55 protein-coding genes, 1 tRNA gene and 1 pseudogene (2 of these 57 running past the window's edge) are annotated in these 57,671 nt (G+C 37.2%); 46 read left to right on the top strand and 11 right to left on the bottom strand.

What is annotated here, in order from left to right; translation table 11 throughout:
• The 6 genes from prfB to trxB form a co-directional block, all read left to right on the top strand.
• The gene (prfB, locus tag CP352_RS01165; RefSeq protein WP_098034847.1) for a peptide chain release factor 2 occupies positions 1-664 on the top strand; it begins 453 nt to the left of the window's first position. Within the gene, positions 1-664 belong to an annotated coding region that runs on past the window's edge; the region does not span the whole gene.
• Between the two features lie 8 nt (positions 665-672).
• Entirely contained in the window at positions 673-945 is a 273-nt protein-coding gene (locus CP352_RS01170; protein WP_013086056.1) for a hypothetical protein, read from the top strand.
• Positions 946-959: 14 nt separating this feature from the next.
• A complete protein-coding gene (hprK, locus tag CP352_RS01175; protein WP_065990292.1) occupies positions 960-1,931 on the top strand; it encodes an HPr(Ser) kinase/phosphatase in 972 nt (323 codons plus the stop codon).
• The gene (gene lgt / locus CP352_RS01180) at positions 1,924-2,763 is read left to right on the top strand and encodes a prolipoprotein diacylglyceryl transferase (protein ID WP_089143521.1); all 840 of its coding nucleotides are present in this window, start codon (positions 1,924-1,926) and stop codon (positions 2,761-2,763) included. The genes hprK and lgt overlap by 8 nt, the downstream gene beginning before the upstream one ends.
• A gap of 40 nt (positions 2,764-2,803) precedes the next feature.
• A complete protein-coding gene (locus CP352_RS01185; RefSeq protein WP_013086058.1) occupies positions 2,804-3,823 on the top strand; it encodes an NAD(P)H-dependent glycerol-3-phosphate dehydrogenase in 1,020 nt (339 codons plus the stop codon).
• 81 nt (positions 3,824-3,904) lie between these two features.
• The gene (gene trxB, locus CP352_RS01190) at positions 3,905-4,843 is read left to right on the top strand and encodes a thioredoxin-disulfide reductase (protein ID WP_005718646.1); all 939 of its coding nucleotides are present in this window, start codon (positions 3,905-3,907) and stop codon (positions 4,841-4,843) included.
• 76 nt (positions 4,844-4,919) lie between these two features.
• On the opposite strand, the pseudogene CP352_RS01195 reads toward trxB, so the two are convergent.
• A pseudogene (locus tag CP352_RS01195) lies at positions 4,920-6,198 on the bottom strand (ISL3 family transposase).
• 292 nt (positions 6,199-6,490) lie between these two features.
• Between CP352_RS01195 and CP352_RS01200 the strand changes: the two are divergent.
• The 7 genes from CP352_RS01200 (at position 6,491) to whiA (ending at position 16,765) form a co-directional block, all read left to right on the top strand.
• Positions 6,491-8,215 (top strand): phospho-sugar mutase, encoded by a 1,725-nt coding sequence (locus CP352_RS01200; RefSeq protein WP_061204546.1) that lies wholly within the window; start codon positions 6,491-6,493, stop codon positions 8,213-8,215.
• 102 nt (positions 8,216-8,317) lie between these two features.
• Positions 8,318-10,363, top strand: coding sequence for an excinuclease ABC subunit UvrB (uvrB, locus tag CP352_RS01205; RefSeq protein WP_089142983.1), 2,046 nt, complete (start codon positions 8,318-8,320; stop codon positions 10,361-10,363).
• On the top strand, positions 10,353-13,193 hold the full coding sequence (gene uvrA, locus CP352_RS01210) for an excinuclease ABC subunit UvrA (protein WP_089143006.1): 2,841 nt from the start codon (positions 10,353-10,355) through the stop codon (positions 13,191-13,193). The genes uvrB and uvrA overlap by 11 nt, the downstream gene beginning before the upstream one ends.
• 72 nt (positions 13,194-13,265) lie before the next feature.
• A complete protein-coding gene (locus tag CP352_RS01215) occupies positions 13,266-13,808 on the top strand; it encodes an HdeD family acid-resistance protein (RefSeq protein ID WP_005722726.1) in 543 nt (180 codons plus the stop codon).
• Between the two features lie 93 nt (positions 13,809-13,901).
• Positions 13,902-14,783, top strand: coding sequence for an RNase adapter RapZ (gene rapZ / locus CP352_RS01220; protein WP_005718656.1), 882 nt, complete (start codon positions 13,902-13,904; stop codon positions 14,781-14,783).
• Between the two features lie 10 nt (positions 14,784-14,793).
• Positions 14,794-15,837 (top strand): gluconeogenesis factor YvcK family protein, encoded by a 1,044-nt coding sequence (gene yvcK / locus CP352_RS01225; RefSeq protein ID WP_089142984.1) that lies wholly within the window; start codon positions 14,794-14,796, stop codon positions 15,835-15,837.
• Entirely contained in the window at positions 15,830-16,765 is a 936-nt protein-coding gene (gene whiA / locus CP352_RS01230; protein ID WP_005722729.1) for a DNA-binding protein WhiA, read from the top strand. The genes yvcK and whiA overlap by 8 nt, the downstream gene beginning before the upstream one ends.
• 64 nt (positions 16,766-16,829) lie before the next feature.
• Here whiA and clpP read toward each other — a convergent pair whose 3' ends face one another.
• Entirely contained in the window at positions 16,830-17,414 is a 585-nt protein-coding gene (gene clpP, locus CP352_RS01235; RefSeq protein WP_005718663.1) for an ATP-dependent Clp endopeptidase proteolytic subunit ClpP, read from the bottom strand.
• Positions 17,415-17,608: 194 nt separating this feature from the next.
• On the opposite strand from clpP, the gene CP352_RS01240 reads away from it, so the two are divergent.
• The 3 genes from CP352_RS01240 (at position 17,609) to fetB (ending at position 20,739) form a co-directional block, all read left to right on the top strand.
• Positions 17,609-19,237, top strand: a complete 1,629-nt coding sequence (locus CP352_RS01240; protein WP_065990286.1) for an SH3-like domain-containing protein — start codon at positions 17,609-17,611, stop codon at positions 19,235-19,237.
• Between the two features lie 108 nt (positions 19,238-19,345).
• Entirely contained in the window at positions 19,346-19,984 is a 639-nt protein-coding gene (locus CP352_RS01245; protein ID WP_005718667.1) for an ATP-binding cassette domain-containing protein, read from the top strand.
• The gene (gene fetB, locus CP352_RS01250; protein ID WP_013086064.1) at positions 19,981-20,739 is read left to right on the top strand and encodes an iron export ABC transporter permease subunit FetB; all 759 of its coding nucleotides are present in this window, start codon (positions 19,981-19,983) and stop codon (positions 20,737-20,739) included. Before CP352_RS01245 ends, fetB begins: the two co-directional genes overlap by 4 nt.
• Positions 20,740-20,985: 246 nt before the next feature.
• Here the strand turns inward: fetB and CP352_RS01255 are convergent, their stop codons facing one another.
• On the bottom strand, positions 20,986-21,546 hold the full coding sequence (locus tag CP352_RS01255; RefSeq protein WP_065990284.1) for a DUF4811 domain-containing protein: 561 nt from the start codon (positions 21,544-21,546) through the stop codon (positions 20,986-20,988).
• Positions 21,547-23,019, bottom strand: a complete 1,473-nt coding sequence (locus tag CP352_RS01260; protein ID WP_013086066.1) for an MDR family MFS transporter — start codon at positions 23,017-23,019, stop codon at positions 21,547-21,549.
• A 160-nt stretch (positions 23,020-23,179) separates the two neighbouring features.
• On the opposite strand from CP352_RS01260, the gene CP352_RS01265 reads away from it, so the two are divergent.
• The 6 genes from CP352_RS01265 to CP352_RS01290 all read left to right on the top strand — a co-directional run bounded on the left by CP352_RS01265 (position 23,180) and on the right by CP352_RS01290 (position 27,173).
• Positions 23,180-23,617: a MerR family transcriptional regulator gene (locus tag CP352_RS01265; protein WP_057726449.1), complete on the top strand. Its 438-nt coding sequence runs from the start codon at positions 23,180-23,182 to the stop codon at positions 23,615-23,617.
• Positions 23,618-23,738: 121 nt separating this feature from the next.
• The gene (locus tag CP352_RS01270) at positions 23,739-24,593 is read left to right on the top strand and encodes an ABC transporter ATP-binding protein (protein ID WP_089142986.1); all 855 of its coding nucleotides are present in this window, start codon (positions 23,739-23,741) and stop codon (positions 24,591-24,593) included.
• The gene (locus CP352_RS01275; protein WP_089142987.1) at positions 24,593-25,447 is read left to right on the top strand and encodes an ABC transporter permease; all 855 of its coding nucleotides are present in this window, start codon (positions 24,593-24,595) and stop codon (positions 25,445-25,447) included. The genes CP352_RS01270 and CP352_RS01275 overlap by 1 nt, the downstream gene beginning before the upstream one ends.
• Positions 25,448-25,450: 3 nt before the next feature.
• Positions 25,451-25,903: a LytTR family DNA-binding domain-containing protein gene (locus CP352_RS01280; RefSeq protein WP_089142988.1), complete on the top strand. Its 453-nt coding sequence runs from the start codon at positions 25,451-25,453 to the stop codon at positions 25,901-25,903.
• Between the two features lies 1 nt (position 25,904).
• Entirely contained in the window at positions 25,905-26,309 is a 405-nt protein-coding gene (locus CP352_RS01285) for a DUF3021 family protein (RefSeq protein ID WP_089142989.1), read from the top strand.
• An 87-nt stretch (positions 26,310-26,396) separates the two neighbouring features.
• Positions 26,397-27,173, top strand: a complete 777-nt coding sequence (locus tag CP352_RS01290; protein WP_089142990.1) for a CAP domain-containing protein — start codon at positions 26,397-26,399, stop codon at positions 27,171-27,173.
• A 66-nt stretch (positions 27,174-27,239) separates the two neighbouring features.
• Here the strand turns inward: CP352_RS01290 and CP352_RS01295 are convergent, their stop codons facing one another.
• The gene (locus tag CP352_RS01295) at positions 27,240-28,673 is read right to left on the bottom strand and encodes an APC family permease (RefSeq protein ID WP_065990282.1); all 1,434 of its coding nucleotides are present in this window, start codon (positions 28,671-28,673) and stop codon (positions 27,240-27,242) included.
• A gap of 168 nt (positions 28,674-28,841) precedes the next feature.
• On the opposite strand from CP352_RS01295, the gene CP352_RS01300 reads away from it, so the two are divergent.
• Positions 28,842-30,374 carry an SH3-like domain-containing protein gene (locus tag CP352_RS01300; protein ID WP_089142991.1) on the top strand — a complete coding sequence of 511 codons (1,533 nt, stop codon included), beginning with the start codon at positions 28,842-28,844 and terminating at the stop codon, positions 30,372-30,374.
• Positions 30,375-30,469: 95 nt separating this feature from the next.
• Here the strand turns inward: CP352_RS01300 and CP352_RS01305 are convergent.
• A tRNA-Arg gene (locus CP352_RS01305) sits at positions 30,470-30,541 on the bottom strand.
• A 247-nt stretch (positions 30,542-30,788) separates the two neighbouring features.
• Here CP352_RS01305 and CP352_RS01310 point away from each other — a divergent pair.
• The 4 genes from CP352_RS01310 to tpiA all read left to right on the top strand — a co-directional run bounded on the left by CP352_RS01310 (position 30,789) and on the right by tpiA (position 34,998).
• Positions 30,789-31,820, top strand: coding sequence for a sugar-binding transcriptional regulator (locus tag CP352_RS01310; RefSeq protein WP_089142992.1), 1,032 nt, complete (start codon positions 30,789-30,791; stop codon positions 31,818-31,820).
• 52 nt (positions 31,821-31,872) lie between these two features.
• Positions 31,873-32,889, top strand: a complete 1,017-nt coding sequence (gene gap / locus CP352_RS01315; protein ID WP_005718691.1) for a type I glyceraldehyde-3-phosphate dehydrogenase — start codon at positions 31,873-31,875, stop codon at positions 32,887-32,889.
• Between the two features lie 114 nt (positions 32,890-33,003).
• On the top strand, positions 33,004-34,215 hold the full coding sequence (pgk, locus tag CP352_RS01320; RefSeq protein WP_005721494.1) for a phosphoglycerate kinase: 1,212 nt from the start codon (positions 33,004-33,006) through the stop codon (positions 34,213-34,215).
• Positions 34,216-34,239: 24 nt separating this feature from the next.
• On the top strand, positions 34,240-34,998 hold the full coding sequence (gene tpiA / locus CP352_RS01325) for a triose-phosphate isomerase (RefSeq protein ID WP_005718695.1): 759 nt from the start codon (positions 34,240-34,242) through the stop codon (positions 34,996-34,998).
• 486 nt (positions 34,999-35,484) lie between these two features.
• On the opposite strand, the gene CP352_RS01330 is transcribed toward tpiA, so the two are convergent.
• Both CP352_RS01330 and CP352_RS01335 read right to left on the bottom strand, forming a co-directional pair.
• A complete protein-coding gene (locus CP352_RS01330; RefSeq protein ID WP_005721490.1) occupies positions 35,485-36,000 on the bottom strand; it encodes a hypothetical protein in 516 nt (171 codons plus the stop codon).
• Positions 36,001-36,019: 19 nt separating this feature from the next.
• Positions 36,020-36,895 carry a Cof-type HAD-IIB family hydrolase gene (locus tag CP352_RS01335; protein WP_023488014.1) on the bottom strand — a complete coding sequence of 292 codons (876 nt, stop codon included), beginning with the start codon at positions 36,893-36,895 and terminating at the stop codon, positions 36,020-36,022.
• A gap of 67 nt (positions 36,896-36,962) precedes the next feature.
• Here CP352_RS01335 and CP352_RS01340 point away from each other — a divergent pair, with 67 nt between their 5' ends.
• The 3 genes from CP352_RS01340 to tsaE are packed head-to-tail and all read left to right on the top strand — an operon-like array spanning position 36,963 to position 39,140.
• On the top strand, positions 36,963-37,661 hold the full coding sequence (locus CP352_RS01340; RefSeq protein ID WP_005718702.1) for a uracil-DNA glycosylase: 699 nt from the start codon (positions 36,963-36,965) through the stop codon (positions 37,659-37,661).
• A gap of 10 nt (positions 37,662-37,671) precedes the next feature.
• Entirely contained in the window at positions 37,672-38,661 is a 990-nt protein-coding gene (pta, locus tag CP352_RS01345) for a phosphate acetyltransferase (RefSeq protein ID WP_089142993.1), read from the top strand.
• A complete protein-coding gene (gene tsaE, locus CP352_RS01350) occupies positions 38,661-39,140 on the top strand; it encodes a tRNA (adenosine(37)-N6)-threonylcarbamoyltransferase complex ATPase subunit type 1 TsaE (protein ID WP_013086076.1) in 480 nt (159 codons plus the stop codon). Before pta ends, tsaE begins: the two co-directional genes overlap by 1 nt.
• A gap of 37 nt (positions 39,141-39,177) precedes the next feature.
• Here the strand turns inward: tsaE and CP352_RS01355 are convergent, their stop codons facing one another.
• Entirely contained in the window at positions 39,178-39,711 is a 534-nt protein-coding gene (locus CP352_RS01355; protein ID WP_005718706.1) for a 3'-5' exonuclease, read from the bottom strand.
• 95 nt (positions 39,712-39,806) lie between these two features.
• On the opposite strand from CP352_RS01355, the gene murB reads away from it, so the two are divergent.
• The 12 genes from murB (at position 39,807) to CP352_RS01415 (ending at position 50,336) form a co-directional block, all read left to right on the top strand.
• Positions 39,807-40,703, top strand: a complete 897-nt coding sequence (gene murB / locus CP352_RS01360; protein ID WP_013086078.1) for a UDP-N-acetylmuramate dehydrogenase — start codon at positions 39,807-39,809, stop codon at positions 40,701-40,703.
• Positions 40,704-40,769: 66 nt separating this feature from the next.
• The gene (locus CP352_RS01365) at positions 40,770-41,867 is read left to right on the top strand and encodes an ABC transporter ATP-binding protein (RefSeq protein WP_080668506.1); all 1,098 of its coding nucleotides are present in this window, start codon (positions 40,770-40,772) and stop codon (positions 41,865-41,867) included.
• Positions 41,857-42,669, top strand: a complete 813-nt coding sequence (locus CP352_RS01370; RefSeq protein WP_035443106.1) for an ABC transporter permease — start codon at positions 41,857-41,859, stop codon at positions 42,667-42,669. Before CP352_RS01365 ends, CP352_RS01370 begins: the two co-directional genes overlap by 11 nt.
• Complete coding sequence (locus CP352_RS01375) at positions 42,666-43,481, top strand: ABC transporter permease (protein WP_013086080.1); 816 nt, start codon at positions 42,666-42,668, stop codon at positions 43,479-43,481. The genes CP352_RS01370 and CP352_RS01375 overlap by 4 nt, the downstream gene beginning before the upstream one ends.
• Positions 43,478-44,551, top strand: coding sequence for an ABC transporter substrate-binding protein (locus CP352_RS01380; protein ID WP_065990277.1), 1,074 nt, complete (start codon positions 43,478-43,480; stop codon positions 44,549-44,551). The genes CP352_RS01375 and CP352_RS01380 overlap by 4 nt, the downstream gene beginning before the upstream one ends.
• Before the next feature lie 38 nt (positions 44,552-44,589).
• On the top strand, positions 44,590-45,432 hold the full coding sequence (cdaA, locus tag CP352_RS01385) for a diadenylate cyclase CdaA (protein ID WP_005718712.1): 843 nt from the start codon (positions 44,590-44,592) through the stop codon (positions 45,430-45,432).
• Positions 45,429-46,388, top strand: a complete 960-nt coding sequence (locus CP352_RS01390) for a YbbR-like domain-containing protein (RefSeq protein WP_005718713.1) — start codon at positions 45,429-45,431, stop codon at positions 46,386-46,388. Before cdaA ends, CP352_RS01390 begins: the two co-directional genes overlap by 4 nt.
• Positions 46,389-46,410: 22 nt before the next feature.
• Positions 46,411-47,763, top strand: coding sequence for a phosphoglucosamine mutase (gene glmM, locus CP352_RS01395; protein WP_061204560.1), 1,353 nt, complete (start codon positions 46,411-46,413; stop codon positions 47,761-47,763).
• Between the two features lie 100 nt (positions 47,764-47,863).
• A complete protein-coding gene (locus CP352_RS01400; RefSeq protein ID WP_005721484.1) occupies positions 47,864-48,679 on the top strand; it encodes a Cof-type HAD-IIB family hydrolase in 816 nt (271 codons plus the stop codon).
• Between the two features lie 30 nt (positions 48,680-48,709).
• On the top strand, positions 48,710-49,150 hold the full coding sequence (locus CP352_RS01405; protein WP_005718717.1) for a CopY/TcrY family copper transport repressor: 441 nt from the start codon (positions 48,710-48,712) through the stop codon (positions 49,148-49,150).
• A gap of 14 nt (positions 49,151-49,164) precedes the next feature.
• Complete coding sequence (locus tag CP352_RS01410; protein ID WP_054832690.1) at positions 49,165-49,881, top strand: hypothetical protein; 717 nt, start codon at positions 49,165-49,167, stop codon at positions 49,879-49,881.
• Positions 49,881-50,336, top strand: coding sequence for a low molecular weight protein-tyrosine-phosphatase (locus tag CP352_RS01415; RefSeq protein WP_005718721.1), 456 nt, complete (start codon positions 49,881-49,883; stop codon positions 50,334-50,336). The genes CP352_RS01410 and CP352_RS01415 overlap by 1 nt, the downstream gene beginning before the upstream one ends.
• A 24-nt stretch (positions 50,337-50,360) precedes the next feature.
• Here CP352_RS01415 and CP352_RS01420 read toward each other — a convergent pair whose 3' ends face one another.
• A complete protein-coding gene (locus CP352_RS01420) occupies positions 50,361-51,506 on the bottom strand; it encodes a glycerate kinase (protein ID WP_089142994.1) in 1,146 nt (381 codons plus the stop codon).
• A 209-nt stretch (positions 51,507-51,715) separates the two neighbouring features.
• Here CP352_RS01420 and CP352_RS01425 point away from each other — a divergent pair, with 209 nt between their 5' ends.
• From CP352_RS01425 to CP352_RS01440, 4 genes are all read left to right on the top strand, one after another.
• Entirely contained in the window at positions 51,716-52,549 is an 834-nt protein-coding gene (locus tag CP352_RS01425; protein ID WP_013086086.1) for a PRD domain-containing protein, read from the top strand.
• A 126-nt stretch (positions 52,550-52,675) separates the two neighbouring features.
• On the top strand, positions 52,676-54,697 hold the full coding sequence (locus tag CP352_RS01430; RefSeq protein WP_089142995.1) for a beta-glucoside-specific PTS transporter subunit IIABC: 2,022 nt from the start codon (positions 52,676-52,678) through the stop codon (positions 54,695-54,697).
• 41 nt (positions 54,698-54,738) lie between these two features.
• Positions 54,739-56,214 (top strand): glycoside hydrolase family 1 protein, encoded by a 1,476-nt coding sequence (locus CP352_RS01435; RefSeq protein ID WP_089142996.1) that lies wholly within the window; start codon positions 54,739-54,741, stop codon positions 56,212-56,214.
• 171 nt (positions 56,215-56,385) lie between these two features.
• Complete coding sequence (locus CP352_RS01440; protein ID WP_089142997.1) at positions 56,386-57,336, top strand: alpha/beta hydrolase; 951 nt, start codon at positions 56,386-56,388, stop codon at positions 57,334-57,336.
• Between the two features lie 44 nt (positions 57,337-57,380).
• Here CP352_RS01440 and CP352_RS01445 read toward each other — a convergent pair whose 3' ends face one another.
• On the bottom strand, positions 57,381-57,671 hold the end of the coding sequence (locus tag CP352_RS01445) for an APC family permease (protein ID WP_035443094.1). 1,335 nt of this gene lie beyond the right edge of the window; 291 of the gene's 1,626 nt are visible here — the last part of the coding sequence; its start codon lies off the right edge, out of view; the stop codon is at positions 57,381-57,383.

Here is a 57,671-nt window from a genome sequence, read left to right on the forward strand (position 1 = left end):
TCAACGTTATTGTGATACAGCTGGTTTTAAATTTGAAATCAACGATTATGAGCCTGGTGAAGAAGCTGGGCTGAAGAGCGTTAGTGCGCGAATTGTAGGTAAAAATGCTTACGGAATGCTTAAATCAGAAAATGGTGTCCATCGTTTGGTTAGAATTTCGCCATTTGATGCGGCTAAAAGACGGCATACATCATTTGCTTCTGTAGAAGTGATTCCAGAAGTTGATGACAGTATTCAAATTGATATTGATCCTAAGGATTTACGGATTGATGTTTACCGCTCTAGTGGTGCTGGTGGGCAGCATATTAATAAAACTTCTAGTGCCGTTAGAATTACGCACTTACCAACAGGAATTGTGACTACGTCTCAGGCACAGCGTTCACAATTGCAAAACCGTGAAACTGCGATGAATGAATTAAGAGCAAAGCTTTTTCACTTAGAAGAAGAAAAAAAGCGTAAGCAAAAGCAGGCTCTGAAAGGCGATCAAAAGGAGATTGGCTGGGGATCACAAATTAGGTCATATGTTTTCCATCCTTACAACCTAGTGAAAGATTTGCGGACAGGTCATGAAACAGCTGACGCTCAAGGAGTAATGGACGGAAAATTGCAACCGTTTATTTATTCCTATTTACAGTGGTTGCTTAGTCAAGAGAATCCAGATTAGGTTAAAAAATGAGTTTAATGGGAATTGTAACGCTTGTTTTAGTAGCGCTAATTATTTTAAGTTTATTGTTTGTTCTATTTAAGGCATTTATTTTACTTTTACCAGTAGCTGTAATTGCGATTTTAATCATTTGGCTTATTTATCGGTTTACTGGAAGGAAAAATCAAGATAATATGCCAAGTAGTGGAAGTTATCGTGAGTGGTTTAAGGCTACTAGTACTTCTGGTCCTAGACCAAGAAAAAAAGCTAGAAATGTCACCACTAAAGATATTGATAAATAGTTAGGAGGCCTAATATGGCTGATGAAGTTAGATTAAGCAAATTGATCCAGGACAATCAGAGTATCCTTGAAGTTTACCAAGGACAGGAATATATCAAAGATGAAGAAATTTATGTTTCTGATATTTATCGCCCTGGATTAGAATTAACTGGTTATTTTGATTTTTATCCTGCGCAACGAATTCAGTTATTGGGTCGGACAGAAATTTCATATGCGGCACGCTTGGACCATGATATTAGAATGCATGTCTTTAACAAAATGTGTACTAAGGCTACACCGTGTTTTTTGATTTCTCGATCTTTGCCTGTACCGGAAGAATTAACTACGGCAGCAGAGGAACACAAAATCCCAATTTTGCGTACAAGAGAATCTACCACGTATATTTCCAGTATTTTAACTGAATACTTACGTGCACGTTTAGCTAAAAGAACTAGCATTCATGGGGTTTTAGTTGAAATTAAAGGGATGGGTGTCTTGCTAACCGGTGCATCTGGTGTTGGTAAGTCTGAAACTGCTTTGGGTTTGGTTCAAAGAGGCCATCGCTTGATTGCAGATGATCGAGTAGATGCCTTCCAAAAAGACCATAATACAGTTGTAGGTGAAGCGCCTAAGATTTTGAAGCATCTAATGGAAATCAGAGGAATCGGTATTATCGATGTGATGAACTTATTTGGTGCTGGTGCTGTTAAAAATAGAACCGAGATTCAACTGGTAATTAATTTGGTTAATTGGGATCCTAAGGCTAACTATGATCGCTTAGGTTTTCAAGAAAATACACGTGAAATCTGTAATGTGCCAATTCCACAAGTAAATATTCCGGTTAAGGTTGGACGTAATATTGAAATTATTATTGAAGTAGCAGCAATGAACTTTAGAGCTAAAAAGATGGGCTATGATGCTACGCAAACTTTTGATAACAATTTAACTAGTTTAATCTCAGAACACTCAAAGGAAGACACGAATAAGGAGGAACTACATAATGACTAGTTTAATAATTAATCCAGTAGCTTTTCATCTAGGAAGTTTAAGCGTTAAATGGTATGGCATTATTATGGCAGTTGCCATTGTTTTGGCCTGCTTGATGGCAGTTAATGAAGGAAAAAAGCGGCAAATTATTCCTGATGACTTTGTTGATTTATTGTTATGGGCGGTACCTCTAGGTTATGTTGGTGCTCGAATTTATTATGTGATTTTTGAATGGAGCTACTACTCACAGTACCCAGAACAAATCATTGCCATTTGGAATGGTGGGATTGCCATTTATGGTGGATTAATCGCCGGTTTAATTGTACTGTTAGTTTTCTGCTATAAGCGTATGTTACCGCCATTTTTGATGTTAGACATTATTGCGCCGGGGGTAATGGCCGCTCAAATTTTAGGGCGCTGGGGCAATTTTGTTAATCAGGAAGCTCACGGTGCGCCAACTACGCTTCATTTTTTACAAAGTTTGCATTTACCGCAATTTATCATTGCCCAAATGAAAATAGGTGGGACATATTATCAACCAACTTTTTTGTATGAATCATTTTTTAATTTGATTGGTTTAATTTTAATTTTGTCCTTGCGTCATAAGAAACATCTCTTTAAGCAAGGGGAAGTTTTCATGACCTATCTTCTTTGGTATAGTGTAGTGAGGTTCTTTGTTGAAGGAATGAGAACAGACAGCCTGTATATTTTTGGTATAATACGAGTATCACAGGCATTAAGTTTAATCCTCTTTATTGCTACAATTATTTTATGGATTTATCGGCGGAAAGTCGTTAAGCCAAAATGGTATTTGGATGGTAGTGGATTAAAATACCCGTATTCAAGAGATTAGAATTAATAAAAGATTTTAATTAGAAAGTTTGAGAGAAAAAATGATAAAGATTGCAGTTTTAGGTAATGGTTCATGGGGTTCAGTATTGGGTTCAATGTTAGCCGATAATGGTAACGATGTAACTCTTTACGGTAACATTGATAGTGTTAATGAAGAAATTAACGCTCACCACACCAATAGCCATTATATGAAGGATTGGAAATTAAATGAGAATACCAAGGCTACTGGTGATTTGGAAGCAGCTCTTGATGGGGCAGAACTTGTTTTATTTGTTTTGCCAACTAAGGCAGTTAGAATCGTTGCTAAAAACGTACGCAAGGTTTTAGATAAGACGGGTGCTAAGCCACTGTTAGTTACTGCAACTAAAGGGATTGAACCAGGCAGTAAGAAGCTTATTTCTGAAATTTTAACTGAAGAAATTTATCCAGATGATGAAGATAAGATTGTTGCAATTTCAGGTCCTAGTCACGCAGAAAATGTTGCTCAAAAAGATTTAACCGCGATTGCATGTGCATCAACTAATGAAGAAAATGCTAAGCGGGTACAAGAATTGTTCTCCAATGACTACGTTCGTTTCTACACTAACGATGATTTAGTAGGTGTAGAAGTTGGTGGTGCCGTTAAGAACGTAATTGCGATTGCTGCAGGTATTTTAGTAGGCCAAGGATATGGTGATGACGCCAAAGCTGCCTTGATGACTAGAGGTTTAGCAGAAATCACTCGTTTGGGTGTGCAATACTTTGGTGCTAAGCCAATGACCTTCTCAGGCTTGTCAGGTATTGGTGACTTAATTGTAACTTGTACTTCAGTAAACTCACGTAATTGGCGTGCTGGTAAACAAATCGGCGAAGGCAAGACTTTAGATTACGTTTTGAAAAATATGGGACAAGTTGTCGAAGGCGCTACTACTGTTAAAGCTGTTCACGAATTATGTGAAGAAAAGGGCATTGATATGCCAATTTCAGAGGCAATCTACCGTGTTCTTTATGAAGATGCTGATGTTGATACAGAAATTAAGAAAATGATGGGTAGAGAACCAAAGCCTGAAATTCGTTTATAAAAGATAAGCAAAATAGTTGGCAAGAAGGTAAATCTATTGTATTATTTACTTATCAAAAGTAAGTAGAAAGAAGGATAGATTATGGCTGATAAATACGACGTAATTATTATTGGTGCAGGTCCTGGTGGAATGACTGCTGGCTTATATGCTGCGCGTGCTAACTTAAAGATTCTTGTTCTTGATCGCGGTCCCTATGGCGGTCAAATGAACAATACTGATGCTATCGACAATTATCCTGGTTTTTCTGAAATCAAAGGTCCAGAACTTAGTCAAAAGATGTACGACACAATGATGAAGTTTGAACCAGATTATAAGTATGGCAACGTACAAAGTGTTGAACTCGATGGCGAGGATAAGTTAGTTAAAACTGATGATGGCAATGAGTATCGTGCACCGATCGTAATTATTGCTACAGGTTCAGATCATAAGCATTTGAATGTGCCTGGAGAAGAAGAATATTCAGGCAAAGGTGTTTCATATTGTGCCGTCTGCGATGCCGCTTTCTTTAAAGATGAAGATGTAGCTGTCATCGGTGGTGGTGATTCAGCAATTGAAGAAGGAATTTATCTTTCACAATTAGCTAAGAGCGTTACAGTTATTCACCGCCGTGATCAATTGCGAGCACAACCAACTTTGCAAAAGCGTGCATTTGCCAACAAGAAGATGCATTTCATTTGGAATGCACAAACTGAAGAAATCTTAGGCGATGACATGAAAGTCACAGGGGTTAAGTACCGCGATAAGGAAACTGGTGCCGAAAAAGAAATTCCAGTTGCTGGTGTCTTTATTTACGTGGGTGTTTTACCACAAACTGAACCTTTTAAGGATCTTGGTATCTTGGATGACCATGGTTGGATTGTAACTGATGATCATATGGAAACTAAGGTGCCTGGTATCTTTGCTTTAGGTGATGTTCGTCAAAAAGATTTACGCCAAATTGCTAATGCAGTTGGTGAAGGTAGTGTAGCTGGTCAAGCTGCATATAATTACTACCAAGACTTGCAAGACAAGAAAAATTAAATTTATTCGTTTTTTCGGCTCTTTGTCAAATGGTGTTGATAAAAGTCAATTAAAAATTAAATAATAGGGAAAGGCATTAGGCTGCTAAATAGTAGTCTGATGCTTTTTCTTTAATAATGGCATCCTTTTCTTCTAGCTTGATTCTGGTTACTAGATGATTGAAGTTAGCGTAACCGTAGGCAGTACGTTCAATCTGTTTAATCTTACGGTTGGTTCCTTCAAGGCAACCGTTTGATTCATCGAACTTAGCAGCGTTGAGAATATCATGTAGATTACGTTTGAAAGTATTTAAAGTGGCGTGCATCATATTGCCAACATGATCTTTGCTTTGAATTAGGCTTCGTAACTTCTTGGTATCTCTATCTTTTAAAGCTTTACTGATATCTTGCATAAGGTTATAAGTATTTTCAAGCTTATTGTTTAAAGAAAGCCCATCAGCCACGATTTGTTCTTGAGTTAGGGTATCTTTTAATCTGGATTGATAGCACGGCTTAACTTTTTCCAGATCATCAAAAGGCTTAAGATAAAGTTTCCAGTAATATTTAAGCAGGTTGTATTCCCATGAACCTTTTTTGTGCTGCTTCATTTCTTGAATGCGACAGGAATTAAAGGAACGGTTAAGCATCTGAACGATATGGAAACGGTCGAGGATTACTTGAGCATTAGGAAAAAGCTCCTTAGCCATAATGTCATAATAGTAATTAAGATCCATAGTTACAGTCTTAACCTTGTTTCTTACGGTTATTGGGAAACGTTTAAAGTAATTGATAATATTTTTTTTAATCTGGTAGGCAGTACCTTAACTATTTTGTGCGTGTGACCATCAATGGCAATAAAGTGCAGCCGCTGCCAACGCCTCTGAATTCATCAAAAGCCAGGTATTCCGGCAGCCAGTCGGTATCTTCAAAGGAAGACGGACTATATTTCTCTAGTACGCGTTGCACGGTATTGGCTGAAGTTGAAGTTTGTCTGGCAATGCTCTTCATGAACCAGTCTTCGGTTAAAGAGCCAATAATTTTACGCTTGGTGGCATTAGAAATACAGCAGTATTTATCTACTAGTTCCGTTTGAGCCATCGAATTCGTCTGACAATTACGGCAGATAATTCTTTCTTTAGCTATTCTGATAAAGCCAGGTAGACTAGCATCTAAAGCAGGATAACGCACATTTGAATATAGGTGACCATTATGTACGATGGTATCTGAGCCGCAGTTTAAGCAATGGTCTAAATGTACAATAGCGTGGTAGAACTTGGCTTCACGATTACGATATTTGCCAGTTGAGATATCCAAAAATTCTAACAAAGGGTCTTTAATATTCAGAGAAAATTTAATACAATCATTGCAAGAGGACATAAGCAATTCACCTTAATTTCTAAAGAGTGGTTTCAAAGGACATTATGCAGTGAGGCTTGTGCCTCTTTTTTAATGCAAAAAATCCTATTGATAGAATATCATAGAAATCTATCAACAGGATTTATCATAGAACCGTTTTTTCATTAAGACATGTTCGTATTGGACATGTCTTTTTTTGTCTAAAGCTTAAATTAATGACTAATAAGTTTTATAATTAATAGCAGATAATAGAAAATTGTTAACAGTTTGAAAGCGCTTTAGAAATCCAATTTTTAATGAATAGAGGACATTGATGGACGCTAAAGAAATTTATACAGAATGGCAAAAAGCTACTAATTTACCAGATTATTTAAAAGATCAATTAAATACTTTGGGTAAGGATGAAAAATGGATCGAAGATGCCTTTGGACAGGATATTAATTTTGGTACTGCGGGGATGCGTGGTCGTCTTGAACCCGGTACCAACCGGATTAACTTGTTTACTGTAGGTCGAGTAACTGAAGGCTTAGCTCGTTTAATTGAAGAAAATGGTGCTGATGCTAAAAAGCGTGGGGTAGCTATTTCCTTTGATTCAAGATATCACTCAAGAGAGTTTGCAGAACATGCTGCCAGAGTTTTAGGTGCACACGGAATTTATGTTTACTTATTTGATGATTTAAGACCGACACCAGAACTTTCATATGCAGTACGTCATTTGCATACTTTCGCTGGAATTAATATCACTGCTTCACACAATGCTAAGCAATACAATGGCTATAAAGTTTACGGTGAAGATGGTGCACAAATGGCACCAGATAATGCAGATCGACTTTTTGCTTATGCTCAAAAAGTAACTGATATTTTTGCTGTCAAGGCTGCACCAGTAAAAGAATTGCGTGCTAATGGCACCTTGCAGTTAATAGGTGAAGATGTTGATGAAGATTACTTGAATGAATTGAAGCAAGTAACTGTTGATCCAGAGATGGTTAAGGCCAACGCTGACAAGTTAAAGATCATTTATACTCCACTTCATGGTACAGGCAAGATGCTTTATGATCGTGCTTTCAGACAAGGCGGCTTTGATAATGTGATTCCTGTGCCAAGTCAATCAATCATTGATCCAGAATTTCCAACCACAATTAAGCCTAATCCAGAATACCGTGATGTTTTTGAACCTGGTTTTAAGTTGGCAAATAAGGTAAATGCTAATGTCATTATTGCTACTGACCCGGATGCTGATAGAATGGGTGCAGCAGTTAGAAAAACTGATGGTGATTTCCAAGTTTTGACTGGTAACCAAATTGCTACTTTGATGGCTTACTACCTATTGGCTCATATGAAGGAAAATGGTCAATTAACCCCTGATTATGAGATCGTTACTTCAGTTGTTTCTAGTGCTTTGCCATTTAAGATTGCAGAGGACTTTGGTATTAAGACTAAGCATGTTTTGACGGGCTTTAAGTACATTGGTGAAGAAGTTGACCGGATGAATAAAGCTGGTGATGCTAAGTTCTTGATGGGCTTTGAAGAAAGCTATGGCTATTTGTTTAAACCATTTGCTCGTGATAAGGATGCCATGCAGGGTGCATTGATGTTTGCCGAAGTTGCTTCATACTATGCTTCACGTGGGATGACTGTCTTTGATGGTTTGCAAGAAATTTGGCAAAAGTATGGCGTTGCTTATGAAATTACCCGTGCAATTGAAATGCCAGGTATTGGTGGTCAAAAGAAGATGGCCGAATTAATGAGCAAGTTGCGTAATGAGCACTTAACCGAAATCGGCGGTAGTAAAGTGCTTAAGATTCAAGATTTCTTGCAAAAAGAAACTATTGAAAATGGCAAGAAGACACCATTAGAAGGGTTCCCAGAATCTAATGTGTTGAAGTACTTTTTAGATGATGAAACCTGGGTAGCACTTCGCCCATCAGGTACTGAACCAGTAATTAAGGCCTATGTTGGTGTAAACAAAAAAGACATTGCCACTGCAGAAAAGGCAGCTGAAGATTATCAAAAGGCTTTAGCAGATTTACTTAAATAATTAAGCATTTTTCGTGCGAAAGCACGTTCGCGGTAGTAAAATATAGATACTAATTAAAAAGTTGGACTATGCTTGTCCAACTTTTTTCTTGAGGAGTTTTTTATGATTAAACGACAAAAAAATCGCAAATTTGAATTAGTATCAAAGTTTAAACCAGCCGGTGATCAAGAGCAAGCTATTGATAAACTGACTGCTGGATTTAAAAAAGGATATAAAGAACAGATTCTGGAAGGTGCAACTGGTACTGGGAAAACTTTCACCATGGCCAATATTATTGCTAAGCTGAATAAGCCTACACTAGTTATTACGCATAATAAGACCTTGGTAGGGCAACTATATGGTGAGTTTAAAAGTTTCTTTCCTAATAATGCAGTTGAATATTTTGTTTCATACTATGATTATTATCAGCCAGAAGCTTACGTTCCACAATCAGACACTTATATTGAAAAGGATTCGGCAATCAATGATGAAATTGATCAGTTGCGGCATGCTACTACCTCAGCTTTAATGGAGCGTAATGACGTAGTAGTTGTTGCTTCGGTTTCTTGTATCTATGGTTTGGGTGATCCTAAAGAGTATGCGCGCAGTGTCTTGATGATCCATGAAGGCGAAGAATATGACCGTAATACCTTGTTGCGTGATTTGGTAAATATTCAATATGATCGTAATGATATTGACTTTCAACGCGGTCGTTTTCGGGTCCGCGGGGATGTAGTTGAGGTCTTTCCAGCCGGCAATTCTAATCATGCTTATCGAATTGAATTCTTTGGTGATGAAATTGATCGCATTGTTGAAGTTGATTCGTTAACCGGTGAGGTGATCGGTGAGCGTGAGAGTATTTCGCTTTTCCCAGCTACGCACTTTATGACCAATGACGAGCAATTGCGGCGAGCTTTGGGAGCAATTTCTAAAGAGATGAAATTGCAGGTTAAAAAGTTCGAAGGCGAAGGCAAATTGCTTGAAGCTGAAAGAATCAAGCAACGTACTACCTATGATATGGAAATGATGGGTGAAGTTGGCTATACCAACGGAATTGAAAACTATTCAAGGCATATGGAAGGACGAAAAGCAGGAGAGCCACCGTATACTTTGTTGGATTTCTTCCCAGATGATTTCTTAATTTTAATTGACGAATCACATGCTACTATGCCTGAAATTAGAGCAATGTACAATGGTGACCGTAATCGTAAGCAAACCTTGATTGACTATGGTTTCCGTTTGCCATCTGCACTTGATAACCGTCCATTAAAGCTATCCGAATTTGAAAAGCATGTTAATCAAATTTTGTATGTCTCAGCTACCCCAGGTGATTATGAACTTGAACGAACAGATCATAAGGTTGAACAAATTATTCGACCAACCGGATTGCTTGATCCCAAGATTGAAGTAAGGCCAATTGAGGGGCAAATTGATGATTTAGTTGGCGAAATTAATAAACGGATTGACCGTCATGAACGAGTCTTTGTTACTACTTTGACCAAAAAAATGGCGGAAGACTTAACCGATTATTTGAAGGACTTAGGAATTAAAGTACGTTATTTGCACTCTGATATTAAGACGCTGGAAAGAATGCAAATTTTGCGTGACTTACGGTTAGGTAAGTTCGATGTCTTAATTGGAATTAACCTGTTGCGGGAAGGAATCGATGTACCGGAAGTTTCACTGGTAGCAATTCTGGATGCAGATAAGGAAGGCTTCTTGAGAGCATATAGGCCGCTGGTTCAGACTATGGGACGGGCCGCCCGTAATGCCAATGGTGAAGTAATCATGTATGCTGATACGATTACTGATTCCATGAGAGCAGCGATTAAAGCTACCAAGCGTCGGCGTAAAATTCAGATGGAATTTAACAAAGAGCATGGCATAACGCCTAAGACAATCATTAAGCCGATTCAAGACGTAATTTCGATTACTAAACCGTCGAGTGAAAAAGAAGAAAAATCTGATAGTTTTGCAGATCTTAATTTTGATGAATTGTCGGCTAAGCAAAAGAAGACAATGATTAGCAACTTGCAAGAGCAAATGCAAGAAGCAGCTAAGAAGCTTGACTTTGAAGAAGCTGCTAACTTGCGGGATGCAATTATGGAATTGCAAAAATCATCAAGAAAACCGAAGACAAGAAAAGGAAAGAATTTTAATGGCAAATGATAAGATCGTTATTCGCGGAGCACGTGAACATAATTTAAAAGACATTAATTTAACTATTCCTAAGGATAAGTTAGTAGTTATTACTGGCTTATCTGGTTCAGGTAAAAGTTCTTTAGCCTTTGATACGCTTTATGCAGAAGGGCGTAGACGTTATGTGCAATCACTTTCTAGTTATGCTAGACAGTTTTTGGGGCAAATGGATAAACCAGATGTGGATTCAATTGATGGTTTAAATCCAGCAATTTCAATTGATCAAAAAACAACGTCACATAATCCACGGTCAACAGTTGGGACCGTCACTGAGATTAATGATTATTTACGTTTGCTTTGGGCCAGAGTAGGCCATCCAATTTGTCCTAATGATGGGACGCTGATTCAACGACAATCAGTTGATCAGATGGTTGACCGAGTGATGGCTTTACCAGAAAGAACGAAAATTCAAATTTTAGCGCCAGTTATTCGTGCTAAGCGTGGAGAACACAAGGAAGTATTTAAGCGAGTACAACGTGCAGGATATGTTCGTGTAATTGTTGATGGTGAGATGCACGAAATTGGTGAGGATTTTGAATTAGCTAAGAACAAGCGCCACTCAATCGATATTGTCGTTGACCGTTTGATTGTTAAGGATAGCATTAAGTCTCGCTTATTTGATTCTGTTGAAGCTGCACTTCGTTTGTCAGATGGCTACATGAATGTTGATGTAATTGGCGGTGAAATGCTTAACTTTTCTGAGTATTATGCTTGTCCAAAGTGTGGCTTTACTGTGGGTGAAATGGAACCAAGACTGTTCTCCTTTAATGCACCATTTGGTGCCTGCCCTGATTGTGATGGGTTAGGGATGAAGTTAGCAGTAGACGAAGATTTGGTTGTTCCGGACAAAACAAAATCTTTAGCTGAAGGTGCACTGGCTCCATGGAAGACTTCCAATTACTATACTGAAATGTTGGAACAAGCTTGCACGGCATTAAAAATTCCGATGGATAAGCCTTTTAATAAACTAACTAAACGTCAACGCGACATTATTCTGCATGGCTCAACTAAGCCGGTGAAATTCCATGTAACTGGTGACTTTGGCGTTAATGATACCGTTCAACCATTTGAAGGAGTAATGGCCAATGTTGAGCGGCGTTATAAACGACCAATGTCCAAGTTTATGCGTGATGTGATGGGCAAATATATGACTGAACTTACTTGTTCAACTTGTCACGGCAAGCGTTTGAATGAAAAAGCATTAGCAGTGAAAGTCATGGGCAAGGATATCGCGGAAGCTTCGGAGCTTTCTATTGATAAAGCACTTGATTTCTTTAAGGACGTCAAATTAAGCGAGCAAGAGACTATGATTGCTAAGCCAATTTTAAAGGAAGTACGCGATCGTCTTTCATTCTTGGATAGTGTAGGATTAGATTATTTAACTCTTTCTCGATCAGCTAATACCTTGTCTGGTGGTGAAGCTCAGCGTATTCGGTTGGCAACTCAAATTGGCTCAAACTTATCGGGAGTTATGTATGTTTTGGATGAACCATCTATCGGTTTGCATCAACGCGATAATGATCGGCTGATTGCTTCTTTAAAGAGAATGCGTGATTTAGGCAATTCTTTAATTGTGGTAGAGCACGATGACGAAACAATGCGGCAAGCTGACTATTTGGTTGATATGGGACCTGGTGCCGGTGTTTACGGTGGTAAAGTTATGGCACAAGGAACTCCTAAAGAAATAGAGCAGAATCCTGATTCTTTAACGGGGCAATATTTGTCTGGTAAAAAATTTGTGCCGGTTCCATTGAAGCGTCGTAAAGGCAATGGTAAAAAGATTACAATTACTGGAGCTCAAGAAAATAATTTAAAGAATATTAATGTTGATTTTCCGTTGGGCAAATTTATTGTGGTCAGTGGTGTCTCAGGTTCTGGTAAATCTACTTTGGTTAATATGATCTTGAAACGCGCTTTAGCCCAAAAATTAAACAATAATTCAACTAAGCCAGGTAAGTATAAGTCAATCAAGGGTTACAAGAATATTGAAAAAATCATCGATATCGATCAAAGCCCTATTGGTAGAACACCACGTAGTAATCCTGCAACTTATACTAGTGTTTTTGATGATATCAGAACCTTATTTGCTCAAACTAATGAAGCAAAATTGCGTGGTTATACTAAAGCAAGATTTTCGTTCAACGTCAAAGGTGGACGTTGTGAAGCCTGTCATGGTGATGGAATTATCAAGATTGAAATGAACTTTTTGCCTGATGTATATGTACCATGTGAGGTTTGTCACGGCACTCGTTATAATTCTGAAACATTGGAAGTAACTTATCGGGGAAAGAATATTGCTAAAGTGCTTGATATGACGATTAATGAAGCAACTAAGTTTTTCGAAAATATTCCTAAGATTCAGCGTAAACTCCAGACTATCGTTGATGTAGGTTTGGGCTATGTGAAATTAGGTCAATCCGCTACAACTTTATCTGGTGGTGAAGCTCAAAGAATGAAATTAGCTGCTGAATTGCAAAAACTTTCTACTGGTAAAAATTTCTATATTCTTGATGAACCAACTACCGGTTTGCATACCGATGATATCAAGCGTTTATTAGAAGTTTTGCAGCGGTTGGTAGATGAAGGCAATACGGTTTTAATTATTGAGCATAATCTTGATGTAATTAAAAATGCAGATTGGCTGATTGACTTAGGTCCTGAAGGAGGGGAACGTGGCGGTCAAATTGTGGCTACCGGTACGCCAGAAGAAGTAGCGAAAGTTAAAGAAAGCTATACTGGTCAGTATTTGAAACCAGTCTTAGAACGCGATACTAAACTAACAAAAGAAGCAAAAAAATAGGCTAGAAGACAATAGCCAATAGTTTTTATTAACCTTGAATAAGTGTAAAATAGTCTGCAAGGAGGAATAAAAATGGATATTTTTTCTAGTTCTAGAGATAATCGCGGCTTTGACTGGGGCGCATTTATTGCCGGTATCTTAATGGTCGTAGTTGCGTTCGTGTTATTACGTCACCCAGCTAAAGGGTTGCATGCATTTGTCTTGATTTTTGCTATTGTATCAATCGTTCAAGGTATTGTATGGTTGGCTGCTTACTCACGCTTTCGTGAATTTTTCTCACGTAGTTGGGTAGCAATTGTGTCAGGTGTATTAGATATCATTATCGGTATCTTGTTCATTTGCTCATATGATATTGGTGGTTTGACTATCGCTTACTTATTTGCAATCTGGTTCTTTGTTGATTCAGTTGTAGGTATTGCTTGGTCATGGCACTTACGTGCATTTTCAACCGGATACTTTGTATTTAACTTGATTTTGAATATTTTAAGTTTGATTATTGCCTTCTTCTTAATTATTAATCCAGTAATCGCAGCCTTAAGCTTAGTATGGTTAGTTGCATTCTGGTTATTAGTCTTTGGCATTAATGAAATTGTGGTTGCATTTATGCACCGTTAATATTTGATAAAAATTTAAGCCGAAAGGCTTCTTTTTTTTGCACAATTATGACACACCCGGTATGATATAATTTGTAAAGAGGAGGATTTTAGCATGGCTGATGAGAAAAAACAATTATTAATAGTCACAGGCATGAGCGGAGCAGGTAAAACTGTGGTCGCTCATGACTTAGAAGATATGGGCTACTTTGTAGTCGATAATCTTCCTCCAACTTTATTAGGTAGTTTTTGGGATTTAATTAATAATTCCAATGACTTTCATAAGGTAGCCGTAGTAATTGATTTACGAGTTAAGACATTTTATCGCGATTTATTGGATGAAGTTAATTCACTTGAAGATAATGGCAATGTGCAAGCTACTATCCTATTTTTGGATGCTTCCGATGATGTCTTGGTTGCTCGTTATAAAGAAACAAGGCGTCTTCCGCCTTTAGCCAATAATGGCAAAGGTCGCTTGCTTGATGGCATTCAAGAAGAACGTCGTATTTTAATGCCAATTAAAAATAGATCAAATTATATTATCGATACGTCAAACTTGTCGACTAAGGAATTAAAGCAAAAATTAATCAATACATTTAGTGATCGCAAGCGGCAGCCATTTTCAATTGAAGTGATGTCATTTGGCTTTAAGTATGGGATGCCAATTGATGCAGATATTGTAATGGATGTGCGTTTTTTGCCTAACCCATTTTATATTTCAGAATTAAGACCATTTACGGGACTGGACAAGCGTGTATTTGACTATGTGATGAACAAAGAAGAAACACAGGTCTTTTATAAAAAATTGCTTGATTTGCTTGAAACAGCTATCCCTGGATATATCAAAGAAGGGAAGGAAAAGTTGACCATTGCAATTGGTTGTACTGGGGGTCAACACCGGAGTGTTTCAATTGCCCAACAGTTGGCACGAGATTTAGCTAAAAAATATCCAGTCGATATTACTCACCGTGAAGTGAGTCGTTATATTAGAAAGTAGGTGCGCACCTGTGCCATATGGAGAAACAAGGATTGTTCGCGTGATTAAAGGCAGACGTCCCCGTGTAGTCGTAATTGGTGGCGGTACGGGTTTACCAGTTATTTTGAATGCCTTGAAAGATCAAAACGCGGAAATCACTGCAATCGTAACGGTTTCAGATGACGGCGGTTCATCTGGTTCAATCCGTAACTTTATTAACGTAGTTCCACCTGGTGATATCCGTAATGTTTTGGTATCACTTAGTGACTTACCTCAGGAAGAAAAGAATATTTTTCAGTATCGATTTGATTCATCCGATTCCTTTTTTTCAGGACATGCAATCGGTAATTTAATTATTGCGGCATTGAATGAAATGCATGGCAATATCTTTGATGCAGTTCAATCTTTGTCAAAAATGATGAAAATTGATGGTCATGTTTTTCCAGCTTCCAATGAACCATTGACTTTAAACGCAGAATTCGTGGATGGAACTACGGAGTCTGGTGAAACTGAAATCACATCTAAAGATAAGCGGATTAAGCGTGTCTGGGTGACCGATACTAATTCGGATGAAGAGCCTAGAGCTGTTTTACCAGTACTGGCTTCGATTATGCAAGCTGATGCAGTCGTACTTGGGCCAGGTAGTTTATTTACTTCAATTTTACCTAACTTAATGATCTCTAATTTAGGTGAAGCAGTGCGTGAGACTGACGCCGAGGTTATTTATATTTGCAATATCATGACTCAGCGTGGTGAGACAGATCACTTTAGTGATGCGGAACACGTACAGGTAATTAACGATCACTTAGGTGGAAATTATATCAATACCGCTCTGGTTAATGGTGCCAAAATTGATATGAGCAAATTTCACCCAGAAGATTATGATGCTTATCTTGAGCCTGTTAAGAATGACTTTGAAGGCTTAAGAAAGCAAAACTGCCGTGTCATTACTGATGACTTTATCGATCAACGTCATGGATTGGTATTTCATGATGGTGAAAAGGTAGGAAAAGAAATTATTAATCTGGCATTTGAATCAATGTCACGTAAAAGAATGAAGGAAAATGATGGCTAGTTATGCTAGTGAAGTCAAAAAGGAGCTAACTTCGCTTGAGGTGCATCCAGAGCATGCCAAAGCAGAGTTAGCTGCTTTTTTGCGAATGAATGGTGTATTAAACTTGCACGATCATCAATTTAGCCTAGATATCACTACAGAAAATCCTGCGATTGCTCGACGAATTTTTAAGCTGATTAAGATTGCTTATGGTATTGAGCCATTGTTGATTGTCTCGCGCAAGATGAAATTGAAAAAAAATAATCAATATTTGGTACGATTGAATCAGAAGGTACAAGAAATCCTAGAAAACTTACAAATCTGGGATCCTGAAAAAGGTTTGGTAACGCGAATTCCTCAGAGAATTATGACTTCACGTGAAGGAGCAATGTCCTATTTACGCGGTGCATTTCTAGCCGGAGGTAGTGTCAATAATCCAGAAACGAGTCGTTATCACTTGGAGATTTATTCAACTTATGAGGACCATAATGAGGATTTATGTAAGTTGATGAATAATTATTTTTATTTAAATGCTAAAGCAACTAAACGTAGAAGAGGCTATATTGTTTATTTAAAAGAAGCCGCAAAAATTGGCGACTTTTTGCATATAGTGGGTGCACTTAATGCAATGCTTAACTTTGAAGATTTGCGTATTATGCGAGATATGCGAAATTCGGTTAATCGCTTGGTTAATTGTGATACCGCGAATATGAAAAAAACAGCCTCAGCTTCAGCTAAGCAGGTAGAAGACATCCAGCTGATTGAACAAGAAAACGGCTTAGATGATCTACCAGAGAAATTGCAAGTTTTAGCGCGTTTTAGATTGGCGCATCCAGAATTAACTTTAAAGGAAGTAGCTAATCAAATTCCGGATGGTCCGATTTCGAAGTCAGGAGTTAATCACCGATTTAAGAAACTACATGAGTTAGCTGAGAGTTTAAGAGAATAAGAAAAAGGAGCCTGCACAATGAGTGCAAGCTCCTTTTAGAGTGTGAATAATTTTTAATAATTAATTACTTCTTCTTATTAACCATGATTTCGTCAATCAAACCATATTCCTTGGCTTCTTCAGCAGTTAAGTAGTTGTCACGTTCAGTATCCTTTTGGATCTTTTCCAAAGGTTGACCGGTAGTTTCGTGCAAAATTTCGTTGATCTTCTTACGGCTCTTCAAAATTTCGTTAGCTGCAATTTGGATATCAGTTTGTTGACCTTGAGCACCACCTAATGGTTGGTGAATTAAAACAGTTGAGTTAGGAAGTGCAAAACGCTTACCCTTAGTACCACTAGTCAAGAGGATAGAAGCCATTGAAGCTGCCATACCAATTGCAATAGTTGATACGTCTGACTTAATAAAGTTCATGGTATCCATGATAGCTAAGCCGGAGGTGATTACACCACCTGGTGAGTTGATATAAAGTGAAATATCCTTGGTATTGTCTTGAGCATCAAGGAAGAGTAATTGAGCGATGATTGAGTTAGCCATTTGGTCATTAATTTCACCGCTAAGCATGATAATTCTGTCTTTTAATAAGCGTGAGTAAATGTCATAAGCACGTTCACCACGAGCAGTTTGTTCAATAACTGTAGGTACTAGCATAAATTTGCCTCCTAATTGATTTCGTATTAATTAGCACTCTTTCAAGTACAGTGCTAATTAAATCACTTCGTAATGAAAGTGTCAAATAAAGAAGCTCAATGGTAACAATGGTAATAAAAATGTATTTTAGCTAACAGTGTTTATATATTATAATATAAAAGTAAAATGCAAAATATAAGATACGGAGGATAGGTTTGAAGTATTCAAATAAAATTTTAACTGCTACTTCAGCTGTAGCACTGGGTGTTGGTTTGTTAATTGGTTCTACAAATGCAGTATTTGCAGATAATTCTAAAACTACTGATAGTAATACAGATACTGCTAAGACTGATTCCAGTGCGAAGAAGGGACCAGCTCAAACAAGTACTTCTTATGACTTAATGGTTAAAGTAGGTAGCAATAAGAATTATCCTGTTTATAAAAAGATTAGTAATGGTAAACCTAGCGGTAAGATTGCTGATGCTAGCGATTATCAATATGCTCATATTCAATCTGACCAGAGAATTAAGACAAAGGATGCAACTTATTGGCGTATTTATGTAAATGGTCGTAAAGTTGGTTATGTTAACCAAAACTACTTTACAAGAGATGCTATCGCTGTACCAAAGACTATCAGTTTAGTACAAAATAGTCACTACGATTTTGATCCAACTGATGCAGTAAGTTATGTAACCAATTATATGGGTACTGTAATTGATACAGCAGATATTAAGATTTCAGAAGATGCAATCGATTGCTCAACTCCAGGTACCTATAATGTTAAATATAGCTATGGTAAAGCAAAGGCAACTGTTAAGGTAACTGTCAGAAAGAGTACTAAGGAAGGAATTGCTGATGCTGATAGCGTCCAAGCTAAGCCATTTAACGGCGATTTGAAATCCTGGAAGACTTACTACGGAAGTTCTGCTAACTATGTAACTAAGACTGATTTTACTCCTGATAAGAATAAGCATGCTTATGATAGTGAAAGCGGAAAATTAGATTTCACTACTCGCTTCTTCCAACCAGTTTTATTAAGTGTTTACCGTGACATTAAAAATGATGACTATATTAACCGTGTAGGTCATATTCCTGAAGGAATTACCATGTCAAATGGCTGGTTGTACACTAGTTTATTAAGTAGTACCCTGATTAGCAATGGTCATATTGTAGGATATAATCTTAACCATTTAACCAATGCATTTAACGGACAATACTTACTTGATATGAGCCAAAAGAAGTTCAATTCTTACGTTAAGAACATTAAAGTTAGTCCATATATTCCAATTGGTCACGGTCAAGCAATGGGCTCAACTGATAAATACATTTACGTTCTAAATAACAATAATAAGGTTTCATACAAGAGCAATATGTCTGAAGAGTTAATCCAAATTCGGAAGAGCGATATGTACATTAACAAGATTTGGACTATTAAATGCTGGAACGGTAGTGATTCAGACGGTCGTTACTTCAATAATGGTGTTGTTGTAAATGATCACAAGCTTTACACAACTCTTTATAATAAAGAAAAAGACCAAACTGAATACTGGGAATTCAACCGCAAAGGCGATAACTGGTATCCAACTATGGTAGGTGCAACTAAGGGTGGCATTGTAGCAAACACATACACTCAAGGGTTTACTTATGATGCCAAGAACAATAACTTCTACCTTGCATTCAATGACGTAATTGCTAAGATTGCAACTGATGGTGAAGTTAAGGATACTTACCAATACCACACTGGTCGTGAAATTGAAGGTATCGCAACCTACAACAACAAGTTATACATGAACTTAGCTCAACGTGCTGAATTACTTGAAAGTAAACAAAAGTTGACTAAGTAATCATTATCGATATTAATTTAAATAAAGGAAATTCAATGAAAATATTGGATTTCCTTTATTTTTTTAGTTGTATAATTAGAAAAATGAGTTATTTAGTTAGGCAAAAGAATGAAAATATTAGAATTAAAACATATCCAATATAGTGCAGATAAAAAACAAATATTGCAAGATGTATCATTTAAGGTTAATAAAGGCGATTTTCTAACCTTAATTGGCCCATCAGGTGCAGGAAAAAGTACGATTTTACGATTGATTGCAAATTTAATTAGTGCTAATTCAGGCGATATTCTATATCAAGAAAAAAACATTAGCTCCTTAAATCCAGTTCAATATCGTAGAGAAGTTTCATATTGTTTTCAGCAGCCGTCTTTATTTGGGCAAACAGTAAGAGATAATTTGATTTTCCCGTATGAAATTAGAAAAGTAGATGTAAATGACAAGCAAATAGCTGATTTACTTAATCAAGTTGATCTCTCTGCTGATTTTTTAGATAAAAAGATTACTGCTTTATCAGGTGGTGAAAAGCAAAGAGTTGCGTTAATTCGAAACATAATATTTTTACCAAAGATATTGCTATTAGATGAAGTAACTACCGGGCTTGATAATCAAAGTAAAGATATTGTACATAATTTGATTAAGGATGTTTCTGAGAAAGGCGTGACAATTATTCAAGTTACACATGATCAAAGTGAAATTGATGAAGCAAGCAATATTTTAAGAGTAAAAAAAGGCGGAATAATCGAATGAAAAATGTTGTAGTTAGCAACTGGTCGTTAGTATTAGCTTTTGCACTGGTGTTAGTTTCCATTGGAATTTCTGCGAAAGAAAAGTTAGGACTAACCAAGGATATTTTAATTAGCGTGATTAGGGCGATAATTCAGTTAGTCGTAATCGGCTACGTTTTGAAGTTTATTTTTCATGTTAATGCCTTGTGGCTAACTTTGGTTTCAACTATTGTGATAATTTTTAATGCATCTTGGAATGCTAATCAGCGTGATCCTAATCCGGGGCGGAATATTTGGAATTCGATAATAGCCGAAGCGGTAGGGACTTACGTGACATTAGGAATTCTGATTTTTTCTGGCGTAATTAAACCAGTCCCTATGCAGGTCATTCCCATTACGGGGATGATTGCTGGAAATGAAATGGTGGCAGTTGGCTTATGCTATAAAGCGTTGAATGATAGCTTTAATGATCTGCATCAACAAGTTTTAGAAAAGTTGGCTTTGGGTAGTGATATTAAAACTGCATCGATGTCAATTTTAAGAAGGAGCATTAAGACTGCGATGCAGCCTACGATAGATTCGGCTAAAACTGTAGGATTAGTAAATTTGCCAGGAATGATGTCCGGCTTAATTTTTGCTGGTGTAAATCCCATTTATGCAATTAAGTATCAGATTATGATTACATTTATGTTGCTTTCTGCCACTGGCCTTGGAGCCGTGATTAGTGGCTATTTGGCTTATAAAAATTACTTTAATGATAGGATGCAATTGAAATAGGCAGTATGATAAAAATAATTTTCTACATTTAGATTTAGTTAAGTTATATTTCATAAGCGTTTGTAAAGGTGATTTAAGTTAACTTAAATCATATAGTAAAATTTGAGTTAAAATGAATTTAATTTTTCCAGCTATTGTAAATATCAATTTTGTCATGTTTAGATAATTTAGCCATAAATAAAAACCCCGAAATTCATGTCCGAATTTCGGGGTTCATATCATGATCAAAGTTTGAGCTTCATTATTTTATTGGGCTGATTTTTGTTTTAAAAACTGCTGTTTTTTCATCATTTGTTTTTGCAACTGCTTGGCATCGTTAACTGACATTACTTTCCAGTTGGAGGGAATAGAAAAAATATATTCTCTGTGTTTTAACTCCTTGTCATGACCAAAGACGCCAAACATTATTTGATTAAAGGTATTGCTATAGGTGTAGCGAGTAGTCTTAATCGTTACTTTTGGTTGGCTGCTTCGTTTTACTTTTGTCGATACTTTATCTAATTTAATAGATTTTGGCTTCTTTTGAAGCTGACCAGTTTTATAAAGGTAAACTTTTTCAGTTCCATTACCTAAAGGCTGATAAAGCAAAATTGGCAGGCGAGGAGTAGCACTGGAAACTAGAGTGTTAGTGCTTGAGGTTGTTTTAGTTTTCATTCCCCAGTGATTATAATCATGTTCTACAATGCCGACAACACAAAGAATTGTTATGATTAATGATAGCCATGCAATAAAAGTATGCCTTTTTCCAGGGATGATATTAAAGTAAATAAACATAATTGCAGCTACGATTAGAATTAAAAGTATCATTTAACCATCCACCTTTTCTTGATGTTCACGTGCTCGATTGCCCTTCTTTAAGAAGAATGCAAGAACTAATGCGATTAATGAGAAGAGGATACTCATTGCAAATGAAGCATGAAAACCGTCTAAAGTTGCACTGATTGCTCTAGTCTTGTATTCAAGTGGCAGTGCATGAAGTAAACTTTTACCAGGCATATTATTATTGGTAGTTGTAGTTAAAACAGAGACTAGAATTGCAGTACCAATTGAACTTAATACCTGTCTGAAAGTGTTGTTAACAGCAGTACCGTGAGAAATCTTGTTTAATGGTAAAGAATTCATACCAGATGTAGTAACATTCATCATTACCAAAGCTACACCGACCATTCTGATTGCATAAAGAATGATAATCATCGTGTACGAACTTTGCTCAGTTAAAAAGACAAATGGAATGGTTCCAATGGTCAACAAAGTCATACCAGTAATTGCCATTTTACGTGCACCATATTTGTCGAATAAACGGCCAGTAATTGGCGACATAATACCAATCATCAATGCACCAGGTAGTAACATTAAACCTGAATGGAAGGCAGAAACGCCACGCAAATTTTGAATATATAATGGTAAAACCATTTCAATGCCGACCATCGCTAAGTTGGTGATACCACTTAAGGCAGCTGCCAGTGAAAATTCAAAGTGTTTAAAAACGGTAATGTCCAAAAATGGGTCATCCATTTTCAATTGGCGGATACCGAATAAGATTACAAATATAATTCCAAATCCAATAAATCCTAAAATCTCGGGATTGGTCCAGCCTTTGTTACCAGCTTCTGAAAAACCATACAACAGACTTCCGAAGCCTAGAGTAGAGGTTGTTACTGACCAAACATCAATTTTTTCTTTCTTAGTTGGTAAAACATCTTTAATTAAAAAGAAAGCTAAGATAATTACTATTCCCGCAATTGGGGCAATGATGCTGAAAAGATAACGCCAAGAAAGGTTATCAACAATCCAACCAGATAATGTTGGTCCAATTGCCGGTGCTAAGCCAATAACAATCCCAACAGTTCCCATTGCTGCACCACGCTTATTAGCTGGGAAGATAGAAAGCATAATTGTTTGTAAAAGTGGCATAGTAACGCCAACGCCTAATCCCTGAATGATTCTCCCAGCAAGCAGGGTGCCAAAGTTGGGTGCAATTGCGGCGATCACTGTTCCAATAAAGAAGATTGACATGGCTGACAAATACATTTTTCTTGAACCGAAGCGATTGATTAGCCATGCAGAAATTGGGATCATAACACCATTAACTAACAGAAAGGCTGTTGAAAGCCATTCAGCAGTTGCGGTGCTGATGTTAAATGAACGCATAATTGAAGGAAGCGCTGTTGAAAGCAGTGTTCCGTTTAATACAGTACAGAAAGAACCTATAATTAAAACTAAAACTAGTAGGTTTCGATTATAAGCTTTTCCATGAATATCCGTTGGTTGCTTATTCATGTAATATTCCTTTCTCTTATAAAAGTTAACTATAAAAACTATAGGCTTAAAATTTGCCATTGTCAAATAATCTTACAAATAAGTTAGATAAATTAACACTTGTGTTGCAAAAGATAACAACAATATATAAAATATAACTATACTGTAAGGTGGTATCAGGATGAAATCTAAAAAAATTATGCATGACATTTTTAAAAATTTAGAAATTGGAATCGGTGAAGTTAGTAAATTGACTGGTGTTTCTCAAAGGCAATTGCGCTATTGGGAAACTAAGGGCTACATTAAGCCGATTTCAGATGATCAAAGTGGTGTGCGCCGCTATAATTTAGCGACCTTGTATCTAATTGTTTTTATCAAGGAACAATTAGATGAGGGCTTTACGTTGTCTGCAGCCTTTGAGCATTCAAAGGATATACGGTTGAAGAGTAGAATTGTTCATCAATTTTTCAGAGAAACTTTTGATGATGTTAAGGTTACTGATTCTACAAAGGGCTATGGGGAAATTGACTTAGGTGAATTTCAGGCTGAAGATGGCAGCATGCATCATTTCAAAGGTGTTGTAGATGAAAAAGGACAATACGTTAAGATGGATGAATAATGCAATTTTGATTTAGCTATTTTGCACTTTGTGTGTAAAAATGAACCACTTATTTGAGGTTTAAGTACAAAAGGGCTTCTTTTCTGTATTCTGATTATGAATTCAGAAAGGAAGTCTTTTTATGTTAATTGAAACTTTTAATCTAACTAAAAAATATGGTAAGAAGTTAGCTTTGAACAAGGTTAATTTGAAGATTAATCGTGGACAGTTGGTAGCTTATTTGGGCACGAATGGTGCAGGTAAATCTACTACTATTAACATCCTGATTGGCCTATTGAAACCAACTAGTGGCACTATCACGTATGCTAAGGATCTAAAAATCGGGGTAGTCTTTCAGAATAGTGTTTTAGATGATGTATTGACTGTCAAAGATAATCTATATTTAAGGGCAAGGATGTACAAAACTTTTTCTAAAGAGTGGTTAGAAAAATTGATTGGGTTGATTGGTATTAGAAGTTTCCTCAATCAAAAATACGGTACTTTGTCTGGTGGGCAAAAAAGAAGAGTGGATATTGCTAGAGCGTTAATTGATCATCCAGATATCTTATTTTTGGATGAACCAACAACAGGGTTAGATTTACAAACAAGAATTGTTATCTGGGATTTATTGCAAAAGCTTCAAAAAGAACAGGGGCTGACTATTTTCTTAACTACGCACTATTTAGAGGAAGCCGAAAATGCTGATCAGATGTATATTTTGGAAAATGGCAATGTCTTAGCAGAAGGCTCTGCAGAAGAAATTAAAGAGATGTATGCACCCAATCGGCTGCTAATTCGCCTAAAACAAGGGCAAACTTTTTCTACTAATTTTAAACAAATTTCTAAGTCAGATGATCAAATTGAAATCGATGGGCTTAATAGTAATCAGGTCATAGACCTTTTACATAAGTTTGAAGATAAGATTGATACATTTGAATATCGAAAAGGGTCAATTGATGATGCATTTATCAAGATTGCTGGAAAGGAGCTTCAATAATGTTCGCCTTAATGAAGAGAAATATCAAAATTTATTTTGCTAATAAACCAGGTGTAGTAATGTCATGTTTTGGTGCACTAATTTCATTTGTAATTTATATTGGATTTTTACAACAAAATCTTGTTGATTCTTGGCAAAATGTTAGTCATGCAAAACAATTATTGGACCTCTGGATGCTTGGCGGTATTGTTTCAATTGCAGGCATTACTACTTCGTTTCAAGCACTTGGTCAAATGGTGAAGGATAGGGAAAGCCGAGCAATTGATGATATGAAGTTAACGAATTTAACTCCAATTAGTGAAAGCATGGCCTACGTAGCTTCAGCATTAATAATAAGCTTCTTGATGCAGGTTATTACTTTTCTAGTGATGGCAATTTACTTTTCAGTGGTTGATAAGGTGAATATTCAATCAACTGTATATTGGTCAGCATTAGGTTTTATGTTATTAGGTGCAATTGGCGCAACTTTATTAAACTTAGTTATCGTTTTATTTATCAATTCTTCAACAACGTTTAGTCGTTTGTCGGCGGTAATTGGAGCAGCAGCTGGATTTATGGTTGCAACTTACATGCCTTATGGAACTTTATCAAAAACTGCGCAAAATATAGTAAAATTGTTTCCAAGTAGTTATGAAGCGGGAAGTTTTAGAAGCTTGCTCTTAAATAAATTAAGTCAGGAAGATGTTCCAGATGAAATGCGTCAAAAATTGATTGAATATTTAGGGATTCATTTTAAATTTGGGTCTCATCAATTAACTAACGGGGATAATGTATTGGTAATAATAGCTATGTCACTCTTATTGACAGTTATAGTAATATGTCTCGCAGTCATGCTTGATAGAAGGAAGAACTAACACGTGAATGTAGAATTTCAGTCAGATTCTAATTTGAAAAAAGATCAAATTAAGATCAAAGTAATTTCTTTAGAGGAAACAGCAGAAGTAAAAAATTTATTGGCTTATATTCAAGATTTTGGTAAAAAGGTAGATTCAATTCTGCCGGTAAAAACTGAAGATCGGATTTTAACTATTAAAATTGAAGAAATTATCAAAGTTGAGGTTGAAAAAACAGAATTAACTTTTTATACCAAAAGTGCTGTCATTAAAACTACAGGTCGCTTATATCAAGTTTTAGAGAAATTAAATAATGATTTTGTACAGGTATCAAAACATGGGATTATTAATTTGAATTATCTTGAAGCACTCGAGGCGGGATTTACGGGCAATATGATTGCAAAACTGGCTTTTAAACAGAAGACTGATGTTTCAAGAAGATATTTACCTGAATTAGAAAAGAAACTGGGATTATAAAATGAAAATTTGGCATAAAATTTTAGATTTTTTTGTAACTGGAATGGGATTTGGTGCAATTACTTGCTTGCTTATTTTAGGAATAGTATCAAATAGTGTAGGTGCAATTAATATCCCATTAATGAGCGTAATTGTTGTTTTCATTTGTAGTGGTTTGATTGGTGAATTGAGTTTTCTATTTGATACTAATCTGTCATATTTAATTGCGTTGTTGTTACATTTAATTGGTACATTTACGTTGTTTTCTATTATGATGCTTTTCAATCATTGGCTTATAGATTGGCAAACTTTATGTATCTTCATTTTTGTATATATCATAATTTGGATTGTGATTAGATTGACGCAAGAAAAAGATATTCAAAAAATTAATCGTCAGATTAAAAAGCGGAATGGTAAAGATGGATGAATAATGCAATTTAAAAGGAAAATCTTCCATTAGTGTATGTGCTACAATTAAATCGTAGTTCACATATATTAATATGGGAGAAAAAGAATGAAGAAACGATTTTTAATTGCAGGTGCTTCTGCTGTGATGGTGACCTTGTCATTAACTGTATTGAATTCCAAGCCAGTTAAGGCAGCCAAAAATGCCGTTGATTTTATGACATATCTATCTAAAAACAAATCTTTGACTAAAGGGCAAAGGAGTTCCGCTAGATCAGCAGTGAAATTATTGAAAACAGGTCGCTTAGGTAAAAAGCCTAAGGCAAGTTGGTACAATGAATACGTTGACTTGCATTCAAATGATGATGCAACTAGTGCTAAGAATATTAAAGCTGTATTGCCTTATTTGGATAGCGTCAATAGAGTACGCAGAAATGAGGGAGTTCGCTCACTTAAGGTATCACCACTTTTGACAGCAGCCTCAATGTTAAATGCTGACTATCAAAAACGTGGTAGCTTAAAGCATACTCATTATTTCAAGTCGATTGGTTTGGAAAACATCGCTACTCAAAGTGTGGGTTTAGATCCGGTTGATACTTGGTTCTCTGAAAAGAAAAGTTGGAATTATGATGTAAAAAAGAATCATTCGTTGAAGCCGGCGAAGTATAGTCCAACTTGGACGGCAACTTATGATGCGGCCGTAAAGGGCACGAACGGCTATAAAATGGCAGGACACTACTTGAATTTGATTAACAGAAATTATAGAGTAATGGGCTTTGCCAATGTAAGCAATACTGGTTATGGAAATGCTGATTCATATTTAGGAAGCAGTAAAGGTGCAGGAACCAAGTACAAGGCATTGGTAAATGCTTGGGCTAATAAATAAAAATATACACTAAAAAGGAAGCAGTCTTTTGAAATTGCTTCCTTTTTAAAATTCTTTATTTAAATCTTATTTTGCCTTAGCTTCTTGATATTTCTTAATTCCTGGCAAGATTAAACCTAATGCAATCAAAATGATTGGCGTCAAGATATTAAGGAATAAGGTAAATGGATCTGGTGAGTAAATACCCAAGATACAACATACAGCAGTAACTACAAAACACCAAATACCGGCAGTATAGGCTAAGCCTTGATGTTTAGTCATTTGATAAGTAGTGTTGAACTTTTGCTGCTGTTTTCTTAAAGCGACATATGCCGCAAATACCCAAAGGTAACGAAGTGGCATAGTAGTTGAATTTAATTTAACTAATTGTGCCATAACAGCTTGAGCATTTGGTACTAAAGCTTGAATAGCAATTAAGCCACCAGAGAGGACAACAACCATCCAGATACCGTTGATGTAAGCACCATGCTTGTTGAGTTTTAATAAGCCCTTTGGAATAAATTCTTTAGCTTCTTTACTACCCAAAAGCATTCTAAGTGGTGCATCGATACTGATTACTAATGTTGAGAATTGACCGATTACGTTACACCATGAATAGATGTACATGAACAAGCCGCCAACATGGTAATATTCGCCCAGCTTGTCAAATGCCATGTAGGCACCATTAGAGATGTATTCGTTAAGGTTGGCATTAACCACCTTAGGGTCAAACATTAATGCCATGGCAAAAGTACCTAAAATAGCAGATACCATAACCATGATTGCTAAAGCCATCATAGCCTTAGGGAAGTTTTTGGAAGGATCCTTAACCTTATTAACATAAGGGGAGATCTTTTCACAACCACCAACGGCAAATACTAGGATTGAAAGAGAAGTAAAGTATTTTACGTTGAAGGTTGGCATCAAATTCTTCCAGTTAAAGTCAATACTGTGGAAACCAGCAGAAGGATTAATAGCTGGTGCGGTAAACATCATAATGATGAATAAGATTGACATGATAAACATTGAAGAACCAGCAATTGTTGCTAGGCCTTTCAATACTGGAATACCACGACTTGCAACCCAACAGAAAAGCAAGAAGACTACTAATGTAGCAAATTGTGTCCAAGCGGTAGGTAAGCCATCATACCATTTTGTATTTCCGAAGATACCCCAGGCCATCGCTCTTAAACCACCAGTACCTTTACTGGAAATATAAACAACGTGGCAAGCCCAGTAGGTCCAACCTGCGTAGTAGGCCCATTTTGCGCCCATAGTGGCATTTACCCAAGAGGAAACCCCACCTTCAGCATTCTTGAAGGTAGCTCCAAGTTCACCAACCATTAAGGCATAAGGAACAAAGTAGAGAAGGAACATGACGATCCAGCTAAAGACAACCTTTGTCCCGTCAAAGTAGACGTACCCATTAACAACGTTACCAAAGCCCCACACGGTAGAGAAGGCCATCATTGCTAGGGTGGTCCACATCATCTTTTTGGAATTATTTTGTGATTCGACCATAAAATTTCTCCCTATTACTATTTATATATTTATGTGAACTTTTTAATTATATAACAGAAGCGTTTTCAAAGCCTTGTTGTTCAGGAAATTTTTTAATAATTAGATGTTTCATTTGATAAATTTGTGCTAAAATGAACGTGATTTTTTCATATGGGAGGATTAATAAGGATGTTAAAAGGGAAAAAGATGTTATTAACTTTTGTGGCCAGTGCTGCATTAGTTGGTGGTGTTTTTGCCATTAGTCAAAGCAAGGTAGATGCCAAAAGCTACAGCAAGGCAGTTACTAAGATTGCTGGCAATGGTAATTACGCTATTTATCATAATGTATCTAAAAAAGGACCATCAGGTGCATTTTCAAATACCAAGTACTTTAAGCATGGTCAAATTCAATCTAAGAAGTATGTTTCTACCAAGAAAGGTAACTTCTGGTACATTATTGTCGATGGACGCAATGTAGGTTGGGTAAGTCAAAACTTTTTTGCTAGAAACCAAATTTCAGTAGCTCAAGATGTTAGCTTAGTTCACAACAGCAACTACAGTTTTCCAACTAGGGATGCAATTAACTATGCAACAGATGGACAAGGTACTGCAATTAATCCGGATAAGGTTAATGTTTCACATAGCTCTGTTAGTTCAAGCCGTGCCGGCACTACTAAGGTAGATTATTCATATGGCAGGGCAAAGGCAAGCGTTAATGTAACTGTTCGTTCAGATACAAATGAAGGAATTACTAGTGCAGGTGCTTCTGTTAAGAGTGGTCCTAAGGCAGTTCATACTTGGAATGGTGGCTCAAAGGGATCATCAAGAAATTGGAATCAGGCACACGGTTATCGTTCAGAAACTAGCTCAAATAGCTATTCAGGTAACGGCATGACTTTGCGCACTCGTTTGTTCCAACCACGTTTTGTCAGCTTAGGCTATGGTCAAGCTGCTGATGCAATGGGACAAGTTGGGGTAATTCCTGAAGGTATTACTGTTAATGATGGTATTTTTACAGCTTCTATGTACACTAGCAGTAGCGACTCAAGAGGACATCTTGTTTCTTACAACTTGAATGCAATTAAGAATAAATATGCTGCTCAAAACTTAACTACTATGGGATGGAGCACTTTTAGAAGCTACGCAAACAATATTAAAGTTTCACCATACATTAAGCTAGGTCATGGTCAATCACTTGGCTCTTCTTCAAGCTACATTTATGTTTTGGCTAATAACAATAAGACTGCTAATTCAACAGCTTCAGAAGAAATTATGCAAGTAAGAAAGAGTGATATGAAGATTAACAAAATCTGGACTGTTAAGACCTGGAACGGCAGCAGTGCATATCCTCGTTACTTCCATAATGCAACCTTTGTTGGCGACAATACTATGTATGCATTGTTCCACAATGGTGGTCGTCACCAATATGAATACTGGAAGTTAACTAGAAATGGTGACACTTGGACTCCAGAAGAAATCGGTGCTACTCAAAGTAATTTCGTAACTGGTTCACCAGTTCAAGGTTTTGCTTATGACAGCAACCACAATCAATTCTATATTGGTTTTAACGACTACATCTTCCGTGTAGCAGCAAATGGTACTTATAAGGGTGGCCATCATTTCAACACTCGCCGTGAAATTGAAGGCTTATCTGTTTCAGGCTCAACTTTGTACACTGAGTTAGCACAACGTGCTGAGTTGATGACTACAAGCACTAAATAATTGTGATATTGAAAAAGGCATTCCGTGAGGAATGCTTTTTTGGTATAAAAAAAGAAGAATACCGAGATGGCGGTATTCTTCAACATGTAGTTATATGGGCCCCCTGGGAGTCGAACCCAGATTCTAAGAACCGGAATCTTATGTGCGATCCATTACACTAAGGGCCCAGATGATTCTCAAATGGTAGTATATCAAAAAAAGTAATGAAATAAAAATGATTTTACTCGATTTACGACTTTTTTAAAATCGTGTATCTTTTTCTTGAATTACGAAAAATACATTGTTATACTAACAGTGTCGATTGGGAAATGTATGAATTGAATGAAAAGTACGTTTCTCTTATATTTTTAAGCATTCTGGGACACAAAACGACACGTAGGTGGTCGATAGATGTCCCATGGAAAGGAGGGAACGATGGATTCGGACTTTTCTTTGCTCGAAGCGCTCGTTCCCGACGTCTTAAAGATTCTTCGACAAAGGTATCTTGTCCTTGAGCAGATTTCGCTACATGCGCCAATTGGACGCCGGAGTGTTGCTCAGCATTTAGGGCTTTCAGAGAGAAACATCAGAACTGAGACTGAGTACTTAAGTCAATTAGGATTGATTGAAACAAAAAGTTTTGGGATGTTTTTAACTGAAAAGGGTGAGAAAACATTAAAAGATGCAGGACCATTGCTTGATCGCCTCTTTAATGCCGGTGAAACGGAAGTAGCATTAGCCAAAAAATTAGGGATTGAAAGAACATTGATCGTCCCTGGTAATGCGGATTTCCAAGACCGAGTATATGAGGAGATGGGAGAAAAATTAAGTTCAGCTTTGAATTTACTCTTGCCTTTAGGCCATTCAATAGTTACAATTCTAGGTGGAGCGGCGTTAGCTAGATCTGCTAAGTATTTATCACCAGATTTAGCTAACAATCGCCAGTTGGAATTTGTTCCAGGTCGAGGAGCTTTGGGCGAAAATGTAGAGACGCAAAGTAATACAATCGTCCAAGAAATGGCTGCTAAGACTTCAGGTACTTATAAGACATTATATTTACCTGAGCAGGTCTCAGATGATGCTTACAAATCTTTGATTCGTGAGTCCTCGATCGCAGATGTTCTGCAAGACATTTCTCAAAGTGATGCTGTGATTCATGGTATTGGGTTAGCTCAAGAGATGGCACAGCGCAGAGGCTATAATTCAATTAAGCTATCTGAACTTCGTGAGAAGAGAGCCGTCACCGAATGTTTCGGGTGTTTCTTCGATGAATATGGCAAGGTTGTTGACCGCATCACCCAGGTTGGATTGCAGTTCGAGAACCTATACAAAATACCCCACATATTTGCTTTTGCTTGTGGTGCCCGAAAGGCTCAAGCAATTAAAGCTTATATGCCTAATGCGCCTCATCAAACCTGGCTAATCACTGATGAGGGCGCCTCAAATATGATTTTAAAGGGGAAATGAAATCCCGTTTAAAATAAATGTTGTTTATAGTTCTTAAGGAGGACTTTAGGTTATGACAGTTAAAATTGGTATTAACGGTTTCGGCCGTATCGGTCGTTTAGCATTCCGTCGTATTATGGACCTTGGCGAAAAGTCAAAGGACATTGAAGTTGTTGCTATCAACGACTTGACTACTCCAGCAATGCTTGCTTACTTGCTTAAGTACGACACTACTCATGGTACTTTCAACCACGAAGTTTCATCAACTGAAGATTCAATCGTAGTTGACGGTAAGAGTTACCACGTATACGCAGAACCACAAGCACAAAACATTCCATGGGTTAAGAACGATGGTGTTGACTTCGTTCTTGAATGTACTGGTTTCTACACTAGCAAGGCTAAGTCACAAGCTCACATCGATGCAGGTGCTAAGCGTGTATTGATCTCAGCTCCAGCTGGTAACGACTTGAAGACTATCGTTTACTCAGTAAACGAAGACACTTTGACTGCTGATGACAAGATTGTTTCAGCTGCTTCATGTACTACTAACTCACTTGCACCAATGGCTAACGCTTTGGACAAGGAATTCGGTATCGAAGTTGCTACTATGACTACTATCCACGCATACACTGGTACTCAAATGACTTTGGATGGTCCTTCACGTAGTGGTAAGGAACAAGACGCTCGTGCTGCTGCTGAAAACATCATTCCTCATACTACTGGTTCAGCTAAGGCTATCGGCTTGGTATTGCCTAACTTGAACGGTAAGATGAACGGTCACGCACAACGTGTTCCAGTTCCAGATGGCTCAGAAACTGAATTAGTATCAATCTTGAGCAAGAAGGTTACTGCTGACGAAGTTAACGAAGCTATGAAGAAGTACGAAAGCCCATCATTTGCTTACAACGGTGACCACATTGTTTCTAGCGATGTTCTTAACATGACTGCTGGTTCAATCTTTGACCCAACTCAAACTATGGTAACCACTGCAGGTGACAAGCAATTAGTTAAGACTGTTGCTTGGTACGACAACGAATACTCATTCACTTGCCAAATGGTACGTACTTTATTACACTTTGCAACTCTTTAATCATTAATTTTAATTAACTGATTATATAGTTAAGTGGTAATTGAGAAGGCGGAGGGAGATTCTTCCTTCCGCCTTTTTTTGAAGAAAAAATATCAAAATAATCGGAGGATTATAATGGCTAAATTAATCGTTGACGATCTTGATGTTAAAGGCAAAAAGGTCTTAGTACGTGTAGACTTTAACGTTCCAATTAAGGATGGCGTTATTGGTGACGACAACCGTATCGTTGCTGCACTTCCAACTATTAAGTACATCATTGAACACGGTGGCAAGGCTATCTTACTTAGCCACTTAGGTCGTGTTAAGTCAGATGCTGACAAGAAGGAATTATCATTAAAGCCAGTTGCTGAACGTTTAAGTGAACTTCTTAAGAAGCCTGTAACTTTTGTACCATCAAACGAAGGTAAAGAAGTTGAAGACGCTATCAACAACATGAAGGATGGAGACGTTATCGTTCTTGAAAACACTAGATTCCAAGACATCGACAACGACTTTGGTAAGCGTGAATCAGGTAACGATCCTAAGCTTGGCGAATACTGGGCAAGTCTTGGCGACATGTTTGTAAATGATGCATTTGGTACTGCTCACAGAAGTCATGCTTCAAACGTTGGTATCGCAACTGCTATGAAGGAAGCTGGCAAGCCTGCAGCAGCTGGTTACTTGCTTGAAAAGGAAATCAAGTTCTTAGGTGATGCTGTTGAAAACCCAGTACACCCATTCGTAACTATTCTTGGTGGTGCTAAGGTTTCAGACAAGATTGGTGTTATCGAAAACTTAATTCCTAAGTCAGACCACATTTTAATCGGTGGTGGTATGGCTTACACATTCTTAGCAGCTCAAGGCCACAGCATTGGTAAATCATTATTTGAAGCTGACAAGGTAGACCTTGCTAAGGAATTACTTGCTAAGGCTGGCGACAAGATCGTTCTTCCTGTAGATAACGTAGCCGCAACTGAATTCTCAAATGATGCTTCACGTGAAGTTGTTGGTGATGATATTCCTGACAACATGATGGGTCTTGACATCGGTCCTAAGACTGTTGAAAAGTTCAAGGAAATCTTGAAGGATGCTAAGACTGTTGTTTGGAACGGCCCAATGGGTGCATTCGAAATGCCTAACTTCGCTGAAGGTACTTTGGAAGTTGGTCGTGCATTGGCAGACCTTAAGGATGCAACTACTATCATCGGTGGTGGTGACTCAACTGCTGCTGCTAAGCAATTAGGCATTGCTCCTAAGATTACCCACATTTCTACCGGTGGTGGTGCTTCACTTAACTACCTTGAAGGTAAAGAATTGCCAGGTATCGCTTGCGTTTCAGACAAGTAATAGTAAGGAAAGGACAATAGATTAATGAGTCGTACACCAATTATTGCTGGTAACTGGAAGTTACATATGAATCCAGAACAAACTACTGAATTCGTTAACGCTGTTAAGGATAAGTTACCAGACCCAAGTAAGGTTGAATCACTTATTTGTGCACCTGCAGTTGACCTTGACGCTTTGAGAAAAGCTGCTGAAGGCTCAAACTTACATATCGGTGCAGAAAACTGTTACTTTGAAGACGAAGGTGCTTACACTGGTGAAACTTCACCTAAGGTCTTGAAAGAAATGGGTATGGACTACGTAATTATTGGTCACTCAGAACGTCGTGGTTACTTCCACGAAACTGACGAAGACATTAACAAGAAGGCTAAGGCAATCTTTGCTAATGGCTTGAAGCCAATCATTTGCTGTGGTGAATCACTTGAAACTCGTGAAGCTAACAAGCAAGAAGACTGGGTAGTTGCTCAAATTAAGGCTGCTTTAGACGGCTTAACTGCTGAACAAGTATCTTCACTTGTTATTGCCTACGAACCAATCTGGGCTATCGGTACTGGTAAGACTGCTTCATCAGATCAAGCTGAAGAAATGTGCAAGACTATTCGTGAAACTGTTAAGGACTTGTACAACGAAGAAACTGCAGAAAACGTTCGTATTCAATACGGTGGTTCTGTAAAACCAGCTAACGTTAAGGAATTAATGGCTAAGCCTGATATTGACGGTGGCTTGGTTGGTGGTGCTTCATTAGTACCAGAATCATTCTTAGAATTGGTAAACTACCAAGACTAATTCATAAAAAATAATTTAGATTAATAATCTAGAATTTTTAGGGTCAAATCATTAGATTTGGCTCTTTTTTATATAGTTTGATAGTTAAAAACAAGTTCGTTGATAAAGTAAATAAAAATGATCAAGCCATTGATAAATCACTTGATCATTTCACTATATTTTTTAATAGAAATTAAAGTTGTCTTATTTAGAAAAATAGATGTACTAAGTTAAATAACAAATTATTAAGCTATAAGCTAGCTCTAAAGGCATTCTTTAACTATCTTTAAAGTAAAATAATAACATCTAGCCCTTGTATTTTTGGCTGAACGAAGTATAATAAACTATGGAGATTGAATCAAATTAGATTTAACCTTCATTATTCAGTCTCTGCCTAATAATTCCTTATTACTTAATAAATATAAACTTTATGGCAGAAGATACATCTATATCTATATAACTTTCTAGAAGAGCAGTTATGAAAATTTTCATGACTGCTTTTTTTGTTTAATTTGGATTTACCTCAAATCCAATTGGCGGAAAACTAGGCAGTTTCAAGGGCGTAACATGCCATTGTGTAAATAGAACGGATGTCAAAAGAATAAAGGGGACGTCTTCAGGCTTAGTAATATCACAAATTAAAACGCCTCCGCGATCTCCCATGATTGTTTGGACACTTGCTACACTCTTGATTCCAGAACGAAAAGTATAAGTACCACGTTTAATACTACCTGTAACAATATACTTTAATTGGGTCAAATAGAATATGTTTGCAGTAGGTGTGTTTAACTTTTTTACGCCTACTAAAGAGTGGTTGACGACATCAATTGTGAACGAAGCAATTAGGCCCGCACCATCAGAAAACAGACGTCCCACTTCCTGTTTACGGAAATTATTTAGATATAAAGTGTGGTTTGGATTATCAAGATTGCCTTGAATAAAAAATTCAGCTTTTCCATTTTGATTAAGCACAGGAATTTGACCGTAATCCTTTTCCTGATTAAGTTCTAGCCAAAATCGCATACTTACTCACCTCATAACTTTAAATATTGTTATTATCTGCAATAAATTTATTTAAAATATAAGCTACTCCATCTTCATTGTTTCTCTTGGTGACTACCTGAGCTATTTTCTTAATAGCTGGAATCGCATTGCCCATCGCAACGCCAGTACCTGCTGCTCGGATCATACTCTCATCATTTAAATTATCACCGATTGCAGCGATTTCCTCAGGCTTGATACCTTTTAACTTGGCATAATCAAGTAAGGCAAGACCTTTTTGAGCATGTTGGTCATTGATTTCAATATTAGAAGATGAACTTGAAGTTACTACTAGATCGCCCATTGTAGCGATTTCTTTTTTGATATCGGTAAAAGCTTCATGTCCCCGAGAGTCAAAAGCAATAATTTTCATTACTTCTATTTTAGGATCTTGCAATAAATTATCGAAACTGTGGATTTGTTTCATATTCATAATAGTCTTATTACCAGCAGAAATTGCTACAGCTTGACGAAAATCAAGTAGAGGATTTAGATCTACCATTAAATGAGCTACATTTGAAATACGTTGATCTAGATTTTCACTATAAACCTGATTGGCAGTTAAAATTTCAAAGTAAAAGCCTGCTCGATGTAGTAAATGCACTAGCTGTTGTGCTTTTGCCTTGGGAATGCTGTGTTTGATCATTAATTGCTCATTTTCGTCAAAAACCAGGGCACCATTAAGATTGATAAAACCGGTATGCAAATCAGCATCTTTGAGAATTGAACGTGATTCGCGTGGGGCCCGGCCAGTCGCAATTAAAAATTCAATGCCGCTACTTTGTGCATTTTTCACAGCTTTTGCATTAGCAGCAGAAACAGCCATCTCTGAATTAAACAATGTTCCGTCAAGATCACAAGCAACTAATTTGATCATAATTTCTCTCCCATTTAGTATTAAATTAATGATACCATAAAGAGGAGAAGAAAAGAGGGTGTAAGACTTGGCTAAAGAATTAATTGGCAACGATTGGGATCAAGTATTGGATCCTGTTTTTGCAAGTGAGAAATATCACGAATTGCATAATTTTTTAAAAGAAGAATATTCTACTAAACAAATTTATCCTGATATGTATCATATTTTTACGGCTTTTAAATTAACGCCGTTTGCTAAAACTAAAGTGGTAATTTTGGGTCAAGATCCATATCATAATCCTGGTCAAGCTAATGGAATGAGTTTTTCCGTCATGCCAGGTACAACTTTGCCGCCATCACTTAAAAATATCTATAAGGAACTCTATGATGATGTCGGAGCTCGGCCTGTTAATCACGGTTACTTAAAAAAGTGGGCCGATCAAGGTGTGCTTTTGCTGAATGCGGTTTTGACGGTACCGTATGGGCATGCTAACGGTCACCAAGGCAAAGGTTGGGAAGATGTGACTGATACTGCAATTAAGGCTCTGAGTGAGCGTGGAAAAGTCGTCTTTATTTTGTGGGGTCGATTTGCTCAAAACAAGATTCCATTAATTGATCAAAGTAAGAATTTTATCATTAAATCATCACATCCAAGTCCATTTTCGGCTGATCGAGGGTTCTTTGGCTCGCGACCGTTTTCGCGGTGTAATATGGCATTGAAGAACTTTGATGAAACGCCGATTGACTGGCAATTGCCAGAAACGATAAGTAAATCTGATTTAGCATAAGAGGTAAAAAATGAGCGTATTTTCATTATTCAAAAAACAAGTTGAAGCAGCAAAAGATAAGAAAAGAATTGTTTTTCCAGAAAGCGATGATTTAAGAATTCTTACTGCCATAGCTAATTTGAAACAAGATGGCATTATCGAACCAATTTTAATTGGAAATCCAGATGAGATTGCTAAGTTAGCTAAAGAAAATAATTTAGACTTAGCTGGTGTTAAGATCTATGACCTCAATCATTATGATGAACTTGATCAAATGGCAGCGGAATTTGTTAAAGCTAGACGAAAAGATACCAGTATTGCTGAAGCAAAGCTCAAGTTAGCTCAAGGTAATTACTTTGGTACCATGTTGGTGAAGATGGGAAAAGCAGACGGTATGGTTTCCGGTGCTGCTCACTCAACGGCTAACACTGTTTTGCCAGCTTTACAATTAATTCATGCAGCTAAGGGGATGCATCGAGTATCCGGCGCTTTCGTAATGGAAAAGGGCGATGAGCGTTACATTTTTGCCGACTGTGCCATCAACATTAATCCTGATGAAGAAACTTTAGCTGAAATTGGCTATCAATCTGCTCTGACTGCCAAGATGGCCGAAATTGATCCTAAGGTCGCATTTTTGAGCTTTTCAACTAAGGGTTCAGCCGAAGGACCAATGGTTGATAAGGTACATGATGCAGCAGCTATGTTCCAAAAGGATCATCCAGAAATTCCAGCTGATGGTGAATTGCAATTTGATGCCGCTTTTGTACCTGCAGTTAGTGAAAAGAAGGCTCCAAACTCAAAGGTAGCTGGACATGCGAATGTCTTTGTTTTCCCAGAATTACAATCAGGCAATATCGGTTATAAGATGGTTCAAAGATTAGGTGGCTTCACTGCTGTTGGTCCAATTTTGCAAGGTTTAGCAGCTCCAGTGAATGACCTATCTCGAGGCTGCAGTGAACAAGATATTTATGATTTAGCAATTGTTACTGCCGCACAAGCTTTAGCAAAGGATGAAAAGTAATGACAAAGTTAGAAATTAATTCTGCTGATGGAATGCAGAAATTAGGTGCATCCCTAGCCAAAACGGCCCAGCCCCACGATTTATTACTATTAAATGGTGATTTGGGTGCAGGCAAGACAACTATGACTCAAGGATTAGGACGAGCATTAGGCATACATCGGCCTGTTAAGAGTCCTACATTCACCATTGTGCGTGAATATCGAGAAGCTAAGTTGCCGCTCTTTCATATGGACTTTTATCGTTTGGAAAATGATGATTTATCCTCGATTGATTTGGAGGGCTATTTAGCAGAACCAGGTTTAGTGGTAATTGAATGGCCACAACTAGTAATGAATGATTTGCCAGATGAGTATTTGCAACTCACGATTACCAGAGTGGACGATAGTTGGGATTCAACTAAACGGGTTGTTGAATTTACTCCTCATGGTAAGCGCAATGAAGAATGGGTCAAAGCTGCGTTAACTGAATTTAATAAGTAAAGCAAAAATCTCTAGGATCAAAATTCCTAGAGATTTTTCATATCTGATAAACCAAATTTTTGATTGCTTCATCACCAAATTGCTCTTCTTGCTTGATTAAAATCCCAGCACATGCTTCACTATCACTTAATGCGTTATGGTGGTGCCACAATTCAACGTTTAAGGCCTCAGAAACTGTGTCTAATTTGTGGTCAGGCAGTTCTGGTTCGAGTAATTTACTGCTAGCTAAAGTGTCAATGACCAAATAGTGGGGCTCCTCAATACCGTAACGTGCCAGGCTTTGCCGCATGACATTAGTATCAAAGCGAGCGTTATGTGCGGCTACAAGCATTCCTGGTTGATACAATTCTTTAATGTGGGGCCAGACCTCTGCCATTGTTGGAGCGTTTTTAACGTCCTCAGCTGTAATTTGATGTACTTGAATATTTCGCGCGTCAAATGGCATTTGAGGATTAATTACTGTATAAAAGCGATCAACAATTTTATTATTTCTCACCATTACCAAAGCAAGTGAACAGGCACTTTCTGGATAATGGTTGGCTGTTTCAAAGTCCATTGCAATAAAATTCATAAAGTTCTCCTTTTAAAAAAGTATATCATTAATATTAATGAAGCTAACGCCTTTATGCGGTAAAATAAAACAAGAAACTTTAAGGAGGCAACAGCGTGGAATTACTTGATTTGAAAGAAAAAGGGATTGATATTAAAGAGCAAATCCCATTAAGCAGATATACTTTTACTAAGACAGGTGGACCAGCTGAATATTTGGCCTTTCCTAAGACGACTGATGAAGTAGAACAATTAGTAAAAGTCACACGTGAAAATGAAATTCCATTAACAATTATTGGCAATGCCTCAAATCTAATCATCCGTGACGGCGGAATTGATGGGTTAGTAATTATTTTGACTGAATTAAAAGAGATTAAAGTAGAAGATAATCAAGTTACAGCTGATGCTGGTGCACGGATTATCGATACAGCTTTTGCGGCTGCTCATCATGGTTTGAGCGGAATGGAATTTGCTGCTGGAATTCCTGGTAGTATTGGCGGTGGTATTTTTATGAATGCTGGTGCCTATGGCGGTGAGATGCAAGAAGTAGTGCAAAGCGTTAATGTTTTAACCAGAGCAGGAGAATTTAAAACATATTCAAACGCAGAAATGAACTTTTCTTACCGGCATTCATTAGTTCAAGAAAATGGCGATATTGTATTAAGCGCCACTTTTGCACTCAAGTCAGGCGATAAGTTAGAGATCTTAGATCATATGCATTATTTAAATGCTTTACGTCGTTATAAGCAGCCACTTGAATATCCATCTTGTGGCAGTGTCTTTAAGCGGCCTACTGGGCACTTTGTTGGTCCGATGATTATTAAAGCTGGTTTACAAGGTAAACAAATCGGTGGCGCTCAAGATTCAATGAAACATGCAGGTTTTATCGTGAATAAAGGCGGTGCTACTGCAACAGATTATTTGAATTTAATTCATTTGATCCAAAAGGTAATTAAAGAAAAGTTTGACATTGACTTACACACAGAAGTTAGGATTATCGGCAAAGAAAAGTAAAATATTTTAGCAAAGACAAGCTACAGGCTGGAAGGCTTGCAGCTGTTTTTTATGTGAGGGATGGAAATGGATATTATCAAACTAAAACACATCACCAAAAAATATGATGATGGGTTTGTAGCATTAAAAGATATAAATTTAACTATTGAATCTGGTAAATTTTATTCACTACTTGGTCCTAGTGGCTCGGGAAAATCGACAATTTTGCGAATTATTGCTGGCTTTACTCAGCCATCTAGTGGTCAAGTCCTCTTTGATGGTAATGATATTACTGACCTTGATGCTTCAAAAAGACATATCAATACAGTTTTTCAAAATTATGCTTTGTTTCCACACCTGGATGTTTTTCAAAATGTGGCGTTTGGCTTGAAAATTAAGAAAAGACCAATGAGTGAAATCAAGCCAGCTGTTAAAGATGCTTTGCATATGGTTCGTCTAGACGGTTACGCTAACCGCGAAATTTCGGAACTTAGTGGAGGACAGCAGCAGCGTGTAGCTATTGCCCGGGCAATTGTTAATGAACCTAAGGTTTTACTATTAGATGAGTCGCTATCTGCTTTGGATAAACGTTTACGAAAAGACATGCAATTTGAATTACGGGCAATTCAGAAAAAGCTAGGCATTACCTTTATTTTTGTTACGCACGATCAAGAAGAAGCTCTATCAATGAGTGATAAAATTTTTGTTTTAAATGATGGGCAGATTCAACAAAGTGGTAATCCGGTAGCAATTTACGATGAGCCAGTGAATGACTTTGTAGCACGTTTTATTGGTGACTCCAATATTTTATCTGGTCGAATGATTCATGATTACGAAGTGGAATTTGCTAATAATAAATTTAAATGTGCCGATGGTGGGATGAAGCCTAATGAAAAGGTTGAAGTAGTTATTCGTCCCGAAGACTTGGATATTGTTAAACCAGAAGATGGGAAGATTGTGGTTACAGCACAGACGCAATTATTTTTAGGTGATCACTTTGAGATTAAGGCAATTGATGCCAATGAAAATGAATGGCTGATCCATTCTACTAATGGAGTTAAATTGGGACAACGTGTTGGGCTCTTTTTTGATCCAGAAGATATTCACGTCATGCGGTTAAATGAAAGCCAACACGATTTTGATGCTCGACTAGAAAAGTATGAGGCGGATGAAAATGAAAAATAAAAAGATGTTTTTTATGATTCCATATCTGCTGTGGATTATTCTCTTTGTCATTTTGCCGATTTTATTGATTCTCTGGTATTCGTTTACTGATAGTAATAACGCATTCACGCTCAGAAATTACGTTGAATTTTTTAAAAATGGTACCTTTTTAAAAATGATGCTTAACTCATTTTGGTATGCATTTTTGATCACCTTGTTGACGTTGGTAATTTCGTATCCGGCGGCGTATTTTTTAATTAAAATGAAAAACCAGCAGCTGTGGCTGTTATTGATCATTTTGCCAACATGGATTAATTTGCTGCTTAAAGCATATGCATTTATTGGCATTTTAGGTAATGACGGTTTAGTAAATAAATTTTTACATTTATTTGGTATTGGTCCCGTAAATATTTTGTTTACTGATTTTGCTTTTATTTTTGTGGCGACTTACATTGAAATTCCGTTTATGATTTTGCCAATTTTTAATGCGATTAAAGAGATTAATCCTGCAGTCATTCATGCCTCTGAGGATTTGGGTGCTAGTAAATGGCAAACTTTTTGCTATGTTTTATGGCCGCTTTCTCGTCCAGGAGTTGAAAGCGGCGTTCAGGCCATCTTTATCCCATCATTGTCATTATTTATGTTAACAAGGCTGATCGGCGGCAATCGGGTAATCACATTAGGGACTGCTATCGAAGAGTATTTTATGACCACAATGAACTGGAATATGGGGGCCACAATTGGAGTAATTTTAATCGTGCTGATGGTGGTAGTCATGTTGATTACTAGCAAAAAGGCTAGAAGAAAGAAGGTAGATTTATGAGAAACAGACATTTAATCGCTAAGATCTATCTTGTTTTTACTTTGATCCTATTATATGTACCCATTTTTTATTTGATTTACTTTTCATTTTCTAGTGGTAAAAACATGAATAAATTTGAGCACTTTACATGGGCTCATTATCAGACTTTATTTCAAGATAATCGCTTATTAGCGATATTTTTGGAAACTATCCTACTAGCGCTGTTGTCCAGTTTAATAGCAACAATTATTGGGACATTTGGTGCAATTGCAATTGCTGCGATGAAAAAAGAATCTAATAAGAAAACAACCTTAGCATTAAACAATGTCTTAATGGTGTCACCTGATGTAATTATTGGTGCTAGTTTTTTGATCTTTTTTACAGCATTGGGAATTGGCTTAAATTTTGGTTCTGTATTGTTAAGTCATATTGCCTTTTCTATTCCGATTGTGGTTTTGATGGTCTTGCCGCGACTTAATGAAATGGATATGTCGCTTATTGATGCAGCACGTGATTTAGGGGCGAATTCATGGCAGGTTTTTAGTGATGTTTTAATTCCAGTTATTATGCCAGGCATCTTTTCCGGTTTATTTATGGCGTTGACCTATTCACTAGATGATTTTGCCGTAACTTTTTTCGTTACTGGGAATGGTTTTTCAACTCTTTCAGTTGAAATTTATTCTCGGGCACGACAAGGAATCGATCTTGAGATTAATGCTTTAAGTACCGTAATGTTCATTTTTGTCTTGTTGCTTGTAGGAATCTATTATTTTATTACTACTAAAAAGGGCAGAAAGAAAAATCATCGTGTGATGGGAGGCCTAGTTAAATGAAAAAGATTATGATGGCAATTGCAGCTATTTTAATTGCCTGTGCAGGCCTTTGGGGTTTATCCCATCATTTGGAGAAATCGTCTATCGGGAAAAATAAACAAAACTTGATTATCTATAACTGGGGCGACTATCTAGATCCAAAGTTAATAAAAAAGTTTGAAAAGCAGACAGGTTATCATGTTGTCTATGAGACCTTTGATTCCAATGAAGCGATGTATACCAAAATCAAACAAGGCGGAACGGCATATGATTTGACCATTCCTTCTGAGTATATGGTAACTAAAATGCGCAAGGCTCATTTGCTTGATCAGTTGGATCAAAAGCAAATTCCTAATTTGAAATATATTGGCAAGAGTTTTTTACATAAGTCATTTGATCAAAATAATGATTATTCTGTGCCATATTTCTGGGGGACACTAGGAATTGTTTATAATGATAAATTCGTCAAGCCAGGAGCAATTAAGACTTGGAATGACCTGTGGAGTAAAAAGTATCGTAGGCAAATTTTACTAGTTGATTCAGCTAGGGATGCAATGGGGATGGCATTGGTTTCTTTAGGATATTCAATGAATACCACATCTAGTATTAAACTACATTTGGCACAAACTAAGCTTAATAGTCTGGGACCCAATATTAAGGCGATTATTTCAGATGAAATGAAGATGTACCTAGTGCAAAATGAGGCAGCAATTGGCGTTACCTGGTCTGGTGAGGCTTATGAAATGATGGAACAAAATCCTCACTTGCATTATGTTGTGCCTAAGCAAGGATCAAATTTGTGGTTTGATAATTTTGTTATTCCAAAAACTGTACAAAATAAAAAAGCTGCACTTAAGTTTATTAATTTTATGCTTGAACCTAAAAATGCAGCGCAAAATGCGGAATATGTTGGATATGCAACCCCAAATACCGCAGCCCAAAAATTATTGCCGAAAAAAGTTAGAGATGACCGGCAGTTTTATCCTACTCAAAGTACGTTGAAGAATCTACAGGTCTTTAGAGATTTAGGTCCTAAGAAGACCCAAGAATATAATGACCTATTTTTAGAATTTAAAATGTATGCACGGTAAATTGGGGCGGTTATAATTAAAGAAGAAAGGAGCAATCAATGCATTTTAATATTTCTAATCTGTTTACTTGGAATAATTTCTCCATTGCTTTAGATATTTTAATCATTTGGTATTTAGTTTACCGTTTGATCATGATGATTCGTGGTACCAAAGCTGTACAACTGGCAAAAGGGATCGTCTTTATCTTTATTGTTAGAATTATTGCCGGCTTACTGCAACTGCATGCGGTAACTTATATTGTGGACCAAATTGTTTCTTGGGCAGTAATCGGAATTATCGTTATTTTCCAGCCGGAAATTCGTCGTGGACTAGAGCGGCTAGGACGCACGCCGATTTTTAATGGCCGAGGTGAGAGTGCTCATACACAGTCGGTTAAGATGGTGCAGGAGCTCGATAAAGCGATTCAATACATGTCTAAAAGAAGAATTGGTGCCTTAATCACGATTCAACAAGATACGGGGCTAGATGATTATATTGAAACTGGAATCAAGCTGGATGCGGATATTTCTGGTGAATTGTTAATTAATATTTTTATCCCTAATACGCCGTTGCACGATGGGGCGGTAATTATCAATAATAATCGAATTGCTGTTGCGGCAGCATATTTACCACTGTCAGATAACAGCATGATTCCTAAGCGTTTAGGCACGCGTCACAGAGCTGCCGTTGGTATTTCTGAAGTTACCGATGCGGTAACGATCGTCGTCTCAGAGGAAACTGGTGGCGTAACTATTACTAGAAACGGGCGCTTTTTAGTAGATTTGTCTCGTGAAGAATATTTGAAGTATTTGAATGCTCAACTTGTTCCTAAGGAAGAGAAGAAGGTTCCATGGATTCGTCGTGTGATTAATAAAGTCTGGAAATGGGGTGCAGATCGATGAAAGACTTTTGGGATAAACGCTGGGTAATCAGAATAATCTCATTGTTGTTTGCGATCTTATTAGTGGTTTACATTGACTCTACTCAAACAGGTTTTGTTACACAGGGTGAATCTAAGAAGACACGGCAAACTGCTAATGAAACGCAGACAATTAGTGTTCCTCTGCAAGTTTCGGTTAATACAGATAAATACTATGTTGTTGGTTATCCTGAAAAGGTTAAGATAACTTTGGAGGGTTCGAATGCGTTAGTTACTTCGACTGTTAATACTCAAAGCTTCCGTGCTTATATTGATCTAACTCATAAGAAAATAGGTAAGCAAACCGTAAAGGTAGAAGTTACGGGACTAAATAGTCAATTATCTTACACGATTAACCCGGCAACAGTTAATGTTGATATTGAACGGCGAAAATCTCGTACCATGCCCGTTCAAATAGAGTATAATAAAAATGCTGTTGCTAATGGATATAATATTGGTACGGCTAGTGTTGATCCGCAGCAAGTTGAGGTTACTGGTGCTAGAAGCGAAGTAAATCAGATTGATCAGATCGTTGCCAAGTTGCCTTTACCTAATGGCATTAATCATGATTATGAGCGTCAAGTTATTTTGATAGCTGAAGATAAAAAAGGGCGTCAATTAAATGCAGTGATTAATCCATCTACAGTAAAAGCTAGTTTGCCAATATCGCTTTTCAAAAAGAAAGTTAAGCTAAATTTAAAGCCTAAAAATGAAAAAAATAATAAAGTCTATTCGGTTACTGCCAAGAATGATGAGGTAACACTGTATGGACAAAAGGAAACATTAGCAAAGATTAAGCAGTTGGATGTTGATGTAGATCTGAAAGGGATCTCATATTCAACTGTAAAGAATTACCCTTTAGTTTTACCTAAGGGAGTTGCTCGCGTTGATCCTGAAAATGTACAGATATCAATTAAAGTAAAGAATGCAAATAATTAATTTGAGAAAGGTTGTTTATTAAATGTTAAAATATTTCGGAACTGATGGTGTTCGTGGCGTAGCTAATCAAGGCTTAACTCCAGAAATGGCTTTTAAATTAGGTCGTGATGGTGGTTATGTTTTAACTAAGAACAAAAAAGACGGCGAACAAGCTAAGGTCTTAGTATCTCGTGATACTCGTATTTCAGGCCAAATGCTTGAATATGCCTTGATTTCAGGCCTTCTTTCAGTTGGGATTGAAGTGCTTGAGGTTGGCGTAATTACTACTCCAGGTCTTTCATACTTAGTACGAGCACAAGGCGCCGATGCAGGGGTGCAAATTTCAGCTTCACACAACCCTGTAGAAGATAATGGGATTAAGTTCTTTGGTAGCGATGGTTTGAAGCTTTCAGATGAAATGGAAGGCGAAATTGAAAAATTAATTGACGCTAAGGAAGATAAATTACCTCGTCCATCTGCTAAGGGATTAGGTACTGTAACTGACTTCCACGAAGGTTCAGCTAAATACTTGCAATTTATTGAAAATACTATTCCAGAAGACTTGGGTGGAATTAAGGTAGTTATTGATGGAGCTAACGGTGCTTCAAGCGCATTGATCTCAAGACTGTTTGCTGATTGTGGCGTTGATTTTACTACTATTGCAACTCACCCAGATGGTTTGAACATTAACGATCATGTTGGTGCAACGCATACTGAAAAGTTACAAGAAGAAGTTGTTAAGCAAGGTGCTCAACTTGGTTTAGCCTTTGATGGGGATGCTGACCGTTGCATTGCTGTTGATGAAAATGGTAATGAAGTTGATGGTGACCACATCATGTACGTACTCGGCTCATACTTGGCAGAACATGGTCGTTTGAAGAAAGATACCATTGTTACTACTGTAATGAGTAATCTTGGTTTTACTAAGGCTCTTGAAAAAGAAGGCTTGAAGAATGTTCGTACCCAAGTTGGTGACCGTTACGTTTCTGAAGAAATGCGTGCTCACGGCTACAATCTAGGTGGCGAACAATCAGGTCACGTTATTATGAGTGATTATCATAATACTGGTGATGGTATGTTAACCGGTTTGCATTTAATGCTAGTAATGAAGAAGACTGGTAAGTCATTAAGTGAACTTTTGAAAGACTTTAAAGATTACCCACAATGCCTAGTTAATGTTCCGGTTGCTGACAAGAAGAGCTGGAAAGAACACAAACCAATTCTTGATGAAATTGCTGCAGTGGAAAAGGATATGGCTGGAAATGGTCGTGTACTTGTTCGTCCATCAGGTACTCAAGACTTGCTTAGAGTAATGGCTGAAGGACCAACTCAAGAAGAAACTGATGCCTATGTAGACCGTATCGTTAAAGTGGTCGAAAAGGAAATGGGTAAGTAAAATCCTAATTGAATAATCGATAAGTAAAAAGTCGTGAGTTAAATCACGGCTTTTTGTATAATTAATGCTAGATGTAATTTTTAAGATCCGAGGGGTTAAAATGGCTATTAAATTGATCGCGGTTGATTTAGATGGAACTTTATTATCAAGCAATAATACTATTTTGCCAGAAACGCAAAGAATGTTGCGTGTCGCAGTACAAAATGGGATTAAGGTTGTTTTAGCTACTGGACGACCATTATCAGGAGTATTGAACTTTGCTAAGCAATTAGGAATTGAAGGTGATGATCAATACGCAATCGTCTTTAATGGTGCAGTAATTCAAACAATTTCTGGTCGTGTTTTAATGAGTCAGGAATTGAATTATCAAGACTTCAATAATATGTTGCGTTTTCAGCGTTTAAGTCATGTAAATGTACATTTTGAGACGACTAAGTATTTCATTACAACTGATCGGGATTTATCTGTGCAAATGCAAATTAATGCGGCTTTGACCGATAATATTATGAAAGTTAGAGACCGAAAAGAAATTCCAAAAGATTTTACTTTTAACAAAGTCGGTTTTACTTCAACTGAAGGAGCTGACCAGGTAGAAAAACTGTGGAATAGTTTCCCCGACTGGGCTTTTCAGACTTATGACATTGTTCGCAGTTTTGACAGTATTATTGAATTAAATGCCTTGGGAGCTTCAAAAGGTAATGCTTTAATGGATTTGGCTTCACGGCTAAAAATTGCCCAAAAAGACGTGATGATTTTTGGTGATCAAGGCAATGATCTTTCGATGTTTTCTAATCCCAACTTCATGAAAGTAGCGATGGGTAACGCCATTAGTGAGATCAAAGATAAGGCTGATTATGTTACTGATGATAATGATCACAACGGGATTGCAAAGGCTTTGAAAAAATTTGTTCTTTAGTAAAAAATTTGGATTTAGAAGTGATGTTTTATGGCAGAAACTAAAGACGATCGTAATTCCATTACCCAATCAGAATGGGAAGTTATGCGTATTATTTGGACCTTAGGAGAAGTTCGTACTGGCCAAGTAATCAAAGAACTACAAGGTAAAAAGGATTGGTCCGATTCCACAATTAAAACGCTAATGCGGCGTTTAGTGCAAAAGGGCTTGCTAAAGACGCGTAAAGAAGGCCGGTGTTTTGTTTATAAGCCGACTATTAGTCAGCGCAAAATGATGTCTGAAGTTACTTTACATATGATGCAAAACATGTGTGATATGCACAAGGGTGAGGTATTAATTCAGTTGCTAAAAGAAGCACCGCTTTCTAAGGGCGATATTAAGACGATGCAGCAAGAACTTAAATTGAAAGAAAAGGATGCTCCTGACATGGTGCCTTGCAATTGTTTGCCATCTGAAAAAAGTAGATGTTAGGGGAAGATTTTTAAATGAAGAACATCGTCAAAATAATACTACGTTTGATAATGGTCGGCCTAGCCGCAGTATCTTTTTGGTTATTAATGAATAGCAATGTGAGTTTAAAAATAAACGATACACAGGCGATGGGCAAAGAAGTAATCAATCGAGTAGTGGATGACTCAGATAATCCTAATTTGAAGGCAGGGGTTGAGTTACTCGAAGCATCTGGTTTGGAAAAGACATTGTTAGAACAATTGCCGCCGAAATATCAAGTTAACTTATCATATGCTGATCTATATAGATTGTGTGAAAAATATAATGATCAGGGAAAATTGACCACTAAAGATTTAGGCTTAACTAGTAAAAGTAAGTTGGAAGAAATTATCAATGAATATTTAGTCAAGCAAATTAATCATAAATTGAAGGAAGATTCAGAAGATGTGAACCATATTATTACAATTTATGAGTATTCAATTTTTGCAGTGGCTTTGTTATTTTTGTTAGCCGCAATTTTGATTTTATTTGGTCGCTCTTCGGCGTCAATTCCACTAGCACTAACTACTATTGCTTCATTTGTGGCATTGTGGCTTGCCTCAAATGAGGCGATGACCGCATTGCAAAGTCGAGTTTATAGTGGCATTCTTGTAACTTTGTCGCAGGAGATTTGGGTTGGCTTAACAGTTGGAATTATTACGGCGATTATTTGGCCGGTTATAAATAGACTAACTAAGAGGAAGAAAAAGTAATGAAAAAAATTCTGTTTGTTTGTCATGGCAATATTTGCCGCTCACCAATGGCAGAGGCCGTGATGCAATATTTGTTAAAAGAAAATAACCTAGCAGATCAATATACTGCTGAATCTAAAGCAACTACGCAGGATGCTTTAGGTCATGGGATTGATGCTCGTGCACAACGGGAATTAGTTGCAAAACATATTCCATATGATCGTGGTCATCGTGCTAGTCAAATGACTCGCTCAGACTATGATAATTATGAATATTTAATCTGCATGGATGAAGAAAATTTCGCAGATATGAATCGCATTACTGGTGGAGACCCAGAGCATAAAGAACATAAAATTTTAGAGTTTGCTGGCTCTTATGCTGATGTCGATGATCCTTGGTATACAAATGATTTTGAAACAGCGTATAATGAAATTTATCGTGGCTGTGAAGGCTTAATTAAGAAATTAACGAAATAAAATAAGATGGGCATCGAGCTCATCTTATTTTTGTGCGATTAAACGAACAATATTTTCAGTTGTACGGGTAACATTTATTGGTCCGTCTTTTAAGGCTTGTTCAATACTTTCTGCTTTAGCAAGAATGCCAAATATAGCGGTAAATCCTTCATCATAGAGTTGATCAATACCTTGACCTAAATAGCCTGCTAAAGAAATAACTGGTACGTGATATTTCTGGGCTATTTTGGCAACTCCGAAAGGGGTTTTACCGAATTTAGTTTGAAAATCAGTTCCGCCTTCGCCGGTAAAAACATAGTCAGCTTTTTTGATCTTGGCTTCAAGCTTAGTTTCTTGGGCAATTAATTGCACGCCTGGATGAATACTGGCGTTAGTAAAGGCGATCAGGCCAGCGCCTAGGCCGCCTGCAGCACCACTACCAGAAATTTGGGCGACGTTTTTATCAATAGTCTGTTCAATTACTTGTGCATAGTGAGATAAATTTTGATCTAGAATTTTAACAGTTGTATCATCTGCGCCTTTTTGTGGGCCGAAGACGCTACTTGCACCATTAGGTCCAGTTAGAGGATTGGTTACGTCACTGGCTAATAAAAATTTGGTATCTTTAATACGAGGATTAATTGAAGAAAGATCAATATTAGCAATTTGATCTAAAGCACCGCCTGCTAACTTTTGGGTGATTTCATGATGATTTTGATCAAAAAATTTAACACCAAGCGCTTGTGCCATACCAGCACCGCCATCATTAGTACTGCTACCACCAAGGCCGATAATAATCTTTTTGACGTTGTGCTTCAAAGCTGCGTTAATTAATTCGCCGGTTCCATAAGTTGTAGTCTTTAAAATTGTTTCGGGAGTTCGTTTACTTTTTGCAACATAGGAGAGACCACTAGCTTGTGCCATTTCGATGATTGCAGTTTGTCCATCACCTGAGATGCCATAATAAGCTGATACTTTTTGATTAAGCGGACCGGTAACATTTATTTGGTATTTTCGACCGTTTGTAGCATCAACGAGTGAATCAGTTGTACCTTCGCCCCCATCGGCCATTGGTACCGCAATTATTTGTGCATTGGGAATAACTTTTTGAATACCATTTTTCATTGCAATGCAGACTTCTTTTGCTGTCATGCTTTCTTTAAATGAATCAGGTGCAAGAACGAATTTCATTTTAATTACCTCGCTTTTTAGTTCATTGTAAAATATTTTGCTTTTTTTCACAAAATTATATTGACACCGCTTACAATATTGGCTATTATAATAACTGTAAGTGAGCGGATTACTGATACGATCAGGTCTTAGCTATTACAAATAATGTTGCTTTGGTATATCATTATTTGTGATAGCTTTTTCTTTTTTTGCTAAGGTGGTGAATTATTATGAAATTTCTTAAAACATTTAATAATAGTGCTGCCTTAATTGAAAATAACCAAGGTCAAGAAGAAATAGTCCTAGGCAAGGGCGTAGGATTTGGTCTAAAAAAAGGTGATCCTGTTGATGAAAGCAAAATTGAACGTCGCTTCGTTACTAAAGACGAAGTGGATCAAGTTAAGGGCTTTGACCCTAAAACAATTGAAGTAACTAATAAGGTACTTCAGCTGGTCGAACCTCTGCTTCAGATTAAGTTCAATGACTTTCAGTATCTTGCTTTAGCAGATCACATTGATTTTGCAGTTACGCGAATTAAAGATCATATTGATATAGCTCCCGCTAACAATAGTTGGGAAGTTCAAAATCTTTTTCCAAAAGAATTTGCGGCAGCTAAAAAAGTGGTCAATCTAATTAATCAGGAGATGCAGATTAAATTGCCGCAGAGTGAGTCGGTTTTGATGACCTATCACCTGGTTAATGCTAAGAGTGATGTTTCTCAAGTACAAGAAACAATTCAGATTACAAATTTGATTCGTGGGATAATCGATATTATTCAATTGCAATATTCAATGCAACTTGATACGAGCTCCTTTAACTATAGTAGGTTTGTTTCGCATTTGCGCATTTTGTTAGTTAGATTTTTACGAAATAAGCAAAAGGAGGAGGCTTCACTTGATCCTGCAATGCTAGGTTTTATGAAAATCAAATATAGCAAAGCGTATGAGACGGCGGAGCGGATCACCACTTACTTACATGCAAAAATGGGATGGGATTTAGATTCAGATGATGAATTTTATCTTGTTTTACATATTTGGCGCGTAACTAGTCGTCAAGATAATTAAATATCTAAGTTACTTAGGTATGTTACTAAAAAATTAGGCATGAACCCGAGTTACTGAAAGACGTTGAACATTTATGTTCTTTAGTTTTTGAGTAGCTTGGGTTTTTATTTTAAGGAGGAAAGGCAAATGGCTAAGAACTATGATGAATTAGCCAAGACCATCATTCAAAATGTTGGTGGCAAAGATAATGTGACCAGTGTTGTTCACTGTGCAACTCGTTTGCGTTTTAAATTAAAGGATGAAAAAAAGGCTACCGATGATGTTTTAAAAGATACGGATGGTGTTGTAACCGTTGTTAAAGCTGGTGGTCAGTATCAAGTGGTCATTGGTAATGAAGTTGCTGATGTTTATGATGCTGTTGTCAAAGAAGGCGGCTTTAATGGCGGTGGACAAGTTCCTGATGATGACGTTGAAGATAATTCTAGCTTTGTGGATAAAGCCGTTGCTTTGATTTCAGGCATTTTTACAGATATTCTAGCTCCACTTAGTGCTGGCGGTATTATTAAAGGTCTAGTAGTTTTAGCAGGTGCAATGGGATGGCTATCTACTAAATCAGGTACTTACCAAATTCTATATGCAATTGGTGATAGTATTTTCTACTTCTTACCAGTATTCTTAGGGGTAACTGCAGCACGTAGATTTCACATGAATCAATTTATCGGATTAGCAATTGGTGCAACCTTAACTTATCCAACTATGGTTCAATTAGCTGCAAGTAAGACTGTTCTAGGTACATTGTTTAAAGGAACGGCTTTTGCCTCAGAGATTCACACGACTTTCTTTGGCATTCCGGTTATCACGATGAATTATACTTCTACAGTTTTACCAGTATTATTTACCGTTTGGTTTGCTTCAATTATTGAGCACTGGGCTAAAAAGTGGATTCCATCAGTTGTGCAAATGTTCTTGGTTCCAGTTGTCACTATGATTATTGCTTTACCAGTTGCATTTATAGTAATTGGTCCTGTAATGACTTGGGTTGGGGACGCAATTGGTGCAGTGATGTCAGGTGTTTACAACTTTAGTCCAATTATTGCTGGTTTATTAATGGGTGCTCTTTGGCAAGTACTTGTTATTTTCGGTGTTCACTGGGGAATCGTTGCCGTAACTACTGCAGATTTAGCCGCATTAGGTTATGACCCAATTCTAGGTTTATCTTGCATGGTTTGTTATGCGCAAATTGGTGTTGTTTTAGCTATTATCCGTCAAACTAAGGACAAAAAACTTAAAGAAACTGCTACTGGTGCATTTTTCTCAGGACTGTTCGGTGTTACTGAACCAGCAATTTATGGTATTACATTACCAAGAAAAACGCCGTTTGTTTTAAGCTGTATTGCTGGTGCAGTCTCAGGTGCAATCATTGGTGCCTTTCATTCAGTATTGTACATTATGCCATCAATGGGATTCTTTGCAATTCCGGCCTACATTAATCCTAAGGGAGGATCAATGACAACAATTGTCGGCGTAATTATTGCCGGTATTGTAGCATTTATAGCTGGTTTTGCACTTCAAATGCTCTTTGGTAAAAAATCAGTTGATGCTGAATATAATAAAAAACAAGCACAAAAAGTTGCTGACGCCGCTAATGAAGCAGCTAATATTACTAAGAGTGCTCCTGTACAAGCAATTTTAAGTGAAGAAAGGGAAAATCCTTCAACCAAATTAGTTTCACCATTAGACGGTGAAGTAAAACCATTGTCAGAAATTAAAGATGAAGTATTCTCAAGCGGTGCAATGGGGGAAGGCGTTGCTATTGAACCAAGCGAAGGTGTGCTTCATGCCCCAGCTGATGGTAAGATTGCTTTAGTTTTCCCAACAGGACACGCTGTCGGACTTAACACTACAGATGGCGCAGAAGTGTTAATGCACATTGGAATGGATACCGTTAATCTGCAAGGTAAGGGCTTCAAGACTTTAGTAGAAAAAGGTCAAGAGGTTAAAGCAGGTGATCCATTGGTTAAATTTAATATTAAAGAAATTAAGGCTGCTGGCTATGAAGTGACTACTCCAGTTGTTGTTACGAATTCTAAGAAATATGAATCTGTACAGCAAGTAGCTCAAGGTGAAGTTAAAGTTGGTCAAGAAATTTTGTCTTTGCAAGGCAGTAACGCAGAAGTTAAAACAACTGGTCAAGTTCAAACCAATTAGTCTATAATTAATGTAAATGCTTTCAAAAAAGGAGAATCATAATGTCATTTCCAAAGAACTTTTTATGGGGCGGAGCAACTGCCGCTAACCAAATCGAAGGTGCATATGATGAAGATGGTAAAGGCCTATCAGTAACAGATATTACTACTGCAGGTAGCTTAGATGCACCTAGAATGTTGACTTACAAGTTAAATGGTAAGTTAGAAAAAACACCAGGAGTTCCAGGTGCGGGACTTCCTGAAGGGGCAGTTGGTGCAATTGATCCTAATGAATATTATCCTAACCATGTAGCGATTGATTTTTATCACCATTACAAAGATGATATTAAGATGTTTGCGGACATGGGTTTCAAAACCTTCCGTTTATCAATTGCTTGGACTCGGATCTTCCCTAAGGGTGATGAGGAAAAGCCAAATCAAGCTGGACTTGACTTTTATCGCAGAGTATTTGAAGAATGTAAAAAATATGATATTGAACCTTTAGTTACTATTTCTCACTATGAAGATCCACTTTACCTCAGTGAAAAATATCATGACTGGCAAGATCGTAAAATGATCGATATGTATGTGAAATATGCTAAGACTTTGTTTGAAGAATACAAGGGATTAGTTAAGTACTGGCTTACTTTTAACGAAATCAATTCAACCCTGTTGATGCTTAGTGCTTTTGGCAATAATGTGACTGATGATAAGGCATACCAACATGCATATCAGAAATTGCACTATCAATTCGTAGCTAGTGCTCGGGCAGTTAAGTTGGCTCATGAAATTGATCCAAATTATGTAGTTGGCAACATGATCTGTGGTATTGTTGATTACCCACTTACTCCAGATCCAAAAGATATTTTGCTTAACCGTCATATGTGGGAACAAAATATTCTCTACTGTGGGGATGCACAATGCAAGGGTAAATATCCAACATTTGCTAAGCGCCTTTGGAAAGAACACAATGTTCACTTAGACATTACTGAGCAAGATAAGAAGGATATGTTGGAAGGTAAAGTTGATATGTACACCTTTTCTTACTACATGAGCAACGTTATCACAACTCATGAAGTAAAAGATAAGGTTGGCGGTAACTTCGCCGCTGGTGCTAAGAATCCATACCTTAAGTATTCAGAATGGGGTTGGGCAACTGATCCAGATGGCTTGCAATACTACCTTGAAGTTATGTATGACCGTTACGAAATCCCAATGATGGTAGTTGAAAATGGTCTAGGTGCCGTTGATAAGATTAGTGATGATGGTAAGATTCATGACGATTACCGCATTGATTACCTTAGAATGCACATTAAGGCAATGAATCGTGCGATCGAAGATGGCGTTGATGTCCGTGCCTACACTACTTGGGGCTGTATTGATGAAGTATCAGCTGGTACCGGTCAAATGTCTAAGCGTTACGGTTTTATCTATGTTGATCGTGATGATGAAGGTAAAGGTACTTTAGATAGAATGCCAAAGGATTCTTACTACTGGTACAAGAAAGTTATTGCTTCAAATGGTGAAGATTTAGACTAAAGCTATACTAGTTAAAAAGATGATGAGACAGCAGATCTCATCATCTTTTTATTCTAAAATTAGAAGTTTTGTGTACAGGGCTGAGCAATATTTTGATAAAAATGTCAATATACCATATAAAATTTAAAAGCGTATAATTAATTCTATCTGTTTTATATAGGAGTTGACATTTTGAATAGAAAACACAGAAAGAGATTTTGGGTGACGATTGGAATTATCGTTGCTGTATTAGTTGCGTTCATTGGAGTAGGAGAAGCATATTTTTTCAATGTGGCCTTTGTGCCTGGTAAAAAAGCTGTTTTGAATAAATACTCGAGTAAAAATAAAAAAGATCCGTTAGCGGAGAAGAAGCGCTGGTATGAAGATGCTAAAAAACAGAGATGGTATATTAAGTCTAATACTGGTGATTATCGGCTAGATGCAAATTATATTCCGAAGAAAAATTCTGATAAGACGGTTGTTTTGTTGCACGGCTTTACCAATAACAAGGATACGATGGGACCGTATGCAGCAATGTTCCATCAAATGGGTTATAACGTGTTGATGCCAGACGCGCGTGCACATGGACAAAGTCAGGGAAAGTATATTGGCTATGGTTGGCCTGAAAAGTATGATGTGCGTAAATGGGTGAGAAAGTTGATTGCTGAGGAAGGCAAAAAGCAGAAGATTGTCATCTTCGGTGTCAGCATGGGTGGAGCCACGACGATGATGGCAAGTGGTATTAAGATGCCGAGCCAGGTTAAGGCTTATATTGAAGATTGTGGCTATACTAGTGTTAAGGATGAATTTTTGCATGAAGCTAAGGATATTTATCATTTGCCCGGTCCAGTTGGTCCATTTTTTGTGAATGGATTGAGTGTTATTGCTAAAGCAAATCTAGGCTTTTATTTAGGGGATGCTTCGGCTGTTAATTCTGTCGAGAAAAACAATAAGCCAATGTTGTTTATTCATGGTGGGAAAGATCCGTTTGTGCCGACGAAAATGGTTTATGCAAACTACAAGGCAGCTAAAGGACCAAAACAGTTGTGGATTGCTAAAAAGGCAAAACATGCTCGTTCTTTTGAGACATACCCTAGAGAATATCAACGTCGTGTAAGTGAATTTTTGAAAAAATATGTATAAGAAAAAGGAAGGTGCGTGCCTTCCTTTTTGAATAGAATAATTTATTATTTCGTAGCATTAGCTGGCTTTCTTCGACCAACTAACCAAGTCAAAATCAAAGCAACAACTGCTTCGATAACAATCAAAGCAATTCTCATCGGTAATTTTGTGCTACCTAACCAAATATCTAAGATGATTGAACCGATAATCAAGATTCCCATCCAAATCCATTGAGCTTTATCAAAAGCAACACCGTATTCAACTTCACGACGTCTAATACCTGGTAAGATAGCACCCAAACCAATTAAGACAACTACGGCAACGATATTAATGATTAATTCATACCACCATAAGCC

The sequence above is a fragment of the Lactobacillus sp. UMNPBX1 genome (assembly GCF_002554085.1).
Taxonomy (GTDB): domain Bacteria; phylum Bacillota; class Bacilli; order Lactobacillales; family Lactobacillaceae; genus Lactobacillus; species Lactobacillus crispatus.

What these genes read in the sequence shown, in the direction of transcription:
- CP352_RS01170 (WP_013086056.1), top strand. Translation starts at nt 673, where the DNA reads ATGAGTTTAATGGGAATTGTAACGCTTGTTTTAGTAGCGCTAATTATT.
- hprK (WP_065990292.1), top strand. Translation starts at nt 960, where the DNA reads ATGGCTGATGAAGTTAGATTAAGCAAATTGATCCAGGACAATCAGAGT.
- lgt (WP_089143521.1), top strand. Translation starts at nt 1,924, where the DNA reads ATGACTAGTTTAATAATTAATCCAGTAGCTTTTCATCTAGGAAGTTTA.
- CP352_RS01185 (WP_013086058.1), top strand. Translation starts at nt 2,804, where the DNA reads ATGATAAAGATTGCAGTTTTAGGTAATGGTTCATGGGGTTCAGTATTG.
- trxB (WP_005718646.1), top strand. Translation starts at nt 3,905, where the DNA reads ATGGCTGATAAATACGACGTAATTATTATTGGTGCAGGTCCTGGTGGA.
- CP352_RS01200 (WP_061204546.1), top strand. Translation starts at nt 6,491, where the DNA reads ATGGACGCTAAAGAAATTTATACAGAATGGCAAAAAGCTACTAATTTA.
- uvrB (WP_089142983.1), top strand. Translation starts at nt 8,318, where the DNA reads ATGATTAAACGACAAAAAAATCGCAAATTTGAATTAGTATCAAAGTTT.
- uvrA (WP_089143006.1), top strand. Translation starts at nt 10,353, where the DNA reads ATGGCAAATGATAAGATCGTTATTCGCGGAGCACGTGAACATAATTTA.
- CP352_RS01215 (WP_005722726.1), top strand. Translation starts at nt 13,266, where the DNA reads ATGGATATTTTTTCTAGTTCTAGAGATAATCGCGGCTTTGACTGGGGC.
- rapZ (WP_005718656.1), top strand. Translation starts at nt 13,902, where the DNA reads ATGGCTGATGAGAAAAAACAATTATTAATAGTCACAGGCATGAGCGGA.
- whiA (WP_005722729.1), top strand. Translation starts at nt 15,830, where the DNA reads ATGGCTAGTTATGCTAGTGAAGTCAAAAAGGAGCTAACTTCGCTTGAG.
- clpP (WP_005718663.1), bottom strand. Translation starts at nt 17,414, where the DNA reads ATGCTAGTACCTACAGTTATTGAACAAACTGCTCGTGGTGAACGTGCT.
- CP352_RS01245 (WP_005718667.1), top strand. Translation starts at nt 19,346, where the DNA reads ATGAAAATATTAGAATTAAAACATATCCAATATAGTGCAGATAAAAAA.
- fetB (WP_013086064.1), top strand. Translation starts at nt 19,981, where the DNA reads ATGAAAAATGTTGTAGTTAGCAACTGGTCGTTAGTATTAGCTTTTGCA.
- CP352_RS01255 (WP_065990284.1), bottom strand. Translation starts at nt 21,546, where the DNA reads ATGATACTTTTAATTCTAATCGTAGCTGCAATTATGTTTATTTACTTT.
- CP352_RS01260 (WP_013086066.1), bottom strand. Translation starts at nt 23,019, where the DNA reads ATGAATAAGCAACCAACGGATATTCATGGAAAAGCTTATAATCGAAAC.
- CP352_RS01265 (WP_057726449.1), top strand. Translation starts at nt 23,180, where the DNA reads ATGAAATCTAAAAAAATTATGCATGACATTTTTAAAAATTTAGAAATT.
- CP352_RS01270 (WP_089142986.1), top strand. Translation starts at nt 23,739, where the DNA reads ATGTTAATTGAAACTTTTAATCTAACTAAAAAATATGGTAAGAAGTTA.
- CP352_RS01275 (WP_089142987.1), top strand. Translation starts at nt 24,593, where the DNA reads ATGTTCGCCTTAATGAAGAGAAATATCAAAATTTATTTTGCTAATAAA.
- CP352_RS01285 (WP_089142989.1), top strand. Translation starts at nt 25,905, where the DNA reads ATGAAAATTTGGCATAAAATTTTAGATTTTTTTGTAACTGGAATGGGA.
- CP352_RS01290 (WP_089142990.1), top strand. Translation starts at nt 26,397, where the DNA reads ATGAAGAAACGATTTTTAATTGCAGGTGCTTCTGCTGTGATGGTGACC.
- CP352_RS01295 (WP_065990282.1), bottom strand. Translation starts at nt 28,673, where the DNA reads ATGGTCGAATCACAAAATAATTCCAAAAAGATGATGTGGACCACCCTA.
- CP352_RS01300 (WP_089142991.1), top strand. Translation starts at nt 28,842, where the DNA reads ATGTTAAAAGGGAAAAAGATGTTATTAACTTTTGTGGCCAGTGCTGCA.
- CP352_RS01310 (WP_089142992.1), top strand. Translation starts at nt 30,789, where the DNA reads ATGGATTCGGACTTTTCTTTGCTCGAAGCGCTCGTTCCCGACGTCTTA.
- gap (WP_005718691.1), top strand. Translation starts at nt 31,873, where the DNA reads ATGACAGTTAAAATTGGTATTAACGGTTTCGGCCGTATCGGTCGTTTA.
- pgk (WP_005721494.1), top strand. Translation starts at nt 33,004, where the DNA reads ATGGCTAAATTAATCGTTGACGATCTTGATGTTAAAGGCAAAAAGGTC.
- tpiA (WP_005718695.1), top strand. Translation starts at nt 34,240, where the DNA reads ATGAGTCGTACACCAATTATTGCTGGTAACTGGAAGTTACATATGAAT.
- CP352_RS01330 (WP_005721490.1), bottom strand. Translation starts at nt 36,000, where the DNA reads ATGCGATTTTGGCTAGAACTTAATCAGGAAAAGGATTACGGTCAAATT.
- CP352_RS01335 (WP_023488014.1), bottom strand. Translation starts at nt 36,895, where the DNA reads ATGATCAAATTAGTTGCTTGTGATCTTGACGGAACATTGTTTAATTCA.
- pta (WP_089142993.1), top strand. Translation starts at nt 37,672, where the DNA reads ATGAGCGTATTTTCATTATTCAAAAAACAAGTTGAAGCAGCAAAAGAT.
- tsaE (WP_013086076.1), top strand. Translation starts at nt 38,661, where the DNA reads ATGACAAAGTTAGAAATTAATTCTGCTGATGGAATGCAGAAATTAGGT.
- CP352_RS01355 (WP_005718706.1), bottom strand. Translation starts at nt 39,711, where the DNA reads ATGAATTTTATTGCAATGGACTTTGAAACAGCCAACCATTATCCAGAA.
- CP352_RS01365 (WP_080668506.1), top strand. Translation starts at nt 40,770, where the DNA reads ATGGATATTATCAAACTAAAACACATCACCAAAAAATATGATGATGGG.
- CP352_RS01370 (WP_035443106.1), top strand. Translation starts at nt 41,857, where the DNA reads ATGAAAAATAAAAAGATGTTTTTTATGATTCCATATCTGCTGTGGATT.
- CP352_RS01375 (WP_013086080.1), top strand. Translation starts at nt 42,666, where the DNA reads ATGAGAAACAGACATTTAATCGCTAAGATCTATCTTGTTTTTACTTTG.
- CP352_RS01380 (WP_065990277.1), top strand. Translation starts at nt 43,478, where the DNA reads ATGAAAAAGATTATGATGGCAATTGCAGCTATTTTAATTGCCTGTGCA.
- cdaA (WP_005718712.1), top strand. Translation starts at nt 44,590, where the DNA reads ATGCATTTTAATATTTCTAATCTGTTTACTTGGAATAATTTCTCCATT.
- CP352_RS01390 (WP_005718713.1), top strand. Translation starts at nt 45,429, where the DNA reads ATGAAAGACTTTTGGGATAAACGCTGGGTAATCAGAATAATCTCATTG.
- glmM (WP_061204560.1), top strand. Translation starts at nt 46,411, where the DNA reads ATGTTAAAATATTTCGGAACTGATGGTGTTCGTGGCGTAGCTAATCAA.
- CP352_RS01400 (WP_005721484.1), top strand. Translation starts at nt 47,864, where the DNA reads ATGGCTATTAAATTGATCGCGGTTGATTTAGATGGAACTTTATTATCA.
- CP352_RS01405 (WP_005718717.1), top strand. Translation starts at nt 48,710, where the DNA reads ATGGCAGAAACTAAAGACGATCGTAATTCCATTACCCAATCAGAATGG.
- CP352_RS01410 (WP_054832690.1), top strand. Translation starts at nt 49,165, where the DNA reads ATGAAGAACATCGTCAAAATAATACTACGTTTGATAATGGTCGGCCTA.
- CP352_RS01415 (WP_005718721.1), top strand. Translation starts at nt 49,881, where the DNA reads ATGAAAAAAATTCTGTTTGTTTGTCATGGCAATATTTGCCGCTCACCA.
- CP352_RS01420 (WP_089142994.1), bottom strand. Translation starts at nt 51,506, where the DNA reads ATGAAATTCGTTCTTGCACCTGATTCATTTAAAGAAAGCATGACAGCA.
- CP352_RS01425 (WP_013086086.1), top strand. Translation starts at nt 51,716, where the DNA reads ATGAAATTTCTTAAAACATTTAATAATAGTGCTGCCTTAATTGAAAAT.
- CP352_RS01430 (WP_089142995.1), top strand. Translation starts at nt 52,676, where the DNA reads ATGGCTAAGAACTATGATGAATTAGCCAAGACCATCATTCAAAATGTT.
- CP352_RS01435 (WP_089142996.1), top strand. Translation starts at nt 54,739, where the DNA reads ATGTCATTTCCAAAGAACTTTTTATGGGGCGGAGCAACTGCCGCTAAC.